This is a genomic window from Psychromicrobium lacuslunae, assembly GCF_000950575.1.
Lineage (GTDB): Bacteria > Actinomycetota > Actinomycetes > Actinomycetales > Micrococcaceae > Renibacterium > Renibacterium lacuslunae.
Genome location: NZ_CP011005.1, coordinates 3,376,631 through 3,434,301, shown reverse-complemented (window position 1 = coordinate 3,434,301; position 57,671 = coordinate 3,376,631). Strand labels below are relative to the sequence as shown.

Genomic DNA, 57,671 nt, shown 5'->3' with positions numbered 1-57,671 from the left:
GACCGCACCACCCGCAATAGCGTGATCGGCGTGGCATTCTTCGGGGCATGATTAATGCTGACCGATTGATTCGTGATGTCGACCTCAATATTGCGCAGGCCGAGCGCGGCCGTTACCGCGATCATGCTGGTCTCAACCTCGAGCGCCCCGGCGCCGAATCTGAACATGGTTTCGGCCAGCAGCAAAGTGAAATCGATTGTCTTCCGCACCGAGTTATCAACCCCACCGACCTGAATCATCGGATTGGCATAGGGGCTGCCAGCCAAACGGTCAACGATGCTCATCGGCGCGGTGGGCGGCATTTCACCTTGCACCAGTCGGCGCAGGCCACGTTTGGCGGCAAAATTCTCGCGCGACTGCTGCACGGTGGGAATCTGTTTCGACGACGGCCTCGGCTCGCCAGGCTGACGTTTGCCCGGCAGGCCAGCTTTCCTGGCGTCCTCTGCGTTCATCTCACCCCTCAATTCAGTCACGGGATAATTTTCAGCCCCACCCTCTGCGAGCGGTCTCTAGCTCGGCAAACCTCAATGAACCTCAGTAGAACTGCTGCCCAGTACGACGAGTATAGAGCTGACGAGCTATCCGTTCACCGGCCATATTCCAGCCACGATACTTCAACGGACTGAGCACCAGATCCCAGCAACCGACGAAATCAATAGCTGTTTTGGTAAAGGATGTCTTGAACAAGCCCAGGCCATAATGTGGATGCGTATTGTCCTTGATCCTGTCCACCGGCGGGGTGCCGCAGAAGTCATACTGCGCAACCGGGGTTTCCAACTCCTTGAGATCATTAATCGCCACCCACTGGACCAGGTGCGAATCACCATAACGCGAACGTTTAATCAGCGAGCCGCCGTCCTTGTATGTGCCCTTCCAGCCATAGTTGATCACAAAGGCTCCAACTGCCGCCTGGCCATCTTCATAAACAAAGTAGAAGCGACCTTGCGAACGGTCGATGAATCCCTGCCAGAACTTACGGTAGTACTCAAAATCTCGCATCTGAGTCTTGCCCTTTTCGGCGATGGTTCCAGCCATCAATCGATACATAGTGCGGAAGTTCTCCTCATTAGGAGTGACTTTTTCTACCTCAACCCCCTCGCGCTGAGCGCGCCGAATGGCATTGCGAGCGCGTGAGCTGAGGTTCCGCATCAGTTGCTGAGGTTCCGGTGTGGTGTCGAGGATTGCGGTGGAGTCGTTCGGCTGCAGATTTGGCGTCTTAATCAGTCCTGCGGAGCTCAGCAGATCGCGAGCCCGTTCGCTATCTGGCACATCGGGTTCGATCTTGATCGCAAAGACCCCCAGCTTCTGCGTGGCGACAAACTTTTTGACCGCTGCTAAGGCCGCCGGGATATCCTCCACAGCAGCGAGGTCCGGACCCTTGATCAGATACCAAAGCCGACCGAGCAAAGGGAAGGTCTTCTCCAGCACCAAGTTATAGCTGGCATACTCGGCGCATTCCAGCACCAAGAACCGAAGATCCCAGCCGTACTCGGATTTCACCTCCGCGAAGGCTTCGGACTGCAAGAGATTGCCCCCCTGCGGATTGGCGGTGACATGACTGTCCCATGTCTTGCGCTCTTCTGGGCTAGCGAACCTGGCGGTAAAAGCTGGCAACGACATCCTCGCTTCCTGGATCGATCAACCTGCTCAGTCTATCCGGCTCGGCATCGCCTGCTCCGTCCTCCTCAACGCACGGCAATCCGTCGGGTGAGCTAAGTCACACAATTTTTTCATGACACTTCAATGCTGACCTGCGACTTATTGGTGAACGCTTCCACTAATCAAGGAGAAATGATGAGCACACCGGCTAATAACCCTGCGAAGCCCACCAGCACGGACAGCAAAGCGGTCCAGGTGAAAAGCGATTCCGGCAACTCAAATTCGGGCAAGACCACCATTGAGGATGCTGTCGTCGCCAAAGTAGTTGGCATCGCCACCCGCGAAGTTCCCGGAGTTTACGCCCTCGGCGGTGGGGCAGCTCGCGCCATTGGCGCTATTCGAGATGTTGTCGGTAACACCGACCTCACTCAGGGCGTTTCGGTGGAAGTCGGCGAGAAGCAGGCGGCGGTAGACATCACCCTGGTGGTCGAATACCCCTCCCCACTCAAGGGCGTCGCCGATCAGGTTCGCTCGGCCGTTTACAACGCCGTCGAGAAATTGGTTGGCCTCGATGTGGTCGAGGTGAATATCACGGTCAGCGATATTCACATTCCTTCCGATGACAAGAACACCGAGACTCAAGAGTCCGCCAAGGCTATTGAAGGGAGCCGAGTCGAATGAGTGGAACTGTAACTGGAATCGCCATCGGCGCGGTACTCGCCGCAGCCGCCCTCGCCTTCGGTTTTTGGGGCTTCATCTTGATGCTGATCTTCATGCTCGTCGGTGCGGTCATCGGCCGTACCTTTGAAGGCAAACTCGATCTGCGCGGTGTGTTTGACGCACTGACCGGCAAACGGACCTCCTCATGAGTTCCGCCGCTGACACCCCGACAACCGCAACCTTGGCCGGTTTCACCCGGATCTCTCGGACCGCTCTGAACCGGGTGCTGGCGGCAATCACCGCAGAGGCCTTCAGCTTGAAAGCCTCACAAGTCAAAGCCGAAGCAAGTGATGATGCTGGCAAGCTGGCCATTGCGGTGAGCGTACCGGTCAAAGTCCCTTCGCTCAGCGATATTGCTCGCGATGAGGCTTTACTCAGGCAACGCGGCGGAGCACTACCCGAGCAGGCCCGGCAAGCAAGAACAGCACTGGCCCGAAGAGCCGAAGAACTCACCGGTTCAACCATCGGCCAGATCAATATTGATCTGGTGGACAGCATCCTAGACGGAAAGGTGGCACCACAATGAGCACTGCAGGCGCACCTACTCGGGTCGCTGCCCGAATGCTCCGTCGGGAAACTCACCGTTCCAGAGCGGTTAGTTCAGTGTTGGTCGCCAGCTTGGCGATCCTCACCCTTGGCTGGCTAGGCACCGAAACCGTGCTGCACTTGCTCAAGCAGCCCGCCCTGCTCGCCAGTCCGGCACAAATGGCAGCCTGGCTGCTGAATCTACCGAACAATACGCTACCGATCGGTCTGATACTGGCCGGAATTGGCATTGGATTAGTCGGCTTAGCGCTGCTTGTGATAGCGCTCGGGTCTGGTCGGAAGCCTAAGCGGGCGTTGTCAAGCGAGCGCAATGCGCTGGTGGTTGACGACGCGGTGATCGCCTCTGCCTTAGCACGCAGTGCCAGCCAGCTTGCCCGGGTGCAAACCGCTCAAGTGTTTGCGCAGGTGCAGAATGGTCGGGCCAAGGTAGAAGTGCGACCGACCTCGGGTATCTCGCTTGACGCCCAAAGCATCCAGCACGGGCTAGAGCAAGAAGTCCGCTCCTGGCAGCTAGCTGAGAATCTCAAATTAGTTGTCAGCATCAATCGGCAAGGAGCTGTTGGCGTATGAGTAACACGAACCGTGGACTCAACCGAGTCCTGCTATTCATCGTGTCAATAGTGCTATTGGCTGCTGGCGTCGCTACCGTGCTGGCTGGCAGCTGGTCCAAGGCGAAAGACAGCTGGCTCAACTGGGGTGGTCAAGCCAAAGAATTCACCTCCCAGCAACTCAGCACAACTCGGGTTCAGCTCGGCGATTGGGAAGTGAGCTGGCTTTGGCTTGGTCTGCTGGCAATGCTGCTGCTGGCAGTGATTCTGTTGATTTGCTGGATCGCTTCCCAGGGTGGCGGCAGGACTTCGCGATTGAGCCGCGAACGAGACCCGGAGGGCACCTTGACGCTGCACGACAACATCGCACAAAGTGCCATCAAAGCGGCCTTAGCCGAGGATCCACGCGTCTTGAGCACCACGGTCAGCGCCTGGCAACTGAAGAAACAATCAGGCCTGAAGGTTTCTATCCAGGCACGAAAAGGTTCATCCCCTCGTCAATTGGCGGATTCCGCGGAAAATCTGGTGATCGGCTTGGACCGGCTGTTGGGCCGAGAACTACCTATTTTGATCAGCATCCACTCCGGCGCGCGGAGCGGCTGGTCCCATCAACATCGGGTGCAATAAGCTCCCGTTCCCACAACACAACACAACAACAGGAGAAAATCATGGGTATCGAAGAAAAAGCCGAAAACAAGTTCCAAGACCTGGCTGGCAATGCCAAGGAGGCTGCCGGAGATCTCACCAATAACCCCGATTTGAAGGCCGAAGGCAAGGCAGATCAGGCTGAGGCCGGCGCGAAGGATGCGGTGGAAAACGTGAAAGATTTCGCCCAGGATGCGGTGGAGAACGTTAAGGACTTCGCCCAGGATGCCGGCGCGAATCTCAAAGCGGCGGGTGAAAAATTGCTTGAAGGTTTCAAGAAGAAGGACTAACGCTTCTTGAAAAGGTAAGGTATGCCGGGGCGGGTCTCCCAGTGGCTCGTTCCGGCGTACCTGCTTAAGCATCAGACGAGTCGAGCCGCGAAAGGTAGCACGTTGGATCAGCCAAAATCGAATAAGCTCAGCACGGCCAACGATGCTTTTCTGGTCGAGCGGGCTCTCAATGGCGACATCAGAGCCTTCGAAATCTTGGCTCGCCGCTACGCCTTATTGATGCGTTCCTACGCTGGCCGGCTGCTCTCCTCCCACAGCGAGGCAGAAGACGTCGTCCAAGAAGCGCTCGTTGTCGCCTGGAAGACCCTAGACAGCCTGCAAGAACCGGCTAAGGTAAAAAGCTGGCTAATGCGGATCGTCAGCCGCAAAAGTATCGATCTACTGCGCAAACGCAAGGATAGCTCCGGTATTGACGACTTAGAGATAGCGGCACCGGCAGCCGAGCGCCCGGAACGCCAAGCACTAGCCGCCTCGCAGCTAAGCGCGCTCTCAGCAGCTTTAAGTCAACTGCCAGAGACTCAACGAAGATGTTGGACACTCCGAGAAGTTGGCGAACACAGTTATCAGGAAATCGCCGATGAACTCGGCCTCAGCGTATCGACGGTACGTGGACAACTGGCAAGAGCTAGGGCGACACTGATGAAGGAAATGGAGGATTGGCGATGAGCGCAAGACCCGAAATGCTCAGTTGCGGCCACTCCCTTGACGAGCTCAGCGACTATTTGGCAGCTGACCGCCAGCCCGCCAATCCGTATATCGACACCTGCCCCGAATGCCAGTCAGCATTGCGTGCCCTGGAGCAGCTCAACTCGGTCACCCGAGAACTGATCGACTTTGAGTCTGAGCCGCACAGTGCTGAGGACGAGAACTGGCTCGGGTCAATTTTCAGCAATATCGCTTTGGAAGCTCAAGCCGGCCGAGATATCCCACTGCACAATCAAGGGGAGCTTCCCGCCGCCGATCCCGATGATGAACTCAGTCAAACAGAGGGTTCAGTAATCGCTCTGATTCGATCAGCTGGTGATGAACTCGAGGGCGCTATGATTGGCCGCTGCCGTCTAGAAGGGGAGGTTTCCAGCCCGGACGCCGAAATCACCGTTGAGGTACGTCTGAGTGCCGTGTGGGGTCCGCCATTACCAGCCTTGGCCGATGAGTTGCGAACTAAAATTCGTGAAACACTTGAGCGACACACACAGCTGAAAATCAGCGCAATCAATATTGCGATTGTCGATATTCAGCGGTCACAGACTCTGGGAGATGGTGATTAATGAGCGAGTCGAGCTCCGAACAACTTGTCGATGCGCTCAACTCGGTGGTACTAGCCACCGCAGGAGTCAATGAGCTGTTCCCGCCGCAAAACGTGGTGAGAACGGCTGCTGATCAACTTATCGCTTTCGTGAAAGGTGACGATTCGCCGCCGTTGCGCACCGTTCTGGTCGAATCGCATGGAGATGGCCTGAAAATCACTGCACGCATTGGTGTTCGCATTGAGCACCGCACCCCCGAGGTGGTTTGCCAAGTCGCCAGCGCGATTAGGGATTTCGTGCACACTCAGATCAATCCTGAGGTTCGTTGTGTCGCCTCAGTGCACGCAGTGAGCATTCAGTGAAACTCGAAATTGCGATTGCCTCAGCGGCGGGCGCTGTTGCCGCCTACCGAGGCGGCGCCGATCGCGTGGAGCTCTGCAGCGCCTTGGAGCTAGGCGGTGTCACGCCTTCGGCGGGGTTAATCGCCTCGGTGCTCGATGCCAGTGAGCTCCCAGTACAAGCGCTGATCCGTCCCCGCCCCGGCGACTTTTGCTACTCGCCGGAAGAACTAGCCACAGCAGTTCTAGAAAGTGTCGAATGCGCGAAGCAAGGGGTAGCTGGCGTGGTGATTGGTGTGCTGACACCGAGCGGGCACGTCGACCTCGCCGCGACCGAGCGCTTAATCGAAGCTGCACGCTCGGTAAATTCCGAAATCGAGATCGTCTTCCACCGCGCCATAGATCAAGCCGTCAACGCGGTTGACGCAGTAGGGTCACTAGCTGCTTTAGGCGTTGACCGCGTGCTCAGCTCCGGGCAAGCAGCGCGAGCTATTGAGGGCTTAGCAAGCCTGACCGCGATGGTGAAAGCTAACTCCGGAGTTCAAATCATGGCTGGCGGCGGGGTCCGCACAGCCGATATTCCCGCGTTGTTCAAGGAGGCCGGGGTTGCCGCCGTGCATCTTTCGGCCAAAGCTGCCGGGCCGGCAATTCCCGGTGCCACACTTGCCCTCGGCTCTGCAGACGGCTCCGACCCGAATGCTTACTTTGTCACTGACAAAGACCTGGTTTCGGCTGCGGCTGAACAGCTCAACAGCTGCCGTTCAACCGCAGCGAAATGGGCTTACTGAGGGCTATCGGGAGTTACTAGGAGTTGCTAGGAGTTACTGACGGTAACCTTCGACTTCATTGCTGGAGCGCAACTCCGCCTCATTGGGGTTGGCGCCGGCATCGATGCGCGCCCGGCGCTGCCTGAGTAAGTCCCAGAATCGATCCAACTGAACCTCGATCTCACGCAGCTCATTCGCCCGGCTTGCCGCTTCGCCGTCAGAGGGCGAGATGCTACGCAACTCCTGCTCCCGCTGCACCAGTTCGGAAATGTGGTGGTGAATCTCTTCGCTATTCATGTCACTCAGGCTACGCCAAGCATCGACCTACCGGTAATCAGACGAGCTGGCTGACACTCCGCGACCTGGAGGCTGAAGATTTACTTTAGAGCTGCCTCAAGTATCGTTCCGGCGCATTCAAAAAGGAACGCCAATTACTCACTAGGTCCAGTTCATCCCAATCACGAGGACGCCAGCCCCACTCCCCGAGTTCAAGAATCTGCGCACCGGGAAGAGAGGCGAGCACCGGCGAATGTGTCGACAGAATAACCTGTGATCCACCCTCGGCGAGCAAACCTTTCAAGGTCGCTAGGAGGCTGAGACAGCCAGTGAAGGAAAGCGCCGATTCAGGTTCGTCGAGCACCCACAAACCTGCGCCCTGAAACCGGTCGACGGTCAGCTGTAAGAAAGATTCCCCGTGCGACATATCGTGAAAAGGTAGATCGGAGCGAGTCGTACTGGGGTTCTGCTCTAAATAACTGAAGAAACCATGCATCGTCTCGGCCCTCAGAAAGTATCCCCGACGAGTGGCACCAGCGTTCCGAACCAGTTGCAGGTGATCTGACAGGGCGGACTCCGTCCGCCGGGTACTGTGCCTAGCGCCGGTCGAACCGCCTTCCGCTGAGAGGCCATAAGCCAAGGCAATCGCCTCGATCAGTGTCGATTTCCCTGAACCGTTCTCTCCAACCAGCACTGTCGCCGCAGTCAGCTCCAAGCCATGTTCAAGGAGCTGCGCAACCGGAGCTAGGGTAGCTGGCCACTGATTTCGACTCAGGGCATGTCGAGGGTCTTCGATCACTCGACGGATCGGGAACGAAGAAAACGCCATTTCGTCATTCTTGCAGAGGCCCCCGACAAACAACGAGGGGACTGTCGACTCTTGCCTATCAGGAATTTACCGAGGGTGGCTTAACTCCCCACTCTAAGCGGCCCGAACCTTCTTCAGCACCACGGCAACGCCAGGGGTGATCAGGAAGGTCTCGGTTAGCCCACCATGATCGATCTCGACAACGCCACCCAAGCCGCTGGCTGCATTGACCATCGCGCGATGCACCGTCTTCGCCTCGGCAAAACTAATATTGCCGACGGATTCGCCGTTGTAGAAGAGCACATAGTCACCGTCATCGGTTATCGCGGCCATGAGGTTTCCCCTTACTCATTGTCTGACCAGCCGCGGTGGGAAGGCTGGCTTAGAGCTAACTGTAGACGACTTGGGCCTCCGAGTGTGCAGATCAACATCTCAAATCGCCCTCAAAAGCTGCGTATCTGCACACTCGGCGATGCTAGGGGATTGGAGCCCCCTGCCGGATTCGAACCGGCGACCCCCTGTTTACAAGACAGGTGCTCTGGCCAACTGAGCTAAGGAGGCATCGGCGCAATCCAACAAAACAGAGCAGAACAAAACTGAACTCAGAATCAGAGCTGAAAGCGCCTGAACAAGTTTAGCTCAGATAGCTCAGGCACAAAAATGCCTGCCACGGCTTCCGCAGGGCGGCTAGCCGTGGCAGGCATTCGGAGTTCGAGCTGAGCTCGTTACTTCTTGGCCGCGATGATGCCCTCAACGAACTGTTTGAAGTCCGAGTAGTTGGTCTGCGGGTTACCGGGATAGACCTTGCCGTCAACGAAGATCGTCGGAGTTCCCTTCAGGCCGTGGGCGAGCGCCAACTGGTTGGTGTAGGCAACCTGCGGTCGGTAAGTACGGTTATCAACCGCAGAATCAATGTTCACGCCGAGGTCTTTGGCGTACTGCTTGAGCTGATCGTTGCTGAGACCGGTGCTGTTTTCCTGAGGCTGGTTCGCGAACAACTTACTAACGTATTCCTGGTACTTCTCCGGCGCAGTATTGGCAACTGCGGCGGCGGCAGCAGCTGCACGCGAAGAGTAATTCGTGCCGGAGGAGAGCTGATCCAGGATGGTGATCGGACGATACTCATACGTAATGGTGCCAGCATTAGCCATCTCAGTCAGCGCGGCCGCGTTCGTCTTCTCGAAGCTATTGCAGAACGGGCACATGAAGTCCAGGTAGATCACGACCTGAGCGGGTTTGCCCTTCGGCGTGGCCGCGATGCCAATGTTGGCGGTGTCGGTCATCGCCGACGGCGGCGCTGTCGGTTCGGCCGGAACCGTGCTCTTATCTACTTCGCCGGCAGGCTGCGCGGGTGGCACCAGTTTGCTGTCCTTGCCAATGACCGCGCCGCCGTAGCTGTTCATATTCGCGGCCACCGGACCCTTATCGGCAATCGGCGCGTTATTCTGCATGGTGGTGACCACGATCAAGGCGACCACGGCGATGATCGCGAGCGCTGCCACAATCACGCCACCGCGGATGAGCCAGCCATTCCGCTTCTGCTTTTTCACTGCTGCTTCCCGAATCAGTCGCGCCTGTTCTCGCGCTGCGGCCGTGCGTTCTGCCTTGGTCATTTTCGGTCGGTCCTGTGAACTCATCGTTCCCCATGTCTGTGCGCGGCTCACGCCGTGAATAGTCAACTTCACCATTTTAGAGGCAAATCGTCGAGTAATCCGCACTCAGCCGGTGATACCCGGAAAACCCACAGCACTCCCCCAGCCTGCTTCGACGTCTTCGTGAAGCCAACTTATCCTTGACCCAGCAACTTTGACTAAGCTGATGGCGGGACCACTACGCTAGGAGCCGGGCATGCCGTCTAACGGTAAAACCAAGAAAAATAGCAAGAAGTTCGATTTCATCGTGGTGTCAAACCGCTTGCCAGTAGACCGAATTGAAGGTTCCGGGGACACCGATAGGTGGCGACGCTCCCCTGGCGGACTCGTCACCGCCTTAGCCCCCGTAATGGGAAAGTCCGAAGGTGCCTGGGTCGGCTGGCATGGCGCACCCGACGAGGAACTCAAAGCCTTCACCCACGACGGAATGCGCCTGATCCCGGTGGCGCTCAGCGCCGAAGAAGTTGAGCTTTATTACGAGGGCTTCGCCAATGCCACCCTCTGGCCGCTCTATCACGACGTCATCGCCCCGCCGGAATTTCACCGCACCTGGTGGGAGTCGTATCGCACCGTCAATCAACGCTTCGCCGATTCAGTCGCCACCTCCGCCGCGCCGGGGGCGACCGTCTGGGTCCAGGACTATCAGCTTCAACTGGTGCCGAAATATCTCAGAGAGGCCAGACCGGACCTGCGGATCGGGTTCTTCAATCACATCCCGTTCCCGCCGTTGGAAATCTACGCCCAATTGCCGTGGCGAAGAACTATCTTAGAGGGCCTGCTCGGTGCCGATCTGATCGGTTTCCAGCGGCCCAACGATGCCAGCAACTTCCTGCGCTGTGTGCGCCGTTACGTCGATGTCACGGTGAAGCAGAACGAAATTCAGCTTGACGGCCGCAGTGCCCGGGCTGAGGCGTTCCCGATCTCCATTGACACCGGACAGATCTCGGCACTAGCCGCCACCCCGGAGGTCCAACAACGTGCCAAACAAATCCGGGCAGACCTTGGCAATCCGAAAACGGTTTTGCTCGGCGTCGACCGACTCGATTACACCAAAGGAATTAGGCACCGGCTCAAAGCTTTCGGCGAATTGCTTGAGGAGGGCAGGCTCAACGTCGGTGACGTGACGCTTATCCAGGTCGCTAGTCCCAGCCGTGAGCGGGTGGAAAGCTACCGCACCCTGCGCGAGGAGGTAGAAGGCACCGTCGGGCGGGTCAACGGCACCTTCGATACTATCGAGCACACTGCCATTCGCTATCTGCACCATAGCTACCCACTCAATGAGATGGTGGCTCTCTACTTGGCTGCTGACGTCATGCTGGTCACCGCGCTGCGCGACGGAATGAACTTGGTAGCCAAGGAATATGTGGCAACTAGAGCAAATAACGACGGCGCCCTGGTACTCAGCGAGTTCACCGGAGCCGCAGATCAACTCCGGCAAGCTCTGCTGGTCAACCCTCACGATATTGACGGCCTCAAGGACTGCATCATGGCTGCTATCACTATTAGCCCTGCTGAGTCGGCGAGGAGAATGCGGCTAATGCGCCGCCAAATTCTCGATCATGACGTGGAGCGTTGGTCTCAAGAGTTCCTCCAGCAATTGCGGAACCGCTGATGCTCAGCGCAGCGTTGCGGAGCGCCGTTGAAGAAATTGCAGGCACCGAACAACTATTGGTGGCGATGGATTTCGACGGCACCATGTCACCACTGGTTCCCCGAGCGGAGGACGCCCGGGCGCTCCCTGAGAACGCTGCGGCATTCGCTGCGCTCACCGAGCTTCCCCGCACCAGCACTGCGCTGATCTCCGGCAGAGCGCTGGCCAGCCTCCGAATGGCTGCTCAACCACCGCAGCGCACTCTGCTGGTCGGCAGCCACGGCGCAGAGCGCTGGTTTGGCCCAGCTGAACCAGCGCTTGAACTCAACGCCGAGCAAACAAAGCTATTGGCCGCCGTTAGCCAGATATTTGACCGGGTGGCTGGGCAATATCCAGGTGTCACAGTGGAGCACAAACCGGCCGGCGTCGTGCTGCACACCAGACAAGCAGACGAACGTAGTGCGGAGCGCGCGGTGGCTCTCGCAGAGCAGGCGCTGCAAACCTTGCCGCTCGCGCCCCACCGGGGCAAGCAGGTACTCGAAGCCTCGGTGCTTCAAGTCGATAAGGGCCAGGGTCTTGAATTGCTTCGTGAGCGGAGTTCCGCGACAGCTCTGCTTTTCGCTGGGGACGACACCACCGACGAGAACGGTTTTAGAGCCCTCCGAGCCGGCGACGTCGGGGTGAAAGTTGGTGAGGGCGATACCGCTGCGGAGTTTAGGATCGACTCGGTCGCACAAACCGCAGAGTTACTTCAACTGCTGCTGGCGCACCGACGTAACGTGCTGCGCTGAGCATCAGTACTCAAGGTTTGTGCTGAACCGATCACTGAAGTGTGATGCAGCTCACCTAAAAAGTGTGCGATAGTTGATTGCACAACTGAATATCAACCATTCACTACGGATCGTTCGGCACGTACCTGCCGATGAAGGGATAGATAACTGTGGCTACAGTTACTTTTGATAACGCAACTCGTTTGTACCCGGGCACTGAAAAGCCCGCTGTTGACAAGCTCAACATTGAAATCGCCGATGGCGAGTTCCTGGTTCTGGTCGGCCCCTCTGGCTGCGGTAAGTCCACCTCATTGCGGATGTTGGCAGGGCTTGAGGATGTCAACGCCGGCCGTATTCTGATCGGTGACCGCGATGTCACCGATATGCCGCCAAAGGATCGCGATATTGCGATGGTCTTCCAGAACTACGCGCTCTACCCGCATATGACGGTGGCGGATAATATGGGCTTCGCGCTCAAGATCGCTGGCGTCAGCAAGGAAGAGCGGGCGCAGCGCGTGCGCGAAGCGGCCAAGCTGCTCGACCTCGAACCCTACCTGGACCGCAAGCCGAAGGCTCTCTCCGGTGGTCAGCGTCAGCGCGTCGCGATGGGCCGGGCTATTGTCCGTAACCCGCAAGTGTTCCTGATGGATGAGCCGCTTTCCAACTTGGATGCCAAGCTGCGTGTGCAGACTCGCACCCAGATCGCCTCGTTGACTCGTCGGCTGGGTGTCACCACCGTCTACGTGACCCACGACCAGGTCGAAGCCATGACGATGGGCGATCGCGTTGCGGTGCTCAAGGATGGCATCCTGCAGCAGGTGGATACGCCTCGTAATCTCTACGATCGCCCGCAGAACGTCTTCGTGGCAGGCTTCATCGGCTCCCCAGCGATGAACCTGCTTGAACTACCCACCGTCGACGGCGGCGTGAAGTTCGGCGGCGTGGTTTACCCGGTGAAGCGCGAAGTTCTCGATGATGCCGCGGGCAACACGGTAACCCTTGGTGTTCGCCCTGAGGATCTGGAAACTGACCCGAGCGGCGAAGGCTTGCCGGTCGAGGTCGATGTGGTGGAGGAACTCGGCGCCGACGCCTATGTCTACGGCCACACCACGCTAGACGGTAAGGATCACGATATCGTCGCCCGCGTCGATGGCCGCCGCCCACCGATGAAGGGCGAGACCGTGCACGTGCGGCCGCAACAAGGCCACGTTCATCTCTTCGACAGCAGCTCAGGTCTGCGTCTGGGAGACTAACAGAGTCCTGGCTCCTGGTTCCTGTTCCGCGGAACAGGTCTCTCGTCAAGACTCCTTGGGACGCTCCCAATTTAGGAGAAGCTATTAACCACAATGGCTCCGGACTTCGCCTCGCTGAAGCGGCGATGAAGTCCGGAGCCATTGCCGTTCTCGGAAAGAAAAATCATGACTGACGCCCGATGGCGGGACGAACCCACCGACTTTGAGCAACTCGGCAAGCTGCCCAGAGAGTCCGCCCCGCCTGCCTCGGTGCTGGGTTCCCTCAATATCACCGCCGCTGCTAGCGATCCGGAGCTGCTCGACCTGCCCTGGCAACTGCCTCTGGAAGACTGGCCCAGCGAATACCTGGCGGCGCTGCCCCGCGGCATCTCTCGGCACGTGGTGCGCTTCGCCCACCTCGGTGGATCGGTGATCGCGGTGAAGGAAACCAGCGAACACGTGGCACGCCACGAATATCACATGCTGCGCAAGCTACAGCGTCTCGATGTGCCTTGTGTTGAACCGGTCGCCGTAATCACCGGGCGTACCACGACAGACGGAACTGCTCTCGATCCGGTCCTGGTCACCCGGCACCTGAAATTCTCCTTGCCCTACCGGGCGCTGTTCTCGCAGATGCTGCGCAAAGACACCCTGACCAGGCTTATCGACGCGCAGGCTTTGCTGTTGGTTCGGCTGCACCTGATTGGCTTCTATTGGGGCGATGTGTCGCTTTCCAATACTCTCTTTCGCCGCGATGCGGGTGCCTTCGCCGCTTATTTAGTCGACGCTGAAACCGGCGAGCTCTATCCAGACCTCTCCGGCGGGCAGCGGGAGTACGATCTGGAGATTGCGCGGGTCAATATCGCTGGTGAGCTGATGGACCTCCTGGAGGGAGGATTGATCGACGGCGAGGTGGACCCGGTAGCTACTAGCGAGCTGATTATGGATGCTTACCGTAGATTATGGGCTGAGTTGACCGAAAAGGAATCCTTTGAACTCGGCGAACGTTGGCGGGTAGGTGCCCGGATTCGACGCCTCAATGAACTGGGCTTCGACGTCGAAGAGTACGCTATCAAGACCAACCCCGAGGGCTCCACCATTCAGTTGCAACCGAAGGTCGTCGATGCCGGGCATCACCAAAGGCGGCTGCTCCGGCTCACCGGCCTCGACGCTCAAGAGAACCAGGCCCGACGGTTGCTCAACGATATGGACACCTACCGGGCAGATAATAATCCAGACCTGGATGAGGAAATCAGTGCTCATTCCTGGGTGCGCCATGTTTTCGAACCAATTGTGCGTTCTATCCCGCGCGAGCTCTCCGGAAAACTGGAACCCGCCGAAGTGGTTCATGAGGTCTTAGAGCACCGCTGGTACATCTCTGAGAAGCTAGACCGCAATGTGCCCCTCGCTGAGGCGGTGCAGTCCTATATTGACACCGTGCTCAGGCACCGACGGGATGAGGCAGCGCTGATCATCACCGCCGATACCGACACCATGAAATTGCTGGAAGGCGGAACACTCGACGGCGCTGAGGACGACTGAACAACTGATCGTTCGCTGATCAGACCCCAGTCCGCCGTTCGGCACGCCGGGCTTTAGCGATGCGCAGCTTTCGGACGATTAACCATGAAGATGGCAATCGCGCCGCCGGCCACCACTACTACTGCGGCGACGATGAGGAGCAGCATGCCGATATTCGGTCCTGGCAGGTTGGTCGAGGTCGAGGCCGGAGCCGGCGCACTCGTACTGGCCTGTTCAGGTGTTTGAGTTTCCGAGCTCGTGGCGCTACTCGACGTACTTGTTGAGGTGGTTGGACTTGGCGAGGCTGAACTACTGGTCTTTGTTGGAGTCGCCGTGGAGCTAGTGACGCTTGGGCTAGGCACCGCTGAGGTAGTCGTTGGCTGATCGCTGCCCTTGACCTCGGGACGAGGGGTGGCAATCTGGCTCGGCAAAGGTGGCGGCACGGGCTTACGCTGATTCACCGCTGGAGGCAGCTTGACCACGGGCGCCGTCGACTGGGTGCTGCTAGTGGGTGTTTTGCTGGGTAGCGCGCTGCCGCTCGAGGAAGGCGAGGCCGAGGGGGTCTTATGCTGGCCCTCACTGCTCGGTGTTGGTTGCGAGACAGGCCCTAGCGCGGCTTGCTCAGCCTGGGCGGCAACAGTCAAGCCCAATAGGGACACGCTGCTCATAACGGCAACGGCAGCGGCTCTGCGCGCGTAAAGTCTGACGGTTCCAAATCTCATTGAATTCTCATGATTTCCATGTGGTAAAAGTCACTGCCAACGAATATATCATCGTCAGCCCCGGAATATCAGGGTCGCTAAATAGCTTTGCCAGGGTTTAGCAGTTCTGCCGGGTCGAAGAGTCGCTTCAGTCGATGCTCGAGAGCAAGCACCTCGGGCGCTATTTCCTGCCCCAACCAGCGGAGCTTAAATTGCCCGACACCATGTTCCCCGGTGATTGTTCCGCCCATGGTGAGTGCCAGTTCAACCGACTCATCGAGCGCTTTGTTCAGTCTCTCGATACCTTCATCGCTCGCTTCCTCGATCCAGAACGTCGGATGCAGGTTACCGTCTCCGGCATGTGCCACCACGCGTACATTCACCCGATGCCGTTGAGCCAGCAGCTCAGTCTCCGCGATGTAGTCGACCAGCTTAGAACGTGGCACGGCGATGTCCTCACCGACCCGGGTGTCCAGGTCGGCATCCATGCCCCGCGAGTTACGTCGGAGCTCTAGCAGTCGATGAGCTTCCTCGGGATCCTCCAGATAGAGGGTGCCACCGAGTGGCGCTACCGCTGCGGCAATACCATCCGCTTCTGCATCGGCACCAAATCCGTCGGTTTGGATCAGTAGCAAAGCGCCACCGCGGGCGCGCAAGGTAGAGTTCATTCGCTGGTCGATGTCCACCAGTGAAGCACCATCCAGCAATTCCATAATGGCTGGCTGGATTCGGGCCTTACCCACCGCGAGCACCCCGGCCGCCGCAGTCCTAAAGTCCTGAAAGAAGATCGCCAGAGTACGGGAGTTAATCGGTAGGTATTTAAGCCGCACGGTGGCCCCCACCACGATTCCCAGTGTCCCCTCAGAGCCAATGAACAGCGCGGTGAGATCATAGCCGGCGACACCTTTGAAGGTGCGGTGGCCGGTATGAATCAGCGAACCGTCGGCAAGGACGACATCGAGGGCCAGCACCGAATCTCTCGTCACCCCATATTTGGCGCAGCGTAGCCCGCCGGCGTTCGTCGCAATATTGCCGCCCAAGGTGGAGTAGCGGTAACTAGCTGGATCGGGAGCGTACATTAGTCCGTAAGGGCGCACCGCCTCGTTCAGCTGGTGGTTGATAACCCCTGGCTCGACGATGGCGACCTCGTCTTCGGGATGGATCTCCAGGATCTGGTTCATCCGCTCCAGGTTGAGCACGATTGAGTTTTCCGTGGCATGGGCGCCACCGGAGACACCGGTTCCGGCGCCTCTGCTGATGACGGAGATACCGTGCTGTCCAGCGAGTCTCACCACCTTTTGCACCTGGCCAACCTCAACGGGCCAGACCACTGCTAGCGGAAGCTGTAGATCGAGCACCGGGCCCTGGTCTACAGCATAGTATTTTAGGTCTTCCGCGGCCGAGCTGACGGCTCCTTCCGGCAAAGCAGCAAATAATTCGGGCAAGAAAGGATGCTCAGCAGACATGAGTTCAATAGTAGTCATTGCGATGGCAGCGTTCACGCCGAGTGTGAAGATCTGCACGCTATTCAGGTCCCGTAGCCCGCAGATCCCTGCACTCGATGGTACTACTAGCCGAAGATCAAGTATCGACCGGGTTTGTCGGGCTCCCTGAGTTCAAACTTCACCTCGAGATCTGTGCCTTCAATCAGCTCCACCTGCTGGGTGAACAGCTCACTAGTTACGTAAACAGTCCGGTCGAAACCCCAGTGCAGACCGAACCAGTTGCGGAGCGCACTAAGCAGCTCTCTATCCAGCTGTCTTTGGACGGCAGTAGTTCGGACCCAGAAATAGACCACAGCCTGAACGGCTTGCCAAGCGTCGTGGCTCACCGGGGTCACTGTCGATTTTGCGAGGAAAGCCGCGTCAGTCGGGAAAACATAGACACAACCCAGACAGTTGGTAGCACTAGGATCGAGCACCGTGTAGGTGAAAGCTTGACGATCGTCATGTCGCGTTTGTAGCCCGAGCAAGTCCTGGCGGTTGTCCTCGACAGCGAAACCCTCGTCTGGCCAGGAGGTTTGCTCCCAGCTTCGCAGTTGCTCGCGAGTTTCAATGACGGCCTGATAGTCCAACTCGGCATCATCTGCACGAATTGGTCGGAGCGAGAAGTGCCCTGTGGTCAACTCAGCAGGCAGAGGATTGGGTAATTCAAGAAACGCCATGACATCTTCTCGGCTTGCGCCTGGCCGTGTGGTGGTGTGGTTGTTTTGGGTGTTAAAGTGTGTTGCCCCCAGGTTTGGCGTCGTTGCCTTTGTTCTGGGGGCTTCACGTAAGGGTTGTCCGGCGGTGTCCTACTCTCCCACACCCTTCCGAGTGCAGTACCATGGGCGCTGTGGGGCTTAGCTTCCGGGTTCGGTATGGGTCCGGGCGTTTCTCCCACGCTATGGCCGCCGTAACTCTTTTTCCGCCACATCACCTGGGGTTTTCCAGGGTGTGGGGAAGTCTTTGTGTTACGTGTGTTGCGTGTATGTAGTTATATGGTTCCCGGTGTCAACGTAGCCGCCGTGTGTGGTGGGTTTGTTGGTTGGGGACCGTAGAGTGGACGCGTGCATGCAGGTGTTTTTACCAGATCATGGTGTGAATATTCTTTTGAAGGATAATATTCACTGATGTTGGTGTGTGTTGTAGGTTATCGGCCTATTAGTACCGGTCAGCTTCACGAGTCGTTAGTCCTCGCTTCCACATCCGGCCTATCAACCCAGTGGTCTAGCTGGGGGCCTCTCACACAAAAATGTGTATGGAAATCTCATCTCGAAGTGGGCTTCCCGCTTAGATGCTTTCAGCGGTTATCCCTTCCGAACGTAGCTAACCAGCGGTGCACCTGGCGGTACAACTGGCATACCAGAGGTTCGTCCGTCCCGGTCCTCTCGTACTAAGGACAGCTCTTCTCAAATTTCCTGCGCGCGCAGCGGATAGGGACCGAACTGTCTCACGACGTTCTAAACCCAGCTCGCGTACCGCTTTAATGGGCGAACAGCCCAACCCTTGGGACCTACTCCAGCCCCAGGATGCGACGAGCCGACATCGAGGTGCCAAACCATGCCGTCGATATGGACTCTTGGGCAAGATCAGCCTGTTATCCCCGAGGTACCTTTTATCCGTTGAGCGACGGCCATTCCACAATGTGCCGCCGGATCACTAGTCCCGACTTTCGTCCCTGCTCGAGATGTCTCTCTCACAGTCAAGCTCCCTTGTGCACTTACACTCGAAACCTGATTGCCAACCAGGCTGAGGGAACCTTTGGGCGCCTCCGTTACTTTTTAGGAGGCAACCGCCCCAGTTAAACTACCCATCAGGCACTGTCCCTGACCCGGATTACGGGCCGAAGTTAGGAATCCCAAGTGATCAGAGTGGTATTTCAACGATGACTCCACCATAACTGGCGTCATGGCTTCAAAGTCTCCCACCTATCCTACACAAACCACTTAGAACACCAATACCAAACTATAGTAAAGGTCTCGGGGTCTTTCCGTCCTGCTGCGCGTAACGAGCATCTTTACTCGTACTGCAATTTCGCCGAGTTTATGGTTGAGACAGCGGGGAAGTCGTTACTCCATTCGTGCAGGTCGGAACTTACCCGACAAGGAATTTCGCTACCTTAGGATGGTTATAGTTACCACCGCCGTTTACTGGGGCTTAAATTCTCAGCTTCGCTCCGAAGAGCTAACCGGTCCTCTTAACCTTCCAGCACCGGGCAGGAGTCAGTCCGTATACATCGTCTTGCGACTTCGCACGGACCTGTGTTTTTAGTAAACAGTCGCTTCCCCCTGGTCTCTGCGGCCCTTACCCGCTCCGAGGAGCAAAGTCCTCATCACAGTCCGGGCCCCCCTTCTCCCGAAGTTACGGGGGCATTTTGCCGAGTTCCTTAACCATAATTCTCTCGATCGCCTTAGTATTCTCTACCTGATCACCTGTGTCGGTTTGGGGTACGGGCGGCTAAAACCTCGCGTCGATGCTTTTCTTGGCAGCATAGGATCACCGAATTCCCCCCTACGGGGGTCCCATCACGTCTCAGCCACATGTTTCCCGGATTTGCCTAGGAAACGGCCTACCTGCTTAGACCGGGACAACCATCGCCCGGCTCGGCTACCTTCCTGCGTCACACCTGTTAATACGCTAACCGCACCAGATCAAAGAACACCACGCTCCCCCGAAACCAAACACCCCGAAGGGTGTAACAGGCCCGGGCTCGGGCAATGAACATCACTGGATTAGCTTGGGCGGTTTTTCGCCGGTACGGGAATATCAACCCGTTGTCCATCGACTACGCCTGTCGGCCTCGCCTTAGGTCCCGACTTACCCAGGGCAGATTAGCTTGACCCTGGAACCCTTGATCATTCGGCGGACGGGTTTCTCACCCGTCATTCGCTACTCATGCCTGCATTCTCACTCGTGTAGGCTCCACCGCTGGTTTACACCGCGACTTCACTGCCCACACGACGCTCCCCTACCCATCCATACGGCTGAACCACGAAGGCTTACCACTAATATGAATGCCACAACTTCGGCGGTGTACTTGAGCCCCGCTACATTGTCGGCGCGGAATCACTTGACCAGTGAGCTATTACGCACTCTTTCAAGGGTGGCTGCTTCTAAGCCAACCTCCTGGTTGTCTGAGCAATCCCACATCCTTTCCCACTTAGCACACGCTTAGGGGCCTTAGTTGGTGGTCTGGGCTGTTTCCCTCTCGACTATGAAGCTTATCCCCCACAGTCTCACTGCTACGCTCTCACTTACCGGCATTCGGAGTTTGGCTGACGTCAGTAACCTTGTAGGGCCCATTAGCCATCCAGTAGCTCTACCTCCAGTAAGAAACACGTAACGCTGCACCTAAATGCATTTCGGGGAGAACCAGCTATCACGGAGTTTGATTGGCCTTTCACCCCTACCCACAGCTCATCCCCTCCATTTTCAACTGAAGTGGGTTCGGTCCTCCACGACGTCTTACCGTCGCTTCAACCTGGCCATGGGTAGATCACTCCGCTTCGGGTCTAGACCCAGCGACTCAAACGCCCTATTCAGACTCGCTTTCGCTACGGCTGCCCCACACGGGTTAACCTCGCCACTGAGCACTAACTCGCAGGCTCATTCTTCAAAAGGCACGCCATCACTAGAACAAGCTAGCTCTGACGGATTGTAAGCACATGGTTTCAGGTACTATTTCACTCCCCTCCCGGGGTACTTTTCACCTTTCCCTCACGGTACTAGTCCGCTATCGGTCATTAGGAAGTATTTAGGCTTATCAGGTGGTCCTGACAGATTCACACGGGATTTCTCGGGCCCCGTGCTACTTGGGAAACACACATAGAGCGGTGCAAAATATTTCAGTTACGGGACTCCCACCCTCTCTGGCCGACCATTCAAAGCCGTTCACCTATACCTGCACACTCACCCCCCTGGCCCGGTAGAACCAGGACAATGCGTCCCACAACCCCGTACCTGCAACCCCTACCGGGTATCACACAGACACGGTTTAGCCTGATCCGCGTTCGCTCGCCACTACTAACGGAATCACTATTGTTTTCTCTTCCTGTGGGTACTGAGATGTTTCACTTCCCCACGTTCCCCCCACACAGCCTATGTGTTCAGCTGCGGGTCACTACCCATAACAGGCAGCGGGGTTTCCCCATTCGGACATCCTCGGATCAAAGTTCGGTTATCAACTCCCCGAGGCTTATCGCAGATTCCTACGTCCTTCTTCGGCTCCTAATGCCAAGGCATCCACCATGCGCCCTTAAAAACTTACAAACACAAAAACCAGAACACACACCCCAAACACTCAGGCAACCAACCACCCCACAAAAGGAATGATCAACCACCATCAACGTGCGGCGAAGGGGCATGCTTCTATAAGATGCTCGCGTCCACTATACAGTTCTCAAACAACAACCCCACCCCCCACAACACACCACCAACAACCCCACCAGCCCCAGCAAAAACCAGAACCAAAGGATCATCACTAGTGATCAGTGACAAGGGGAGGAACACTAAAACAACAAACCCCTCAAACCCCACACCCACACCCAAAGGCACAAGCACAAGAATCTGAAAGGCCCTGTTGCTTCAGAACCCCAATAGTGTGTTTCATCCAACCCCGCCCAGCAACAACCAGACCCTCTTTCCACGCCCATCCCGAAGAACAAGCAGTACTCAAAAACCCAGCCATCACATCAATGACAGAATTCACATCATTCGCTCACACAAACAACATGTTGTTGATATTCCACCCATGAGCACCCACCGAGAAACAATCGTTCTCGCAATGGGCTAACTCCTCACACCCACACCCGAATCCATGCGGAAACGAACTGGATGATCGGTGCTCCTTAGAAAGGAGGTGATCCAGCCGCACCTTCCGGTACGGCTACCTTGTTACGACTTAGTCCCAATCGCCAATCCCACCTTCGACGGCTCCCTCCCAAAAGGGTTAGGCCACCGGCTTCGGGTGTTACCAACTTTCGTGACTTGACGGGCGGTGTGTACAAGGCCCGGGAACGTATTCACCGCAGCGTTGCTGATCTGCGATTACTAGCGACTCCAACTTCATGGGGTCGAGTTGCAGACCCCAATCCGAACTGAGACCGGCTTTTTGGGATTAGCTCCACCTCACAGTATCGCAACCCTTTGTACCGGCCATTGTAGCATGCGTGAAGCCCAAGACATAAGGGGCATGATGATTTGACGTCATCCCCACCTTCCTCCGAGTTGACCCCGGCAGTCTCCTATGAGTCCCCACCATAACGTGCTGGCAACATAGAACGAGGGTTGCGCTCGTTGCGGGACTTAACCCAACATCTCACGACACGAGCTGACGACAACCATGCACCACCTGTCAACCAGCCACAAGTGGGGGACCCATCTCTGAGTCTTACTAGTTGATGTCAAGCCTTGGTAAGGTTCTTCGCGTTGCATCGAATTAATCCGCATGCTCCGCCGCTTGTGCGGGCCCCCGTCAATTCCTTTGAGTTTTAGCCTTGCGGCCGTACTCCCCAGGCGGGGCACTTAATGCGTTAGCTACGGCGCGGAGAACGTGGAATGTCCCCCACACCTAGTGCCCAACGTTTACGGCATGGACTACCAGGGTATCTAATCCTGTTCGCTCCCCATGCTTTCGCTCCTCAGCGTCAGTTAATGCCCAGAGACCTGCCTTCGCCATCGGTGTTCCTCCTGATATCTGCGCATTCCACCGCTACACCAGGAATTCCAGTCTCCCCTACATCACTCTAGTCTGCCCGTACCCACCGCAGATCCGGAGTTGAGCCCCGGACTTTCACGACAGACGCGACAAACCGCCTACGAGCTCTTTACGCCCAATAATTCCGGATAACGCTTGCACCCTACGTATTACCGCGGCTGCTGGCACGTAGTTAGCCGGTGCTTCTTCTGCAAGTACCCTCAACACCACAAAAATGATGCCTTGTTCCCTACTGAAAGAGGTTTACAACCCGAAGGCCGTCATCCCTCACGCGGCGTCGCTGCATCAGGCTTTCGCCCATTGTGCAATATTCCCCACTGCTGCCTCCCGTAGGAGTCTGGGCCGTGTCTCAGTCCCAGTGTGGCCGGTCACCCTCTCAGGCCGGCTACCCGTCGTCGCCTCGGTAGGCCATTACCCCACCGACAAGCTGATAGGCCGCGAGTCCATCCAAAACCAAAAAATCTTTCCACCCACACACCATGCGGTGAAAGGTCATATCCAGTATTAGACCCAGTTTCCCAGGCTTATCCCGAAGTCAAGGGCAGGTTACTCACGTGTTACTCACCCGTTCGCCACTAATCCACGGTGCAAGCACCGCTTCATCGTTCGACTTGCATGTGTTAAGCACGCCGCCAGCGTTCATCCTGAGCCAGGATCAAACTCTCCGTAAAATTCATTACAAAAAATGATTCCCAGCATCAACCCACCAACACCACACAGGGGCGCAGCATCAGCGAGCAAATACCAAAAACAAAAAACATTGGTATCAACAAAAAACAAAACACACTATTGAGTTCTCAAACAACAGGCTGACTCCGTTTCCGCCTCTCAGCGGCTGTTCGGAGCAACTTTTCTAACTTACCCTTCCCGATTCTCTCTGTCAAATCGTCGGTTTCACCGGCGTTTCTGACTCGATTTTCGAGATGCTTCATGATGCCCTAGAAGGGTCATTCAGCGTTGGATTCGCGCCTTCCGAACGATTATTTCGTTCCTTGGCGCGGGAATTAACTGTACCACCGGTCTCGGGTGAATACAAACTCGGCTCTCTGTTGGCGCCAAACTCCCGGAACTGCGCGGATTCAGACCTCCTCGCCTAGCTAAGTAGATCTATCTAAGTAGCTCGGGCTAAGTAGCTCCAGCCAGCCGCATCTAGGGAAGCGCTGCCTAGACCCAGCCAAGCTGCTCCCACATCACAGCTTCGCTTACAGAACAAAAATTGAGATCAAGTACCAGTTCAAGAACCAACGTCAAGAACAGGCAACTTGCCCGCCACTCGGATTTGCTGCTGCTCCAGCCACTGCGGGTTAAAGGCTTTACTCAGATAGTTGCTACCGGTGTCTGGTGCAATCGCCACCACTACTGAGCCGTCGGGAGCCTCCGCGGCAACCCTCCGAGCCGCAGCGAGCGCCAGTCCGGAAGAGGGTCCAAGCAGCAGGCCGTGACGATTCCGCAGGAAGTGCAAGGTGGTGTAACTCTCATCGTTCCCGATGCTCAAATACTCATCAACTACCGTCGGGTCGAAGGAAGTTGGCCAGAGGCTTCGCGGCCAGGTGTTCCCCACCCCATCGACAAGCACTCTGCCGGGCTCGCCGCCCGAATAAACCGAACCTTCGGGATCCGCAGCAATAACTTTCACTCGACCTTGACTGTGCTCCTTGAGGAAGCGTCCGGTACCGGTCACGGTGCCACCTGTCCCCACCGCAGCTACGAAGTGCGTGATAGCTCGCTGAGTTTGCCGCCAAATCTCCGGGCCAGTGCCAAAATAGTGAGCCGAAGGATTCGCCGCATTATCGAACTGTTGCGGACGCCACGACCCTGGAATGCCTTCAGCGATCCTGGCTGCTACCGCTCTGGGGTTCTCCGGAGAGTCCGCCGCCGCTTCCCAGTCGGCAAACACCACTCTTGCGCGGTGGCGGCGAAGCGCCTCGATTTTTTCCGTCGAGGTGTCCTGCCCGGTAATGATCACCACTGGATGCCCGGTGAGCGCCCCGATCAAGGCAAGCCCCACTCCAGTGTTTCCCGAGGTGCTTTCCACAATGGTGGCGCCGGGCTGCAGATCGCCGCTCAGTTCAGCCTCTCGGACCATATTGAGGGCAGTTCGATCCTTAATCGAACCCCCCGGATTGTCGGATTCAAGTTTCAAGAGCACTCTGCTCCGCCCGACCGAGGCTGGGAGGTCGAGGCCAGTAACCTCTACCAACGCTGTATTGCCAATCGCAGCCAGCTCAGTTTCACTGGCAATACCGGGATCCAACTGAATGGTCATCCTTCTCCCCCAAATAGTTTCTGATGAGCCTTACTCACTAGAGCAGCCGCAGAGTATCCGGACGCCAGGATTGGTTCGATTCGATCAACCAAACTTTGGCTTCCTGCGCCCAGGCTGTTGCGCGTTCTGCTGCTGATTTGCGGGCTTGGCCCCGCAGTTGTTTTCGGCTGAGTTAGCAAATAGCTAGCGCTCAGAACCTCAATGGTGAGTAGTTTTTGCAGCACCTCAACTGCTCTTTCCAATTGCTGCAAAGCCAGCGGCGCGAGCGTTGAGTGGTCTTCAATGTCTGCTGAAAGCGTCGGCGCGCCCAAGGTGGCCGGCTGAGCCAGAACTTTGAGCTCGGCCAGCAGACTCGCCGCCGAATACCAAAGTAAGCCGGGCAATTCCTCGGTGCCCGGGTCGCTGTCCGCAGCGGCCAATTTTTCTTGCCTAATCGTCCGCTGCGCTGGATACAATTTTGCGATTCGGCGTTCGCTAATAATGCCCAGATGCGCCAAAGCGATCTTCAGAGACTCAAGATTCAGGGCCAGATTGACGATTTGGAAGTTTCCGCCCGAGATCAATGTGCCGCTGTCCAGGTCAACCAAGGGGTTGTCTGCCCTGCCAGCGAACTCGATATTGAGAGTCTCCTCAAGGTGCTGTAACTGGGTGCGGAAGGCACCATGAGTCTGTGGCGCGGAGCGGAAGGACAAAGCATCCTGAACGCTCGCTCGTCGGCTCGCGTCCTCCAAGGGGCTGCCGCGCAGCAGTTGCCGCACCAGTTCGCTGCTCTCAGCTAGTCCGCTGAAACTCTTGGCCGCAGCAATCGAAGCTGAAAAAGGCTCAAGCGACCCGCCATTGTCATATCGACCAATCACTTCTAGGGAGAGCGCCAAAGCCGCGTCCGCCGAGGCAGCCAATCGCCTCAGCTCAGCCAAAATCAATGCCGCAACACCGAGCGAGTAGGAGTTGGCGCTAATCAAGGCAAGCCCCTCCAAGGGCCGCAGCACCACGGGTTCGAGGCCGGCTGCGGCTAAGGCTTGAGCGCCGGAAATCAACTCGCCCGCCGCATCGAAGGCTTCACCCTCAGCAATTGCCACACTCGCCACTGCAGCCAGCTGAACCAGATCGGAAGAACCAACCGAGCCCCGGCTGGGAATCGCCGGGTAAACGTTGCGGTTCAGTAGCTGTCGATAGAGCTCAGCAGTTTCCGGGTGCACCCCCGAACCGCCCCGGCTAAAGCCGACCAAGCGGGAGAGCAACACTGCGCGAGCCTGTCGGCGACTCAGATAAGGGCCGATCCCACTGGCGTGGTAGCGGATCACCTGGAGCTGATAGGCCAGCAGCTTCTGGGCTGACACCTCGGTATTCCGTCCCGAGCCCAGAAGCGTGTTGAGTCCGTACACTGGCTGCCCAATGCTCGCGACCTGTTCGACTAACTCCCGGGATCGTTCGATGCTGATCCTCGCCGAATTATCAAGCTCAATCTGCTCTGCCTGATTGACGGCGGTGGCAAACCTCTGCGCCGAGAGCGGTTCGGCCCCGAGCAACAAGGTCATCAGAAATCTCGCAAATTCGCGCGTAAGCCACCATCGCCAAAGCTCGTCCTGAGCAAACCGCGACGCCGCAGGACCGGAACCAACCGATCCAGCACACCGTGCACGGTGCTGGGGTCTACGAATCCGGAGAATAAGAAGCCGTCACCACCCACTTCCGCTGCGGTCTGCTCAAGATAATCGACGATCTGTTCGGGGGTGCCGATAATGCTGTCGCCAGCTCCACCGCTACGTTTGCTCAGGATCTCTCGCAGTGTTGCGCCCGCCGGTGCCGCCGAGGCGAAGTGCTCCAGGGTGCCCTGATTGCTGTTGGTACTGAGCTTCGGCAGAGGCTCGTCAAGGTCGAATTTCTTGAAGTCGATCACCGAGAGATAAGAAATCGAGTTCAGTTGACTGTCGATATCGCGCTGCGTTAGCGCCTCACGCTGGGCACGTAGCTCTTCGGCCTCGGCTGGGGAGGAGACCACAGTGGGTTTCAGCACAAACAAGACCTTGACGTGGTCGGGATTTCGACCGCTTGCCGCGGCCTCGGCGCGGATCGACTCTCGATAGCTGCGCATGCCGTCCACGCCACGCGCCAAGGCAAGGGCGACATCGGCGTGACCGCCGGCAAAGGCGCGCCCCCTCGGCGAAGCACCGGCCTGAACCAGCACCGGTTCCTCCGGAAGTGGTGCGGTATTCAGCGGACCACGGACCCGGAAGAACTCGCCGCGATGATGGATCGGCTCGACTTTTCGGTGGTCGGCATAGATGCCACGCTTAACATCCTCGACAATGGCATCCGGCTGCCAGCTTCGCCAAAGCTTGCGCACCACATCGACGAATTCCTCCGCCTTCTCATACCGAATATCGTGTTCGATCTGTTGATCCAGGCCGTAATTTTGGGCGGCCAGGTCGCTCCCTGAGGTGACCACATTCCAGCCCAACTGACGATCTGAAAAATGTTGCAGGGTGGCCAGCAACCGGGCTGCGGTGAATGGCGGGTAAAAGGAGGCGCTCACGGTTGGCACAATGCCAAGGTTTTTAGTAGCCGAGAGCAAATAAGGTACCAGCGCAAGAGGATCGTGTTTAGGGGCAAAGGATGCTTGCGCTAGCGACACTTCGGAGCTGGCTCCATAGGTGTCTGGCACCGTGAGGGAGTCTTCGATAATGAAAAGGTCAAGGCCGGACCGCTCGAAATGCCGCACCGCCTCTTGATAAATTTCGGGACGTTTCCAGTCGTAACCTAGGGAGTAACCTGGGGTTCCCCAACCCTGCACGCCAAAGCCGTGCCCGACAAACCAGCCAAAATGCAACATTCCCTGACTATAGGAGTCCGCCGCGTACCGAGCACTTTGCGGATTCATCAAACGTCATGAGCAGTCATCCAACGTTAAAAATATCTGTGGGATACCGAAAAATTTTCGCAGCCGCTCAACCTGCCCACACCCCGATTCGAGTGTCGAGATCTGGGGGCTTACTCCGGGTTTTTAAGCCCCTTATCTCGACACTCGACGGAGTTTGGGCCGAGATTTAGTTCTCTGGGCTGAGATAGAGCGCGCCGAGAGGGGGCAGGCTGAGGGTTGCCGACGCCGGGCGTGAGTCCCAGCCTTCCTGTACCGCGGCGACGGAGCCACCGTTGCCGACGCCGGAGCCGCCATACTCTTCGGCGTCGGTGTTCAGCACTTCGCGCCACTGGCCGGCAAAAGGTAGGCCGAGCCGGTAGTCATGATGGGGGTTGCCCGCGAAATTGACCACGCAAACCAGCGGATGCCCGGCCTTGTCCCAGCGCACAAAGGAAAGCACATTGTGCTCCGCGTCGTTAGCGTTGATCCACTCGAAGCCACCGCCGATATTGTCCTGCTCCCACAACGCCGAGGTGTTGCGATAGATCTCATTGAGCTGCTTCACCATCAACTGCAGACCTCGATGTGGCGGCATATCGGCAAGCCACCAATCCAGGCCGTGTTGCTCGCTCCACTCGGCTTCCTGACCGAATTCGGTGCCCATGAAAATCAGTTGCTTGCCGGGGTGGGCCCACTGCCAAGCCAAGAAAGCTCGGAGGTTGGCGAGTTGTTGCCAGCGATCGCCTGGCATTTTACGGAGCATCGAGCCCTTGCCATGCACCACCTCATCGTGGCTGATCGGGAGCAAGAAGTTCTCGGTAAAGGCATAAACCAGGGAGAAGGTCGCAATGCCGTGATGCCAGCTGCGATTAATCGGGTCCTCAGAAATATAAGCCAGTGAATCGTGCATCCAACCCATGTTCCACTTCAGTCCGAAGCCAAGGCCGCCATGATCGGTTGGCGCGGTGACGCCGGGGAAGGCAGTCGATTCCTCGGCGATGGTAACGATGCCACCCGAGCGCTTATAGGCGGTGGCGCTCATTTCTTGGAGAAAGGAGATCGCCTCCAGGTTTTCCCGGCCACCATGCCGGTTCGGGCTCCACTCACCTTCTTGCCGGGAATAGTCAAGGTAGAGCATCGAGGCGACCGCATCGACCCGCAACCCGTCGAGGTGGAAAACCTCAAGCCAGTACAGCGCATTTGCGGTCAGGAAATTCCGCACCTCGGAGCGGCCAAAATCGAAGATCAGCGTGCCCCAGTCCGGGTGTTCACCCAGTCGTGGGTCGGAGTGCTCATACAGTGGACCGCCGTCGAACTTCGCCAGCGCCCACTCGTCCTTCGGGAAATGCGCAGGCACCCAGTCCATAATCGCGCCAATACCTGCCTGGTGCAGCGCGTCGATCAGGTGCTTGAACTCGTCGGGATGGCCGAACCTGGAAGTTGGCGCGAAGTAAGAAGTAACTTGATATCCCCAGGAACCGCCGAAGGGGTGCTCGGCAACCGGCATGAACTCCACATGCGTGAAACCCATCCATTGCACGTATTCGACCAATTCACGGGCCAGGTCCTGATAGCTCAGACCGGGGCGCCAGGAGCCCAGGTGCACTTCATAGACACTCATTGGTGAATTGTGCGGGTCTCGTTCGGCGCGCGCTGACATCCAGTCCTGATCTTTGAACTGGTAGCTTGATTCCACCACTCGCGAAGCGGTGAGCGGTGGAATCTCGGTGCCAAACGCCATCGGATCAGCTTTTTCATGCCAGTCGCCGGCCTGCGAAAGGATCTCGAACTTATAGCGACTGCCCGCGGTGGCACCGGGGACAAATAACTCCCATACTCCGGAGGAACCCAGCGACCGCATGGCATGCTGTCGCCCGTCCCAATCGTTGAACTCGGCCTTCACCCGCACGGCCTGCGCATTTGGGGCCCACACCGCGAAACTCACCCCGTGCACCTCTCCGAGCACAGAAGGATAGCTGTGCAAATGCGCGCCCAGCACATTCCATAGCTCCTCGTGCCGTCCTTCTCCGATCAGGTGCAGGTCGACTTCACCGACCGTCGGCAAAAAACGGTAGGGATCATCTGAGACAGCTTCGTGCTCATCGGAGTAGCTCATTTTAATCCGGTAGTCGGGGGCGTGACCGGGCTCTTCCGGTTCGATCAAGGCAACCCAAATACCGCCGTACTCATGTCGCATCGGAGTCTCACCACTGGTGGTTAGCACCGAAACCTGCTCTGCCAGATGCCGCAAAGTGCGAATGGTCAGTCGGCCATTGTCGTCGAAATGTGGCCCCAGGATCGCGTGCGGGGCGTGATGGCTGCCCTCCGAGATTCTCGCTAGACTCTCCTGATCCAGTTGGATTGGCGTGTTTTCCATCTGCACCTCCTCCGTTGCATCGAATAAACGTCGAACCGCCGCCACCGGGACGGGAAGCCAGTCCGGTCGGTTGCGGAGTTCGTAGACCACCTCGTAGAGCGCCTTATCCAGCCAGAGGGCGGGAAACAAGGCCGATTCCGCTCCGGGCAGGTCCTCTCCCGCGATACTCCGATAGCCGTCGAGGTAAGCCGCTGAACTTTCCGCTACCCAACGGGAACTCGTCTTCTCATCCAAACCGGCGCTTGCCGCTGCGTAATCGATTGACCGAAGCAAACCAACCACGTCTCGCAGCGGAACATCCGGCAGTGACCGTTCAGCCACCGGGCGCAACGGCTCGCCTTCGAAATCTAGCACTAGCCAGCGAGCTGGCTGCTCGGTTCGAATCAGCTGCCCCAAATGCAGATCGCCGTGAATCCTTTGCAGCGGCGGCAGATCGGTGATGTCGTTCAGGGCCGCAAGGACTGCATCAACCTTGCCCTGGTAATCACCCACCGCTCGGTGAGCTTGCGACCAGGCCCAGCGAATCCGCTGGGCCAGAGCGGCGAGGAAGCTTTCTCGCTGCAGATCATCCAGCGGGCTCTCCCCTAAGGCAGTCCGCATAGTCTGATGCAAGCGCGCGGTGACCCGACCAAGCTCAGCAGCTTCCGCCGAGAAATCCCCGCTAACAAATCCCGCTGAACTAGAAACCTCAGAATCAGTTTCAGGGTTCGGTGCGGCTTCCATCGTTGATTTTGCGCGTTGCACCGCCAGTTGCCAAACATCTTCTGCTTTGGCCACAAATTCATGCATCACGCACAGGCTGCCGGAAACCGTCTGTCCGGCAGCGTTCTGCCAGCTGCCGCTCGCCCAGCCATGCAGGCTCGGGGACTCGGTGCTACCAGCCTCGGTCAATGCGCTGCCGACTTCAATATCCGGGTTGGTGCCGGTGGCGAGCACTCTGAAAAACTTCAAAATCACCGATAACTCAGGATTTCTAATCACTACCGAACTATTCGACTGCTCGGCGCTAATCACCCTAATTCTCTGGGTGACACCAATCTGATGGGATGCTCGAAAGGCCGCGGTCGAGTGAGCTAGCGCAGCCCCGTCGTCGAGAATCGTTTCTTTCGCCAGGAAATCCAACCAGGCGGCGATGAAAACTGGGTCGTGCACCGCGTCATAAATCCACCTTTTGCCGAACTCTGAGTGTTCGGTGGTGCCCAGTAAGTGCGCTTCAGCATCCGCCAGCGGTGCCTCCCGGTAACTCAACGGGACTTGCAACACTTCCACCCGGTCCGCAGTGTGCACCGCGACCAGGTGGACCTCCAGTCCGACCTTCCCCTGCGGATCTTCCAAACGGAAACCACCAGCCCGGCTCAGCCTGAGCTGATTGTTCTTAGCCGGGAACCAGCGTTTGCCGGGCAGCCAGGAAGCAAGCAGTTCAGGGATGGTCGGGCTGAGCTGAGCCATTAGGGGGTAACACCTCCGGAAGTGGTTGGCTCGCTACCCGGCTCGACGAGCGCAGGAGCGACCGGGAACGACGGTGCTGACGACGGCGGATGCTGCCGGGACTGCAAAGTCACCAAGGGCATTGCCTGAGTCACCGGCGAGGCAAGATTCGAATTGCTTGAACGGATCCGCAACCAGAAAAAGTCGTGGCTTCCCAGGGTCAGGGTCAGAATTCCGTCATCACCAATGGTGGGGAAGAGCGTGCCGCCAAAGACGTCGCGCAGGCCGCGGCCGGCGTATTGCGGCAATCGCAGCTGGGTGGCCACCGGGTTCTGCGAAAGGTTGAACACGCACAGCATGCTCTCCTCAGCCTCACCCTCGATATTGTCCTGCGGTAATTCGCGCAGGAACGCCAATACCGGCTCCGCGCTGGCCTCAACGTTTTGGTAACCGCCGAGACCGAAGGCCAAGTGTGCTTTACGCACGCTGAGGATCTGCCGGGTCCAGTTCAGCAGCGACGCAGAGTGCGCCTGCTGCGCTTCCACGTTGGTCTGGTTGAAGTGATAGACCAGCGACTGAATCACCGGCAGATAAAGCTTTCCGGGGTCTGCGGTGGAGAACCCCGCGTTCCGATCCGGGGTCCACTGCATCGGGGTGCGTACCGCGTCACGGTCGGTGAGCCAGATGTTCTCGCCCATCCCAATTTCATCGCCGTAATAGAGGAATGGGCTACCCGGCATCGCCAGCAGCAGCGCATTGATCAGCTCGATTTCAGCACGAGAGTTATCTAGCAAAGGTGCCAGACGGCGTCTGATTCCGACATTGGCGCGCATCCGCGCATCCGGCGCATACCAGCCGAGCATTGCCTCGCGTTCAGCCGGAGTCACCATTTCCAGAGTGAGTTCATCGTGGTTCCGCAGGAAAGTGCCCCATTGTGCGCCTCGCGGAATGGCAGGGGTGTCCTGCATTGTCTCGATAATGGGTGCTGCCTTCTGGTCACGCAGCGCGTAAAAGAGCCGCGGCATGATCGGGAAGTGGAAAGCCATATGGCATTCCGGCTCCTCTGCGGTACCAAAGTATTCAACCACTTCGTCGGGCATCTGGTTGGCTTCCGCGATGATCACCCGACCCGGGTATTCCTCATCCACCATAGCCCGCAAATCGCGCAGGAAATCATGGGTGCCGGGCAGGTTTTCGCAGTTGGTGCCCTCCTCTTCGAAGAGGTAGGGGATGGCGTCGGCGCGGAAACCATCGATGCCTTGGTCGAGCCAGAATCTGACCACGTCGAAAATCGCTTCGACGACCCTCGGGTTCTCGAAGTTCAAATCCGGCTGGTGGCTAAAGAAGCGATGCCAGAAGAACTGGCGACGAATCGGATCGAAGGTCCAGTTAGATTCTTCAGTATCGACAAAAATGATCCGGGCATCTTGATATTTCTCGTCGGTATCGCTCCAGACATAAAAATCTCCAAACGGGCCTTCCGGGTCCTCGCGCGAGGCCTGGAACCAGGCGTGCTGATCGGAGGTGTGATTGACGGGTAGATCAATAATCACCCGAACGCCGCGAGCGTGTGCCTCGGAAACTAGACGCTGAAAGTCCGAAAGTGTGCCGAACTCGTCGAGGACCTGATAGTAATCGGAGATATCGTAGCCGCCGTCGCGTAATGGCGATTGGAAGAACGGGGGCACCCAGAGGCAATCAATGCCGAGCCATTGCAGGTAATCGAGTCTTTCGATCAGCCCAGAGAAATCGCCGGAGCCATCGCCATTGGCGTCGTGAAAGGCCCGTACTAAAACCTCGTAAAAGACCGCCTTGCGATACCAATGCGGGTCATGTTGCAGGCCCGGAGCGTTCATGCTGAAGTGGCCGGAAGAAATGCTCATGCAGGACGCCTAACGTGAAGAATATGGGCTGGTTCAAGGTGTGCGTCCAATCGGACGTAGTTTTCATTCCCCCATTGCCAGCTTTGGCCGGTAATGAGTTCATCGACGGTGAAGGTGCCATCGGCGTTGAAGCTGTCGATTTGAAGAGCCGCCAGATCCAAAGACACCACACCTTCCCTGACACTGTGTGGATCGACGTTCACCACCACAATAATGGTGTCGCGGTGCGTGCTGCCGTCGGCTGACCGCACATTTTTGTGCTTGCTGAAGGCTACTGTAGCGGGGTCGCTGCTTGCATGCACGGTCAGGTTGCTCAGCTCCCCGAGTGCCGGATGCTCACGACGAATCTGGTTGAGCAGGGTGATGAAGGGCGCCAATGAGCGGCCCGACTGCTCCGCGGCAGCGAAGTCACGCGCCTTGTACTCGTATTTTTCGTTATCGATGTATTCCTCAGCGCCGGGCCTTGCCACGTGTTCGAAAAGCTCGTAGCCGGCGTAGACCCCCCACAACGGACTGCCCATGGCGGCCAAGACTGCCCGGATTTTGAAGGCCGCCGGTCCACCATATTGCAGATATTCAGTGAGAATATCTGGGGTGTTGACGAAAAAGTTTGGCCGGTAAAAGGCAGCCGATTGGTGACTGACTTCCTGGAAGTATTCTTCGACCTCTGCCTTGGTGTTCCGCCAGGTGAAGTAGCTATACGACTGTTGGAACCCGGCGCGGCCCAGGGCGTGCATCATCGCCGGTACAGTGAACGCCTCAGCCAAGAAGACTGTTTCCGGGTGCTTAGCCCGGACCTTGGCGATCAGCCACTGCCAGAACCAGAGCGGTTTGGTGTGCGGATTATCGACCCGGAAGATCTTGACGCCGTGGCTGATCCACAGCTCAACAATGCGCAAAACCTCGCTGCTCAGCCCATCGGGGTCGTTATCGAAGTTGAGCGGGTAAATGTCCTGGTACTTTTTGGGCGGGTTCTCCGCGTAGGCGATACTGCCGTCGATTCGGGTGGTGAACCATTCCGGGTGTTCGGTGGCCCAGGGGTGGTCAGGGGCCGCCTGCAGCGCCAAGTCAAGGGCAACTTCCAACTGCAACTCGGTCGCCCGGCTGACGAAGGCGTCGAAGTCTTTAAAGTCACCCAAATCGGGATGGATTGCGTCATGCCCGCCGTCTCGGGAGCCGATCGCCCAGGGCGAGCCGGGATCTGCCGGCCCAGCTACCAAGGTATTGTTCGGTCCCTTGCGATTGACTTCACCAATCGGGTGAATGGGTGGCAGATAGATGACGTCGAAGCCCATCGCGGCGACTCTATCCAGGCTGTGCAGCGCGGTGCGGAAGTTCCCACTGGTCCATTCCCCGGTCTCCGGATGCCTGCTAGCGCCCTCTGAACGCGGGAAGAATTCATACCAGGAGCCACGGCCGGCCGCCGCTCGCTCGACTTCGATCGGGTACTCATCGCTCAGCGTGAGCAACTCACGGATCGGCTCCTTGGTCATCACCTCCAGCACTGCTGCAGAAACACCGGCGCCCAGCCTGACAGGTACCGGCTGGCTCTGATCAGCCAGACCGCTGGCCGCTGTGTTCAGCACTTGGCGGTCCGCGTTCGCGCGGGTCCGCTGCCCGGCTGCCTGGCTGAGCAGCGCGGCGCCTTCCGCAAGCATGAGCTCGACGTCAACGTCGGCGGCGATCTTCACCTCGGCATTGTGCTGCCAAGTGGCGTAGACGTCGGACCAAGCTTCTATCCTGAATTTCCAGTGGCCGATCTCGGAAGGAGCAAGCCGACCCTGCCAACGGTCGGTGCCATCCAGTAAGGGCCGCAATCGGATACGCTGGTCCGCTGCGCCATCCGGGCTGAGCAATACGGCTTCGACACCAATCAGGTCGTGCCCCTCACGAAACACCGTGGCAGAAACTTCGAGTTCGCCGGCGGGAATTGCTTTTGCGGGTACCGCGCCGCCTTCAATCACCGGCGCCACATCGAAAATCGGAATCCTGCCGACGGTAGTTTCCGCCAGCACGCTAGATGTTTCAGTCACTGGCGCTGTTTTACCGGCTTTTTTTGCCGCACCGAGCGAGCGTTTGGCACGCGAAGCATGATCTGTAGTCACCTTCCACACGTTAGCGAGAATGTGCTCCGATTGCGATGTATGTAAAAGATATTCCTGCCCGGGTCTTAACCTTTGAGACCGCCAGCCGCGGTAAAGCCGACGCCTAGTCGGCGTCCCATTACCAGATACAGCAACACCACTGGAGCCGAGTACACCAAGGAAAAAGCCGCTAGCTGTCCGTAGGCGACCTGACCATATTGCGAGGAGAAAGTGTAAAGGCTCACCGAGGCCGGCAGATTATCCGGCGAAAGCAGCAGCATGAAGGGTACGAAGAAGTTGCCCCACATCCCGACGAAGGTGAAGATGGTCACCACTGCGGTACCGGGGCGGGTCAGCGGAAGCACCACGAAACGCAATGCTTGCATGGTCGAGGCGCCTTCAGTCCAAGCGCTTTCTTCGATCTCTTTGGGTACGCCGTCCATAAAGTTCTTCATCAGGAAAATTGCGTAAGGCAGTGAGGAGGCGGCCAAGAAGAGGATCGCTCCGGGCATCGAATCAATGAGATTGACCTGCACGAACATTGCATACACCGGAATCATCACCGCGGTGATCGGCAGTCCGGTGGCAAAGATAATCACCAGCAGGAAGGGTCGTTTCGCCCGAGACTGATATCTGGAAAGCGGATAGGCGGCGAGCGCCGAGCAGACCACCGTGAGCAGCGTCGCCCCGCCACACAATAGCAACGAATTAAGAATGGGGCGGAAGGTGGTTTTGGTGTTCATGATGGCGGAGAAGTTCTCTAAGCTGGGTTGCTTCGGCCACTCAACCGCGAGCGTGGCCTCAGGGTTGATCGAAGCAAATACCACCCAAAGCAAGGGGATGCAGAAAACCAGAGCGACCACCAGCAGAAGCAGGCTGGTCACCAGCTTCGTGCTATTGAAACGAGTCCTAAGTCCGGTGGTTCTAGGCTGGGCACCGGAGACCTGGGTGCTGCTGACAGCGGCGCTCATGATTTGTCCTCTCTGGGCAGCAGCTTCATATAAATCAACGAGGCAACACCACCGATGGCCAGCAGAATCAGCGCCACAGCGGTGCCGTAACCAAGTTGGCCGAAGCTGAATGCCTGTTCATACATGAAAAGTGGCAGAGTTTGGCTGGCACCGCCCGGGCCGCCCTTGGTCATGATGTAGATCAGCCCGAAGACCGAAAGGGTTTGCAAGGTTATTAACATCAAGTTGGTGAGCACAGAGCGCCTAATGATCGGCAACGTCACCGAGAAGAAACGGCGCCAGCCTCCCGCGCCGTCGAGTTGCGCGGATTCATCAACGTCCGGGGAGACCTGCGATAGTGCAGCGCGGTAGACCAACATACTGAAGGCGGTGCCTCGCCAGATATTCGCGAAAGAAACCGCCAGAATAGGCAGGCTGATCAGCAGGTCTTGGCTAGGCAGACCGAGGAAGTTCAGCAGTCCGTTGAGCGAACCTTTTTCACCGAGGAAGGTGTACCAAAGATAGCCGGCCACCACCTCGGGCAAGATCCAAGCCGCAATAATAATCGCGCTGGTCAGGGTGGTGACGATTTTGCTGGCTGAACGCATTAGTAGAGCCAGCACCATACCGAGAATGTTCTGTCCGATCACCGCAGTGACCAGGGTGAAAATCAAGGTCAGACCAACCGAATGCCAGAATTGTGGTGAGCTGAAAGCCTGGCCGAAGTTCGCCAAGCCAACGAAGTCGGTGCTGGCCGAACCCTCACCGCGCAGCGCTTTATTGGTCAGCGACAAATAGACGCTGTAGATAATCGGGCCGAGCATAAAAATCAGCAGCAGGATCAGCGCGGGCAATAAAGGAGCGGCCCGGCGCATCATCCTACTCGGCTTGCGAGGACTCCGCTGCTTCGTCGGCGTCATCCGAGTTCCGACCGCTTCAGCACTCACTTCGCCACCCCCTTGGTGACTTTCTCAGCGCCGACGATGCCTGTGATCTGCGCATCGTAGGCTTCAGCCGCCTGCTGCGGCGAAGTACCGGAGATCATCACCTTCTCCATGGCTTCTTGGATCGCTGCCGAGATTTGTGGATAGGCGGCAAGCGCTGGCCGGAAGGTCGCGCCCTCAACCAGAGAGGTGAAGAATTGGATGGTGGGGGTGTACGTTCGGTACTTTTCCTGGGCTGCAACATCTTTGCGCACCGCCACCCCGTTATCGGCGATGTTGTAGTTCATCATGTTCTCGGTGGTCGAGATGGTTTTCAGATATTCCCAGGCCAGATCGGCCTTTTTCGTTCTGGTCGGTAAGGCCCAGCACCAGCCACCAGCCAGGGTGCTATAACCCGGCGCTTGGCCATGCTGGGTTGGCATCTTCGCCTGCTTCAACACCGATGACCATTCGGGCCATTCACCGGGTGCCTGCGGTACCCAGTTATTGCTAATCCAACCGCCGTCCAGAGCCACCGCAAGCTTGGCCTTCGGCAACCAATCTGTGTAGACGGTCTCAGTCAGATTCGCATCGAGCGCCCGGCTGAGGCTCGGACCTAGCTTCTCCGAAAAGATCTTCTCAATAAAGCTCAGGCTGTCAATAAAACCTTTACTTCCGATCACCCACTTCTTTTGTGCTTCATCGTAAAGCGTGGATTCGGTGCCATAGAGCAGCATTTCGAAGCCCTGCATCGAGGCTTTCTCGCCCTGCGCTTTGCCGGAGAAAATATTGAACGGAATGACCTCAGGCAACGTCTTTTTCAGCACCGCGAGATCGGCCAGCAATTGCTGCCAATCTTTGGGCTGCCAGGGCACCGGAAGGCCAGCTTGACGAAACAAATCTGTGTTGTACCAGAGCGCCCGAGTGTCGGTGCCGGCTGGCACTCCATAGATCTTGCCGTCTTCGCCGGTGACAGCCGTCTTCGCCGAGTCGTAGATCTGCTGCCACGGTTCCCAGCCCTGCACTCGATCCGTCAACGTCTGCAGATAACCGGCCGCCACATCGGACTTCAAAATGAAGGTGTCTTCAAAAACCAGATCTGGAGTGGTGGCATCGCTTGACATCATCAATTCGTTTTTAGTGAAGTAGTCGTTTTCGGCTGCCACCAGCGGAATCAAATGAATTTGGATATCGGGCTGGCTGAGACGGAACTGCTCGCTGATCTTGGCTAGGAAGTTCTCCATCACCTTGCCCGAGCCCCATTGCTGATAGGCGATCTTGAGCGTGTTCGCCGAGTTTCCCGCGCATCCGCTCAGAGCGGGCAGTAATAAGCCCGCACCCAATAAGCCGCTCAGAAAACTTCGTCTTCGCACAGTGGATGCCGCCGACCGTTCAGCGACCCGCCCAATGTCAACCATCTACCGAACCTCCATCACCTTTGTTGGTGTCCTACCTCCTAGCCTATCCATCCGAACACCGTGACTCGCCGTGGCGTGACGACTTCCAATGAGTTCCAGAAAAACTTCCAATACCTCCGCCCCCCAACCGGCCTCACTGCTACCGGAGCCGGAAGACTTCACGACACGTTGCGCAAGCGTTTACGCGTCATATACCAAAAGGAAACTCAAATGAATTCCACCAGTCGCTTTTGTCCGCTACCGTAGTCAGCGTGAAGGCCATCCGCAGATTTACTGTCCGTACCGTGCTCCCCGAGTCGATTGCGCCCTTGGCGCGGCTCGCCACCAACCTCCGCTGGTCCTGGCACCTGCCAACGCGCGAGCTTTTCGCTTCGCTAGACCAACAGCTGTGGGATGACAGCGCCCACGACCCGGTAACTTTTCTCGGTTCGGTAAGCCGAGAGCAGCTTCAACAACTCTCCGAGAACACCGATGTGGTGGACCGGGTACGGCGGGCAGCCGAGGATTTGCAGCGCTACCTCGAAGAGCCCCGGTGGTATCAGGGTCTGAGCGAGGACGCACCAAAGTGCATCGCCTACTTCTCGCCGGAATTCGGTATTACCGAGGTGCTACCGCAATACTCGGGCGGTCTCGGCATTCTGGCCGGTGACCACCTCAAGGCGGCCTCTGACCTGGGTGTACCGCTGATCGGCGTCGGGCTGCTTTACCAGGCTGGTTACTTCAAGCAGTCGCTCTCCCGCGATGCCTGGCAGCAAGAGACCTATCCTGTGCTTGACCCAGACGGTCTGCCGCTCACCCTGCTACGCGAAGCCGATGGCAGCCCAGCGCAGGTGACCTTGCCATTACCGGAGGGTCGGGAATTGCATGCCTGGATCTGGCGGGCCGACGTCGGCCGGGTTCCGTTGCTGCTCTTGGATTCCAACGTCCCTGGCAATGACGACGCCGCTCGACTAATCACCGACCGACTCTATGGCGGTGGCGGGGATCACCGGCTGCAACAGGAGTTACTGCTCGGCATGGGTGGAGTTAAGGCACTGCGGGTCTACCAACGACTCAGCGGGGTGCCCGCTCCCGAGGTTTTCCATACCAACGAGGGTCATGCTGGCTTCCTCGGCATCGAACGAATTCGTGAGTTGATCGGGACCGAGCACCTGAACTGGGACGAGGCCTTGGCCGCTGGCCGCGCCTCGACGGTTTTCACCACCCACACCCCGGTGCCGGCTGGCATCGACCGCTTCCAAAAAGCTCAAATTCAGCATTTCTTCGAGGCTGGCTTGGCCCCCGGAGTGCCGCTGGAGAATATTCTCAGCCTTGGCTCGGAGAGCTACCAGGGCGGCGATCCTGCGGTCTTCAATATGGCGGTGATGGGCCTGCGATTGGCGCAACGTGCCAATGGTGTGGCAAAGCTGCATGGCGTGGTTTCCCGTGAGATGTTCTCCGGGCTTTGGCCGGGCTTCGATCATCAGGAGGTGCCGATCTCCTCGGTCACCAACGGCGTGCACGTGCCGACTTGGGTGGATCCCAAGATCAGCTCGCTTGCCGCAGAACGTTTCGGTAACAGCGTGCTGGACCAGCCCGACTGGTCGAAGGTTTACGAAGTGCCGGATCAGGAAATCTGGGCAATGCGGCGCGAACTCCGGGCCGCATTGATCGAGGACGTGCGCCGCCGGGTGCGCGCTTCCTGGAAGAAGCGTGGTGCCGCCGATGCCGAGCTAGCCTGGACCGATTCTGTACTGGATCCGGATGTGCTGACCATTGGCTTTGCTCGCCGGGTGCCGACCTATAAACGACTGACCTTAATGCTGCGCGAACCGGCACGCTTAAAGGCGCTGCTGCTCGACGAGAAGCATCCGATTCAGCTGGTCATCGCCGGTAAATCGCACCCCGCGGACGACGCCGGAAAGAAGATGATCCAGGACCTGGTCCGCTTCACCGATGACCCGGAGGTGCGGCACCGCATCGTCTTCCTGCCGAATTACGACATTGCGATGGCCCGCACGCTTTTCCCGGGTTGCGACGTCTGGCTCAATAATCCTCTGCGCCCTTTGGAAGCCTGCGGCACCTCGGGGATGAAGGCGGCGATTAATGGCGGCCTAAACCTCTCGGTGCTCGATGGTTGGTGGGACGAGATGTACGACGGCGAGAACGGCTGGGCGATCCCGACTGCCAATAACGGGGCCAGCGCGGAGGAACGCGACGACATTGAAGCGGCCGCCCTCTACGAGTTGCTAGAGAACCAAGTAGCACCACGCTTCTACGGCGCGGGCGGCACCTCGGAAGCTGCCGGTGCCGCTGGCGCGTCCAGTCCGCAGGCTTCTGAGCTCCCGACGCACTGGATCTCCATGATCAAGCACACCCTGGCAACCTTGGGTCCGGCGGTTTCCGCCGAGCGCATGCTCGACGATTACGTGCACAAGCTCTACGAGCCGGCAGCCATCGCAGGCCGCGCCGCCACCGCGAATGGTTTCGCTGCGGCTAAAGAGTTGGCAGCGTGGCGCTCCAAGGTCAGCACGGCTTGGCCGGACTTGGCAGTTGAGCACGTTGATTCAGTCGGCGTCTCAGATGAACCTCAGATTGGCGACACGCTCACCGTGCGGGCCTACGTTTACCTCGACGGCCTCTCCACCGAGGATGTCCGGGTCGAGGCGGCCTTCGGTAAAGCGCTTGAAAGCGACGAGCTGAGCGACACTGACTCGGTAGCCTTGCAGGCCACCGAAGACCTAGGCAACGGCCGTCACCTATTCAGCGGCGATGTGGTGATTGATCGTTCCGGTAGCTTCGGCTACACGGTGCGGGTCTTGCCGGAGAACCCGCAATTGGCCTCTCGCGCCGAGTTGGGTCTGATCACCAGCGCCTAAACCGACCCCGTCTCCGCGTCGAGTTCGGAGATCTGCACGTTTTGACCGTGTCATAACGTGCAGATCTCCGAACTCGACGAGGCTTACTCGATGGGGATCGTTGAGGGGCGACAAGCTCTTCCCCGGAGTTAGTGCCCCAATCGGCTGAGCCACTTTTCCTGGATCGCAGCTTCAAGATCCACTTCTTCATTTTTTGCCAACAGAAGGAACTGGGCTAGCACGTCCGCGCATTCCTGAGCAAAGCGATCCCTCAGCTCTTCCTCGCTATACCCGCGATCACGACCCATACCTTTCATCGCTAAAAAGGCCTGAACCAGCTCACCTACTTCTTCTTGAAGCTTGAGCATGAACCAGGTACCCGTACGATCGATCTCAAAGGTCTTGGCATATTGAACCGAGACTGCCTCTACGGACTTTTGCAACTGTTGTAGTTCCACCCAAGTCAGTTTGCCAGCTAAGCGGGACTATTCGACGCTGCCCTTTCCGGTTAGTCGTTTTACGTCACGCGCTTCAACCCTCAGCTTCTCGCTCTCTAGTTCACGCAAGATCATCAGCACGCTGCGGTAGGCCTGGCTATTTTTGAACCACGGGTCAATGTGCCAAACCAGGGTGCTCGGTTCACTCAGACCATCGGCGAAATCGTGCAACGAGTCATGCAGCGCATCGAGGTTATGGCCAAAATACGCCGGGAAATCCAACGCCTCTGCAAAGGCCTTCAGCACGCCTTGTTTGGATCGTGCGGCCGGAACCTCAAAGACCGGACGCTGCCCGTTCCTGCTCATTGGCCCTCCAGAATGAAGCTGAAACTGTCGTAATGATCGTCCGTGTAGTACTTCTCGCCCTTGCCGCCCACAATGATCCGGCGGGCACCGCGGTCTGACTCCCCCGGAGTCTTAACCGTGTACTCCCTGTAGTATCCGCTGCGTTGCTTGGGTAGCACCCCTTCGAAGTTACCGAAGTTTATGCCGTCCCGATCATAAGGGTACGGCCCACCCTTGGCGATCAAGGCCAGGGTCTGCTGGGCTTCCTTGGGCAGCGCCGAGGCCTTGAGCGTCGGCAGCTTCGAGGGATTGCTGGCCTGCTGGCTGGATGGTTTGGCAGTGGACTTCTTGGCGTTGCTGCTCTGACTTTGCGTCTGCTCAGCCGAGGCAGAGCTCCCCGCAGTGAGACGGTTGTAGAGCAGCGTGCCACCAATGATCAGCGCGAGCACAATCAGCGCGGCGATCAAACCGGCGAGCTGTTTACGCCGGGCCGCGGCTGTCCGCACGGCTGCTTTGGAAGTTGCTGGCATCAACTAGGCCCTATAGATGGTGATGGTGTTAGCAGCCAGCAGATCGGTCTGCCCGGAACTGACCTCGCGGCCCTGCCCTTTCGGGTAGCTGGCACTCGTACTGAACCGGTACTCATACTGTCGTGACGGTTCATCCCCTGGCCCCGGCAGGGTGACCTCGACGTCGGAAGCAGTCGCGTTGAAGACCACCAGGCCATCGGTAAGCCCGTCCGGCGAACCGAGGAGCATCTGTAGCACCCGTTGCGAGCCATCCTGCCACTGCTCGGGCGACAACGGCTGCCCACTGGCGTCGAACCAATGCAAGTACGAGGTCTCACCGCGCGCCGGGTAAGTGGAAGGCTGCGCGGAAAGGTACTCGCGGCGGAGCCGGAGCATCCGTCGGGTGGTCAGCAGCATGGTCTCATCCACCGCTGACCAGTCCAACCAGGAAATTTCATTATCTTGGCAGTAGGCGTTGTTATTACCACGCTGGGTCTTGCCGAGTTCATCGCCCGCGGTGAGCATCGGCACCCCGAGCGAAAGAATCAGGGTGGCCATCAGGTTCCGCGCAGACTGCGCCCGTGCGCTGAGAATAGCGGCGTCATCGGTGGCACCTTCCACGCCGTGGTTCCAGGAACGATTATTATCGCTGCCGTCCCGGTTCTCTTCGCGGTTGTCCTCATTGTGCTTACCGTTGTACGCCACCAAATCGGCCAGTGTGAAGCCGTCATGCGCGGTCACCATATTTACCGAAGCCAGCTGGCTGCGGCCCGAAGCTGCGAAAAGCCGCGACGAACCGGAGAGCGCGTCTGCCAACCGGGCTAGTCCTCCACCGTTACCGCCAGCAGCGATCGAGGCCTGATCGGCAAGCCAGAAATCACGCAGTGAATCACGGAAATGATCGTTCCAGTCGGCCCAGCCCACCGGGAAGCGACCGGTCTGCCAGCCGTCATGACCGACATCCCAGGGCTCGGAGATCAACTTGACGCCAGAGAGCACCCGATCGGTGCTGGCCGCCACCAGGAAGGGGTGTTGCGGATTAAAGTTATTTGCGGCGTCGCGGCCCAGCGTCACCGCCAGATCAAAACGGAAACCGTCAATATGGAATTCTTCCACCCAGTAGCGCAGCGAATCCAAAGCCATTTGAATCACTTTGGGTTCGGAGAAATCCAAGGTATTGCCGCAACCGGTGGTGTCCAGATAATGGTCGTCGTGGAAACGGTAATAGCGTTTCTCGGCCAGTCCCCGCCAGCTCAAGGTGGGTTCAAAGCGTTTGCCCTCGGCAGTGTGGTTGTAGACCACATCGAGGATCACCTCAATGCCCGCGGCATGCAGCAGTTTGACCATGCCTTTGAATTCATCCTGCACAGCCTGCGGACCCGCTGCTCGAGCCGCCGCCGAAGCATAACTGGCCTGCGGCGCGAAGTACCCAATGGTGTTGTAGCCCCAGTAATTCGGCAAGCCAGCGTCGCGGAGATGCTGCTCATCGAGGTGGGCGTGAATCGGCAGGAGTTCGACCGCGGTGACGCCGAGTTCGGTGAGGTGCTTGATCATCGCCGGATGTGCCAGTCCGGCGTAGCTGCCCCGAATTTCCTCAGGAATCTCCGGATGTAACTGGGTCAGCCCTTTAATATGAGCTTCATAAATCACGCTGTCCCGCCACGGTATATGTGGGGCTGAATCGTCGCTCCAGTCAAAGCCAGAGAACATTCGCACGCCCAGCAGCTTGCCCTCGGCGTCGTCGATAGCCCGAGCGTAGGGGTCGAGTAGAAGTTGCTCATCGGCCGGTTCGACGTCCCCCGCGGCGAAGCCGTAACGCGAGCCAATGGGCATGTTCTCTACCACTCCGTGGTGCACCCCGTCGGAGAATTCCGGCAGCGTGATGGCCTGCCAATCGGCATCCGGCGCCTTGAAGTAGAGCACCAATTCGGTGAGCTCAGGCGCCCACACCGCAACGTTAACAACCCGTGCTGGATCGCCCTGCAGCGGAGCGCTCAGGCCAAGTGGGAAAGCACGAGAAGTTGCCGCCCCCAATACTTTTGCGGAAATAATCTCTGTCATGCGTTTTTCGAGGTAGCTCTCTGTCGGGAAACTTCGTACAGGCTAATGCCCACCGCCATTGAAGCGTTCAGAGATTCCATCGCGGAATCAATCGGGATCGACACGATCTGGTCGCAGTTTTCGCGCACCAGGCGGGAAAGGCCTTTGCCTTCCGAGCCGACCACCAAGCAAACCGGCTCGGTAGCTACCGCGAGTTCGGGAAGCGAAACGTCGCCCTCACCGTCGAGACCGAGCACAAAGTAACCCATCCCTTTGAAAGCCTCTAGAGCACGGTTCAAATTGGCGGCCTTAGCCACCGGTACGCGCACCGCGGCACCGGCACTGGTTTTCCAGGCCGAGGCTGTCATTCCCACGCTACGGCGTTCGGGAACCACGACGGCGTGGCCGGAGAAGGCGGACACGCTACGGATGATCGCGCCGAGGTTGCGCGGGTCCGTGATGCCGTCCAAGGCAACAATCAGCGGAGCATTATTGATGTAGCCCTTATGGAACTTGTCGACGGTTTCCTGGGCTAGATCGATGGCATCGGCGTAGTTATAGGGCGGGATCTGCAACGCGAGGCCTTGGTGCACGGCATCATCGGTCATCCGGTCTAGTTCCGGCTTATGGGTTTCCATCAGCGGGATGCCGCGCTCGGCGGCAATCTTGAGCGCCTCTTTCACCCGGTCATCCACCTCAATCCGGACGGCGACGTGGAGCACCTTGGCTGGCACACCAGCACGTAATGCCTCCACCACCGAGTTACGACCGGTGACCATTTCCTCACTGGCCCGACCTCTGCCGGTGCTGCGGCTGCGTTGCCCCGCCGAGCTTGGCCGTTTAGCGGCTGACCGTTCGGCCAACTCCTTTGCTCGGTAAGCCTTGTGATACGGACGATCCTCGGCCTTCGGGGTTGGTCCTTTGCCTTCTAAGGCCTTGCGTCCGAGGCCGCCGGTGCCCTTGCTGGGGCCCTTCTTGCCCTTTGCTGCCCGTGGATTTCCAGCCATTATGAGTTCTTCCGTTCTGTTGCTTTGGAGCCTGGCGAACCACTATCGGTGCTCAGCGTCCAGCTAGGCCCATCGGCCGAGTCTTCAATTTTAATGCCAGCTTCCGCCAGCTCGTCACGAATTTCATCCGAACGGGCCCAGTCTTTCGCGGCCCGAGCGGCGGTCCGTTCGGCGAGGCGGGTGTTTATCAGGATATTCAGCGCCCGGTCAGCTAAAGCTGAAGAAGTTCTCTCCGACGGCAGCGCGTCCAAGCCAAGCGCAGAAGTCATCGACAGTACCGCGAAGAAATGCTTTTTCAACTCGTCAGTATCATTGCTGGCCAGCGCCGCGTTGCCAGCCCGAACCGCCTCGTGCAGCACGGCTAGGGCCTTAGGAATATTGAGGTCGTCATCCATTGCTTCGCCGAAAGATTCGGGTAAATAGCCTAACGGCGCGTAAGCGAACCAGCCGATATTGGCTTGCGTGGAGGACGGCATAAACACGTCTTGCATATCCATCTCGGTGACCCTCAGCGCTGCTTTGCCCATGAACCCGTCAATTCTTCTCATTGCCGCACCGGCTTCTTCCAGCGACTCCGGGCTGTAGTCAAGCACCGAGCGGTAATGCGCCTGACCGAGGTAATAGCGCACCACCCGAGCCGAAGCTTGCGCGAACAACTCATTCGGCCCAATCACATTGCCGATCGATTTGGACATCTTTTCGCCCTGATAGCTCACCAGACCGTTGTGCATCCAGAAGTTGGCGAAATCCTTGCCAGCAGCCTGCGACTGGGCCATTTCGTTCTCGTGGTGTGGGAAACGCAGATCAAGACCGCCGCCGTGGATATCGAAAGCATCACCGAGATACTTGCCCACCATGGCCGAGCATTCCAGATGCCAGCCTGGGCGACCAGCGCCCCAGGGGCTCGGCCAGGAGGCGGTGGCGGGCTCGTCCTCTTTGCGCCCCTTCCAGAGCGCAAAGTCGCGGGGGTCTTTTTTGCCGCGCGGATCGGCGTCGGTTGCGGCTTGCATATCGTCGATGTTTTGCCGGGTCAGCGAGCCGTATTTTCCCCAGGAACGGACGTCAAAATAGACGTCCCCAGAGTTATCGGTTGCCGGGTAGGCGTGGCCGCGATCGATCAGGTCCTGGATGAGCTGGTGCATCTCCGGGATGTGCCCGGTAGCACGCGGTTCATAGTCGGGGCGCGAAATCCCGAGCGCGTCATACGCCGCATTGAACTCTCGCTCGTAACGGTAGGCACGAGCCCACCATTCTTCGCCAGCTTCGGCGGCTTTAGCCAGAATCTTGTCGTCTATATCGGTGACATTGCGCACCACGGTAGTTCGCAAGCCACGGAACTGTAACCAGCGGGTGAGTTGATCGAAGACCAGGGCCGAACGCAGGTGCCCGATATGCGGTTCGCTCTGCACGGTGGCACCACAATAGTAAAGCGATGCCTGGCCCGGAATCAGGGGCTGAAAGTCGCGTACTTCGGCGGTGGCGGAGTCGTAAAAGCGCAGTGTCACTTGTCAAGATTAGCGGATACCATGGTCAATCCGTTGATATTGCGCTACAGCTTGGGACGCCGAACCAGACTTTCCGGAGTCCAATCCGTAGTGGGTGCACCACTTAACGGCCACAATGTAGTGCTGAGATAGTCCAGCACCAGCTTTGCCTGCCAATGTGGTGCTCCCGTTGAGGGTTTCCTATCCGGCAGGCGCCAGATACACCAGCGCGGTAGCTATCGCTGCGATCCCCTCGCCCTTGCCGGTGAAGCCCAGCCCGTCCGAGGTTGTCGCGGAGACCGAGACCGGTGCACCGGCTGCGGCGCTCAGGGCAGCTTCAGCTTCGGCGCGGCGCGGACCGAACTTCGGTCTATTGGCGACAAATTGCACGGCGATATTGCCGATTTCGAACCCCGCGGCCCGCACGATTCGGGCTGCCTCAGCCAGCAAGGTCACCCCGGAAGCCCCGGCGTACTCGGGACGATCGGTACCAAAATGGGTACCTAAATCGCCCACCCCAGCCGCGGAAAATAGTGCATCCGCCGCAGCATGCGCCACCGGATCGCCATCCGAATGACCGCTCAAACCAATTTCTCCCGGCCAATAGAGTCCGGCCAAGTACAGTTCATCGGCTGCCAAACCATAGCCGTGTACGTCAATGCCGATGCCGGTGCGCGGAATCAACGGAGCGCCCGCCGCCATTAGCCCTCCACCCACCGCGGAGCTGCTGGGCCCTCCAATAAGGCCTCGGCGAATAACAAGTCGTGCGGAGTGGTGATTTTCAAACTCAGCTCCGAGCCTCTCACCAGATATACCGGGATGCCTTGGGACTCCACCAGCATCGCATCATCAGTGATCGCGGCGGCTTGTGCATCGGTGAACATCGCAGATGCCTGATGGGCCTTGAGCAGGGTGGCCAACTCAAAACCTTGAGGGGTTTGCACCGCACGTAATTGCTCCCGCGCGGGTGTGGAGCGCACCTGTTCCGGAGCAATGCCCGGTTCCTCCGAATGAACCGCGACTTTAATCGTGTCGACCACCGGGATCACCGGGATCACCGCTTTCGCCCCGGACTCCAAAGCGTTCAGCACGCGGTGAAAGACCTCGACGGGAGCCAGCGCCCGGGCGGCATCATGCACTAGCACTACGTCGATCCCTGCCAGCACCTCAAGGGCGTTACGAACCGAGTCAGCCCGAGTGGAACCGCCGTCGACCGCGGTGATCCGTACACCGGTCCCGGCGTCGAACCCGGCAAGCTGGGCACGCAGCTCGGTATCACCTCGCGGTAACACCACGCAGATCTGCTCGGCCACTTCAGTCGCCAAAACTCCTCGCAGGGCGTGGTTGAGCATAGGTTCCGAGCCGAGAATGACCTGCGCCTTCGGTATACCTTGGCCCAGCCGTTCCCCTGAACCGGCGGCCACGATGATCACCGCAGTGCGTAAAGTCGAAGGAGATTCCATGGCCATAGCCTAACTGCCAGCTATTCGATTAGGCGCTAAGCCAGCCATCACGTTGAGTGTTAGCAAAGTGACAGGTGCTGCGAATAAAGCTGCCCTTCTGTCACACCAGCGACGCTCAATGGGATACCTGGGAAAAGGGCGCTGGACATGGCAAGGGCCCCGATCCGTGGATCGGGGCCCTTATCGAATATTTAGGATGCCAGTACTTCATCCAGCACGCTGGCAGCTTTTTCTTCGTCGGTTTTTTCCGCGAGGGCCAATTCCGAAATCAGAATCTGCCGAGCTTTGGCCAGCATGCGCTTCTCGCCCGCTGATAGGCCGCGATCATGATCCCGACGCCAAAGGTCACGGACAACCTCAGCAACCTTAATCACGTCACCGGAAGCCAACTTCTCCAAGTTCGCCTTGTAACGACGCGACCAGTTGGTCGGTTCCTCGGTGAACTCGGCCCGCAGCACATCAAAAACGTGCTCCAAACCGGCTTTGTCCACCACATCGCGGACGCCTACTAGATCTACATTTTCTGCAGGTACTTCAATGGTCAGATCACCCTGGGCCACTTTGAGCTTGAGATACATTTTCTCTTCGCCCTTGATAGTGCGCATTTTGATCTCTTCGATCTTCGCAGCACCGTGGTGCGGATAAACTACTGTCTCGCCGACCTCAAAAACCATGTGGATACTCCCTTTCCCGCGTTCTAGTTTATCACGAAATGGTCGCGAAGCCGACGGGAGTTCCCAGCGTTCATGCAGGTCAGCGGCTTAGTCCAGAACTTGGATATTAAAATTTAGCTCTTGACGTGAAGCCGAAAAAGTGCATCCAAGAGGCACCCGATAGAGCCCTAAGTCGAGAGAATCACGCTTTTGCCGATAGTCTGTTCCTTGACTAAGTTCTACTGACGAAGTTCTACTGTTGCGCCACACTGCGCCGTGAAGGATCCAAGGAGTAAGTAAGTGAAACTCGCTACCAGCAATCGGTGGACCACCCGCCGTCGCTTAGCAGCTGCCTCTGTCATCGGCGCCAGCCTCCTGGGTATCACGACGCTGGCAGGCTGTGGATACATCGCCCCCCAACAAACCACAGTGGTTTACTCCGCTTCTGATGGCGTCCGGCACGACTTGGGCAACATTGAACTGCGCAATATCCTCTTGGTCTCAGCCGGGGAAGACAAGCCCGGCCGAGTGATCGGCGCAGTCTTCAACACCTCGAAGAGCCCGATTAGGGTGACCTTCAATGGGGCTTCAGGCTCACAAACCGAGTTCACCGTAAAACCGGGAGAACCTTACTACCTCAATCAGGAGAGCGACTCCTCCATCCTGAGCACCGTCGCCCAGCACGCTGGCTCCTTAGAGACAGTCAAGGTCAGCCAGAATGGTCCCGGAACTTCGAGCGTCGAACTCAAAATACCTGTTTTGGACGGCACGCTCGCGGAATACAAGCCGTATCTACCCGATAACGGCGGTAACTCCGGAGAGGCGAGCCCTAGCTCGAGCAGCTCGCCAAGTGCCTCGCCTACAAGTTCGCCGAGCGGACACTAGATTTCTCTTCAGCTGGCTCGGTCTACGGACCGAGCCAGCTTTTTGTTAAGCGCAACTGATAATCGCGACGCTCGGCGCCGGCATTCAGTGCGGTCACCCTCAGGGCTCAGGGCTCAGGGCTCAGGGCTCAGGGCTCAGGGCTCGAATTTATAGCCCAGCCCTCGCACCGTCACCAGGTGCCTGGGCATCGCCGGATCGGGTTCGATCTTGGAGCGTAGCCGCTTGACGTGGACGTCAAGCGTCTTGGTGTCGCCCACGTAGTCAAGACCCCAAACCCGATCAATCAGCTGGCCTCTGGTGAGCACCCTACCGGAGTTCCTCAACAGCATCTCCAGCAATTCAAACTCTTTCAGCGGCAACGAAACCTGCTCGCCATCGACGCTGACCACGTGGCGCTCAATGTCCATCCGCACCGGCCCGGCCTGCACGGTAGTGGTCATTAGCTCATCCGGCTCGCCCTGCCTGCGCAGCACCGCCCGCACCCGCGCTACCAATTCACGGGAAGAATATGGCTTGGTGACGTAATCGTCGGCACCGAGCTCCAAACCGACAACCTTATCGATTTCAGAGTCCTTGGCGGTGAGCATAATTACCGGCACCGAGGAACGAGCCCGCAACTGGCGGCAAACCTCGGTACCAGATTGCCCCGGAAGTTGCAGATCCAATAGAACTAGGTCAGCCCCGGCCCGATCAAACTCGGTGATCGCGTCGATACCGTTATCGACCACTTCTACCTCGAACCCCTCTTTCGCCAGCAGATAGGAAAGCGGGTCAGAAAAGGACTCCTCGTCCTCAACAATCAAAATCCTGCTCACGCAGATACTCCTTGGCTCTCATTGTCGTTCTCAATAGTGCCGACCGAATCGGCTTGGCCTTTTTCCATTTCCGGCAAGCGCACGGTGAAAGTGGAGCCGCTCCCCGGCTGCGACCACACCGTCACTTCGCCTCCGTGGTTAGAAATAACGTGTTTGACGATGCTCAACCCTAGCCCGGTACCACCGGTCTGTCTCGAGCGAGCAGCGTCTACCCGATAAAACCGCTCAAAGATACGTTCTTGTTCTTCCGGACCGATACCATCGCCCTGGTCGGAAATGGAGATGCTCAGCAAGCCACCACTGGAACGTAAGCCGACGCCGACCTTGGTATTAGCGGGCGAATATCTCACCGCATTGTCGATCAGGTTCCGGAACGCGGTAACCAACAAGTCGGCATCACCGTAGACCAGCTCAGAGACGCTACCACCGACCACGATCTCGATGTTCTTGCTCTCCGCTTGCAGTTTGGAGCGATCCACTGCCTCGGCGATCACGGTATTGAGGTCCACCGGCCGACCCTGCTGAACAATATCCGCGCCTTGTAGCCTGGAAAGCTCGATAATGTCCTGCACCAGAGCCGCCAAGCGGGCCGATTCTTTATGCATCCGTTGAGCGAAGCGTCGAACAGCTTCCTCATCCTCCGGTGAGTCTTCAAGCGCTTCGGCAAGCAGCGAGATAGCACCGACCGGAGTTTTCAACTCGTGTGAAACGTTGGCCACGAAATCATTTCGGATCGCTTCGGTACGGGTTATTTCGGTTCGATCATCAGCTAAGAGCAAGATGTACTCCTCACCGACCGGCGCTACCCGCACTTGAACGATGATGGTGCCCTGGCCGAGCGGGCCTCGCGGCAATTCGAGCTGCCGTTCCTCAATAACACCATCGCGCCGTACTCGGGCGATCATCTCCAAAAGTTCTTTGTGCACCATGGTGTGCCCGCGGACCAGGCCAAAAGCGTAGGCACCCGGGCTTGCCCGAACCACCCCATCCACCGCATCAATCACCACGAAGGCCCGACCAACCACAGCCAGCACCTCGGCAGAGCCCGGCGGCAGTGTTGGCTCCTCAGTGGCTTCGAGCACCTTGCGCTGCCGATCACTCAGGATGACCGCGAGCACACCGAAAGCACCGACGACAACGCCGATGAGCCCGGAGATCACACCGATAAGCAAGGGGTCCACAGCACTAGCTTATGCTTAGAATAGGAGCCCGAACCGCGGATTTCACCTGCTTCGACCGGTGATTCAACTAACGTTCACCTTCTCGTGCCCGTCCGTTTACGGTCAACTGGAAGGGTTTGGCCTAGGGCTATGACTTCAGCCTGAGAATAAACGTGAAAGGACGCTCAGTGCGTAAAGTATTTCAGGCGGAGCTCCACCAAGTGGGCGAAGAACTCATTGAGATTTCATCTCTCGTCACCGAAGCCATCGAAAAGGCGAATCAGGCCTTCACCGGCGCGGATGTGGAACTGGCTCAAGAAGTTATTGCCGCCGACGCCCGGATCGACTTCCTGCAGAACGATTTGGATGAACGTGCCATCGATATCCTGGCCTTGCAGGGGCCTGTAGCCTCTGATTTGCGGATGATCGTCGGCTCCTTGCGGATGAGCGCTTCGCTGGAGCGGATGGGCGATCTAGCGCGTCACGTTGCCCAGCTGGCTCGCTTACGTTTCCCGGAAAAGGTTATCCCGGCGTCGCTCACCAGCACCTTCGATGAATTGGCCGAGCTGGATATTCAGATTTCTCGCAAGATCACCGAACTGCTAGAGACCCGCGAACTCGGACTGGTCAACGACATTCAGTCGGCAAACGCTCGAATCAATGAACTACACCGCAGCGTTTTCGGTGCAATCTCAGCACCGGAGTGGCAAGAGAATCCTTCCACCACGGTCGATGTGACGCTGGCCAGCCGCTATTTCGAGCGCTTCGGAGATCACGGCGTCTCGGTCGCCCGAAAGGTTTCTTATCTAGTCACCGGTCAGTGGCAGCCGGAGAGCTTCACGCAGCCATAAGCAGTCCTTAGACACACCTCGAGTGTCGAGATATGGGGTTTAATTCTCCGTTTTAAGCCCCATATCTCGACACTCGACGGCTTTAAGGGGTTACTTTTTACCCTGATTGGCGACCGCTTGGATGGAGGCCGCAGCGGCCTCTGGGTCGAGGTAGCGGCCACCCGGGGTGATGGGCTTGAGATTGTCATCCAATTCATAAGCCAGTGGGATCCCGGTCGGGATGTTCAGGCCGGCAATATCGGCATCGGAGATCCCGTCCAGATGCTTAACCAAAGAGCGTAAAGAATTCCCGTGCGCGGCAATCAGAACCCGTTTGCCTGCTCGCAAATCAACCGAGATATCGGACTCCCAGTACGGCAACAATCTTTCCAGCACATCCTTGAGACATTCGGTCCGCGGGATGCTATCGCCGAGATCCGCGTAGCGCGGGTCGCCAACCTGGGAGTACTCGGAATCATCGGCCAAAGGCGGCGGCGATACATCATAGGAACGCCGCCACTCCATGAACTGCGCTTCCCCGAACTCAGCCAGTGTCTGCGCCTTATCTTTGCCCTGCAAGGCCCCGTAGTGACGTTCATTGAGTCGCCAGGAACGCTTCACGTCAATCCAGCCACGATCCGCCTCAGCAAGGGCGATATTGGCAGTATTGATCGCGCGCTTCTGCCGGGAAGTGTAGAGAATGTCGGGCAGCAGATCGTTCTCCACCAAAAGTTGTCCGCCCCGCACTGCCTCCGCCCGGCCCTGATCATTGAGATCAACATCAACCCAGCCAGTAAAGAGGTTCTTAGCATTCCATTCACTGTGTCCATGACGCAGCAAGATCAACGAATAAGTCATGGGTCCAAGCCTATCGCGCGAGGGCCCCAGACCGAGCTAGCGAGGTCAGGGAGCGCGATAGGCGCTATCGTCCGAGGGCCCTGCGTCGAGCCTGCGAGACGTGGGAGGACGCTAGGCCGACCAATCCCGAAGACGGTAAATTTATTGAGTGGTGCAAAGAGCTCAAAGAATACGCGCGATGACCTCGGCCAAGCCGGTCGGGAACGTTACCCGCGGTACCACTAACCCCAATCGACTACGTCGGGTGGATCGTTGGTTGGCCGGCCCGCAAGCCTGGCGGCTCAAGACCAGCCCTCGGCCACTCGTGGTCGACTTAGGCTACGGAGCTAGCCCGGCTACCGCAGTCGAACTTTTCCAGCGCCTAGTCACTGTGCAACCGGCGCTGCGCCTGACCGGCATCGAGATCGAACCAGAGCGAGTCCGCCAGGCCCAGGAGTTCAGTACCGAGCAGCTCAACTTTATGCTCGGCGGCTTCGAGATTCCCACCCCCGAGAAACCCGTCCTTATCCGCGCCTTCAATGTGCTCCGACAATACGAAGAGCGCGATGTCACCGCCATTTGGCATTCAGTTTCTAACAGGCTTGCGCCACAGGGGCTCCTCGTCGATGGCACTTGCGATGAAATTGGCAGACGGGCTAGCTGGGTTTCGGTGCAGGCTGACGGCCCGATCTCGCTCACCATTTCGCAACGCTTTGGCAGCTACCAACTGCCCTCAGAGGTTGCCGAACGGCTGCCCAAAGCGCTCATTCACCGCAATCTGGCCGGTGAACGTATCCACGAGTTCCTGCAGACTCTCGATCAACACTGGTTGGAGGCTTCAGCACTGGCGAGTTTCGGCGATCGGCAACGTTGGCAAGCCTGCTGCCAGGCCCTCAAAAACGATGGCTGGCCAGTTCTCGATGGGCCGAGTCGCTGGCGACTCGGTGAGCTCACTGTTGCTTGGCACGCGGTGGCGCCCAGAGAATAACCGCAGCTCGCTCAGCGGAAGTAGGCGAAAACGCCGTTGGCTCCGCCTCGGCACAGAACAGCCCCTAAGGTCACCAGGGACCGTAGGGGCCCATCGGGCGGCCACCGCCGCGACGTACTAACCGCAGCGCGGGTCGCACATCCGCCAGGTACACGCCAGCGGCCACACAAGCCACCACGGCCAAGATGAAGAAGAAGCCGAGGCCGCGACTGAGCAAGTTAATCGCGCCGACGAAAGCAGCAACGACGGTGATGGCAGTCCAGAAGCCTTTGTTCCGCTTATCCGCGCGCTCGAACTCGCTGGGCTTGGCAATCAGACAATCCACCATTGCCCACAGCTGTATTCCCAGGGCTACCAACCCGGCTAACAGCATGATCCAGTAATTAAGCAGTCCGGCTATCACCCATCTAGCCTAACTGCTCGGCAGCGAATTCAGGGCTCGCTGCAGATCTGACCAAAGATCCTCAGGGTTTTCAATTCCCACGCTCAGTCGAAGCAGGTTCTCTGGAACCGTGGTTGGCTCATTGACATGCCTCCGACGTCGCTCGATTAACGACTCCACGCCGCCCAGAGAGGTGGCTGGAGTCCAGAGCTGCAAAGCCGTGACAACGGCATCGGCGGCGGACTGGCCGCCAGCAATCTGTAGGCAGATGATTGAGCCGAAGCCGGTCATCTGCTGCTTTGCTCGCTGATGCCCCGGGTCTTCGGGTAGGCCGGGGAAGCGCACCGCTTCAACGGCGGGGTGCGCGGCAAGACGCTCAGCGAGGAGTAGCGCTGTCGCCTGCGAGCGCTCCACCCGCAGCGCGAGGGTACGCAGGCCGCGTAACGCTAGCCAGGCCTCAAAAGGCCCGGCGATGGCGCCGTGGATGGATCGATAGTGCAGCAACTGCGAACGCAACTGCGGCTTTGAGGTAACTAAAGCCCCCAGCACGACGTCGGAGTGCCCGGCTAAATACTTGGTCACCGAATGCAGCACCAGGTCAACACCAAACTCAAGTGGGCGCTGCACCAGCGGGGTGGCAAAGGTATTGTCCATCACCACCACAGCCTGGGGGTTGGCTTGCTTCGCTGCCTCACTGAGTTGCGGAACATCGGCGATTTCGAGCATTGGATTGGTCGGGCTCTCCAGCCACAGCACGCTGACCCCGGGCAATGCCGCCAGCACCTGAGCGGTGTCGGCGATGTCTACCTTCCGTAGCTCGAACAGCCCCTTGGCCGCGAGCTCCTCCGCCATCACTAAGGCACCCTGATAAGCATGCTTCGGCATCACCAGAACCCCGCCAGGCGGAACCAGATCCAGGGCCGCTGAGACTGCGGCCAGGCCAGAGGCAAAGAGTAGCCCCGGCAGCTCAGTACCCTCGAGCGCGGAGAGCGCTTCCTCAAACGGCTCCCAACTGGGGTTCGAGTACCGGCCATAGGCGCGATCGCCATCTACTACTTGCCCAGTGCCATGAAAAGTAGAAGACAGCACGATCGGCGGATTCACCGCGGCATCATGCTCACGAGCGGGGCGCCCCGCACTGACAACTAAGGTATCCGGGGCAATCGGGAACTCGGCAGCGTCCATCTCGCCAGTTTACTGACGACACATTGGATAACCGCACCTCGGCGTCAAGATGACGTGCCCAGGGCGCGCGGAGTGTCAGAGATACTCGGTAGGCTTGGCTGGTGAGTACACATGTTCTGCCAAGCCCCGAGGCAGCTCAACCGGGCCTGTTCATCGCTTTTGAAGGCGGCGACGGCGCCGGCAAATCGACCCAAGCTGGCCTGCTTGCCGATGCCTTGGTGGCTGCTGGTCATCAGGTACTGAGAACTCGCGAGCCCGGAGGGACCGAGGTTGGTGAGAAGTTGCGAAGCATCGTGCTCGACCATGGACAGGGCGAAATTGATGCACGCACCGAGGCTTTGATTTTCGCCGCAGCGCGCGCCGCTCACGCCGAGCAACTGATTCGCCCCGCGCTAGCAGCGGGAAAAATCGTGATCACCGACCGCTATATTGATTCCTCGGTGGCTTACCAGGGCGCTGGTCGCAAACTTGGTGAAACGAAAATCCGTGAACTGAACGAGTGGGCAACCTCGGCGCTGTTGCCCGAGATCACTGTGTTGCTCGACGTCACTCCCGATGAAGGCCGGGAGCGGCGGCCGGTCGGGGAAGCTGATCGGCTGGAGTCGGAACCGGATGATTTCCATCAGCAGATTCGGCAAGCTTTTTTGAGTTTGGCTGAGGCCCGGCCCGAGCACTATTTAGTTTTGAATGCTCGACTCCCGGTGCAGGATTTGCACCGGAGGATCTACTCACGGGTGCTGGAGTTATTGTGAGCGTTTGGGACGATGTGCAGGGCCAAGAACCCGTAGTTACACAACTGCGGCAGGCCGCCCTGCAAACGACACCGAATCACGCCTGGCTGGTCACCGGGCCGCCCGGTTCCGGGCGGTCGAATGCTGCCCGAGCCTTCGCTGCCGCTTTAGTCTGCGAGCAAAGCGACCCCGCCCAGCGGGGCTGTGGTCAGTGTCATGCCTGCCACACAGTACTGGCTGGCACCCATTCCGACGTGACAGTGCTGGAAACCGAAAAGACCACCATCAGCATTGAAGAAGCTCGAGAGCTGGTCACCAAAGCGCAGGATCGGCCAGCCTCGGCGCGCTGGCGCATCATCATCATTGGCGATGCCGATCGGATGGTGGAGCGGACCACCAATGTGCTTCTGAAAGCGATAGAGGAACCTCCTCCGCGCACCATCTGG

General features: G+C 58.1%; 52 protein-coding genes, 1 tRNA gene and 3 rRNA genes (2 of these 56 running past the window's edge). 20 read left to right on the top strand and 36 right to left on the bottom strand.

The window, feature by feature from the left end; genetic code table 11:
* Together UM93_RS16210 and UM93_RS16205 are read right to left on the bottom strand one after the other, a co-directional pair.
* Positions 1–452: the 5' end (the start) of a threonine/serine exporter family protein gene (locus UM93_RS16210; protein ID WP_045076510.1), read on the bottom strand. 1,072 nt of this gene lie to the left of the window's left edge; the window shows 452 of its 1,524 coding nt (coding positions 1–452); its start codon is at positions 450–452; its stop codon lies off the left edge, out of view.
* An 82-nt stretch (positions 453–534) separates the two neighbouring features.
* Positions 535–1,620 carry a lipid II:glycine glycyltransferase FemX gene (locus UM93_RS16205; protein ID WP_045076509.1) on the bottom strand — a complete coding sequence of 362 codons (1,086 nt, stop codon included), beginning with the start codon at positions 1,618–1,620 and terminating at the stop codon, positions 535–537.
* Between the two features lie 174 nt (positions 1,621–1,794).
* Here UM93_RS16205 and UM93_RS16200 point away from each other — a divergent pair, with 174 nt between their 5' ends.
* From UM93_RS16200 to UM93_RS16155, 10 genes are all read left to right on the top strand, one after another.
* Entirely contained in the window at positions 1,795–2,280 is a 486-nt protein-coding gene (locus UM93_RS16200; protein ID WP_045077663.1) for an Asp23/Gls24 family envelope stress response protein, read from the top strand.
* Positions 2,277–2,468 (top strand): DUF2273 domain-containing protein, encoded by a 192-nt coding sequence (locus UM93_RS16195; RefSeq protein ID WP_045076508.1) that lies wholly within the window; start codon positions 2,277–2,279, stop codon positions 2,466–2,468. The genes UM93_RS16200 and UM93_RS16195 overlap by 4 nt, the downstream gene beginning before the upstream one ends.
* Positions 2,465–2,845 carry a hypothetical protein gene (locus UM93_RS16190; RefSeq protein WP_045076507.1) on the top strand — a complete coding sequence of 127 codons (381 nt, stop codon included), beginning with the start codon at positions 2,465–2,467 and terminating at the stop codon, positions 2,843–2,845. The genes UM93_RS16195 and UM93_RS16190 overlap by 4 nt, the downstream gene beginning before the upstream one ends.
* Entirely contained in the window at positions 2,842–3,435 is a 594-nt protein-coding gene (locus UM93_RS16185; RefSeq protein WP_045076506.1) for a hypothetical protein, read from the top strand. Before UM93_RS16190 ends, UM93_RS16185 begins: the two co-directional genes overlap by 4 nt.
* Complete coding sequence (locus UM93_RS16180) at positions 3,432–4,040, top strand: hypothetical protein (RefSeq protein WP_045076505.1); 609 nt, start codon at positions 3,432–3,434, stop codon at positions 4,038–4,040. The genes UM93_RS16185 and UM93_RS16180 overlap by 4 nt, the downstream gene beginning before the upstream one ends.
* 41 nt (positions 4,041–4,081) lie before the next feature.
* Positions 4,082–4,348, top strand: a complete 267-nt coding sequence (locus UM93_RS16175) for a CsbD family protein (protein WP_045076504.1) — start codon at positions 4,082–4,084, stop codon at positions 4,346–4,348.
* Between the two features lie 102 nt (positions 4,349–4,450).
* A complete protein-coding gene (locus UM93_RS16170) occupies positions 4,451–5,014 on the top strand; it encodes an RNA polymerase sigma factor (RefSeq protein WP_045077662.1) in 564 nt (187 codons plus the stop codon).
* Positions 5,011–5,616, top strand: a complete 606-nt coding sequence (locus UM93_RS16165; RefSeq protein ID WP_045076503.1) for an Asp23/Gls24 family envelope stress response protein — start codon at positions 5,011–5,013, stop codon at positions 5,614–5,616. The genes UM93_RS16170 and UM93_RS16165 overlap by 4 nt, the downstream gene beginning before the upstream one ends.
* Positions 5,616–5,957 carry a hypothetical protein gene (locus tag UM93_RS16160; RefSeq protein ID WP_045076502.1) on the top strand — a complete coding sequence of 114 codons (342 nt, stop codon included), beginning with the start codon at positions 5,616–5,618 and terminating at the stop codon, positions 5,955–5,957. Before UM93_RS16165 ends, UM93_RS16160 begins: the two co-directional genes overlap by 1 nt.
* Positions 5,954–6,721 carry a copper homeostasis protein CutC gene (locus UM93_RS16155; RefSeq protein WP_045076501.1) on the top strand — a complete coding sequence of 256 codons (768 nt, stop codon included), beginning with the start codon at positions 5,954–5,956 and terminating at the stop codon, positions 6,719–6,721. The genes UM93_RS16160 and UM93_RS16155 overlap by 4 nt, the downstream gene beginning before the upstream one ends.
* Positions 6,722–6,754: 33 nt before the next feature.
* Here the strand turns inward: UM93_RS16155 and UM93_RS16150 are convergent, their stop codons facing one another.
* The 5 genes from UM93_RS16150 to UM93_RS16130 all read right to left on the bottom strand — a co-directional run bounded on the left by UM93_RS16150 (position 6,755) and on the right by UM93_RS16130 (position 9,421).
* A complete protein-coding gene (locus UM93_RS16150) occupies positions 6,755–6,997 on the bottom strand; it encodes a DUF2630 family protein (RefSeq protein ID WP_045076500.1) in 243 nt (80 codons plus the stop codon).
* Between the two features lie 85 nt (positions 6,998–7,082).
* Positions 7,083–7,805 (bottom strand): AAA family ATPase, encoded by a 723-nt coding sequence (locus UM93_RS16145; protein ID WP_045076499.1) that lies wholly within the window; start codon positions 7,803–7,805, stop codon positions 7,083–7,085.
* Positions 7,806–7,898: 93 nt separating this feature from the next.
* Positions 7,899–8,117, bottom strand: a complete 219-nt coding sequence (locus UM93_RS16140; protein WP_045076498.1) for a hypothetical protein — start codon at positions 8,115–8,117, stop codon at positions 7,899–7,901.
* A gap of 151 nt (positions 8,118–8,268) precedes the next feature.
* Positions 8,269–8,345 (bottom strand) — tRNA-Thr (locus UM93_RS16135).
* A 164-nt stretch (positions 8,346–8,509) separates the two neighbouring features.
* The gene (locus tag UM93_RS16130; RefSeq protein WP_045076497.1) at positions 8,510–9,421 is read right to left on the bottom strand and encodes a DsbA family protein; all 912 of its coding nucleotides are present in this window, start codon (positions 9,419–9,421) and stop codon (positions 8,510–8,512) included.
* 211 nt (positions 9,422–9,632) lie between these two features.
* Between UM93_RS16130 and otsA the strand changes: the two genes are divergently transcribed.
* The 4 genes from otsA (at position 9,633) to UM93_RS16110 (ending at position 14,571) form a co-directional block, all read left to right on the top strand.
* Positions 9,633–11,048 carry an alpha,alpha-trehalose-phosphate synthase (UDP-forming) gene (gene otsA / locus UM93_RS16125; RefSeq protein WP_045076496.1) on the top strand — a complete coding sequence of 472 codons (1,416 nt, stop codon included), beginning with the start codon at positions 9,633–9,635 and terminating at the stop codon, positions 11,046–11,048.
* On the top strand, positions 11,048–11,818 hold the full coding sequence (otsB, locus tag UM93_RS16120; protein ID WP_045076495.1) for a trehalose-phosphatase: 771 nt from the start codon (positions 11,048–11,050) through the stop codon (positions 11,816–11,818). The genes otsA and otsB overlap by 1 nt, the downstream gene beginning before the upstream one ends.
* A 149-nt stretch (positions 11,819–11,967) precedes the next feature.
* Complete coding sequence (locus tag UM93_RS16115; protein WP_045076494.1) at positions 11,968–13,050, top strand: ABC transporter ATP-binding protein; 1,083 nt, start codon at positions 11,968–11,970, stop codon at positions 13,048–13,050.
* 165 nt (positions 13,051–13,215) lie between these two features.
* Entirely contained in the window at positions 13,216–14,571 is a 1,356-nt protein-coding gene (locus UM93_RS16110) for a DUF4032 domain-containing protein (protein ID WP_045076493.1), read from the top strand.
* A 53-nt stretch (positions 14,572–14,624) separates the two neighbouring features.
* Here the strand turns inward: UM93_RS16110 and UM93_RS17775 are convergent, their stop codons facing one another.
* The 15 genes from UM93_RS17775 to UM93_RS16030 form a co-directional block, all read right to left on the bottom strand.
* Entirely contained in the window at positions 14,625–15,272 is a 648-nt protein-coding gene (locus tag UM93_RS17775; RefSeq protein WP_157874184.1) for a hypothetical protein, read from the bottom strand.
* A 77-nt stretch (positions 15,273–15,349) separates the two neighbouring features.
* Positions 15,350–16,717 carry an FAD-binding oxidoreductase gene (locus UM93_RS16100; RefSeq protein WP_052664001.1) on the bottom strand — a complete coding sequence of 456 codons (1,368 nt, stop codon included), beginning with the start codon at positions 16,715–16,717 and terminating at the stop codon, positions 15,350–15,352.
* 104 nt (positions 16,718–16,821) lie between these two features.
* Positions 16,822–17,415 (bottom strand): hypothetical protein, encoded by a 594-nt coding sequence (locus tag UM93_RS16095; protein ID WP_045076491.1) that lies wholly within the window; start codon positions 17,413–17,415, stop codon positions 16,822–16,824.
* A 116-nt stretch (positions 17,416–17,531) separates the two neighbouring features.
* Positions 17,532–17,648, bottom strand: a 5S ribosomal RNA gene (rrf, locus tag UM93_RS16090).
* 225 nt (positions 17,649–17,873) lie between these two features.
* A 23S ribosomal RNA gene (locus UM93_RS16085) occupies positions 17,874–21,001 on the bottom strand.
* A 582-nt stretch (positions 21,002–21,583) separates the two neighbouring features.
* Positions 21,584–23,119 (bottom strand): 16S ribosomal RNA (locus UM93_RS16075).
* The 16S, 23S and 5S rRNA genes sit together here, the layout of an rRNA operon.
* A 563-nt stretch (positions 23,120–23,682) precedes the next feature.
* Positions 23,683–24,714, bottom strand: coding sequence for a PLP-dependent cysteine synthase family protein (locus UM93_RS16070; protein WP_045076490.1), 1,032 nt, complete (start codon positions 24,712–24,714; stop codon positions 23,683–23,685).
* Positions 24,711–26,252: an aromatic amino acid ammonia-lyase gene (locus UM93_RS16065; protein ID WP_045076489.1), complete on the bottom strand. Its 1,542-nt coding sequence runs from the start codon at positions 26,250–26,252 to the stop codon at positions 24,711–24,713. The genes UM93_RS16070 and UM93_RS16065 overlap by 4 nt, the downstream gene beginning before the upstream one ends.
* The gene (locus tag UM93_RS16060; protein ID WP_157874183.1) at positions 26,252–27,547 is read right to left on the bottom strand and encodes an NtaA/DmoA family FMN-dependent monooxygenase; all 1,296 of its coding nucleotides are present in this window, start codon (positions 27,545–27,547) and stop codon (positions 26,252–26,254) included. The genes UM93_RS16065 and UM93_RS16060 overlap by 1 nt, the downstream gene beginning before the upstream one ends.
* A 214-nt stretch (positions 27,548–27,761) precedes the next feature.
* Complete coding sequence (gene glgB / locus UM93_RS16055) at positions 27,762–31,400, bottom strand: 1,4-alpha-glucan branching protein GlgB (protein ID WP_045076487.1); 3,639 nt, start codon at positions 31,398–31,400, stop codon at positions 27,762–27,764.
* On the bottom strand, positions 31,400–33,262 hold the full coding sequence (gene treS / locus UM93_RS16050; RefSeq protein ID WP_082057203.1) for a maltose alpha-D-glucosyltransferase: 1,863 nt from the start codon (positions 33,260–33,262) through the stop codon (positions 31,400–31,402). The genes glgB and treS overlap by 1 nt, the downstream gene beginning before the upstream one ends.
* Positions 33,259–35,295 (bottom strand): alpha-1,4-glucan--maltose-1-phosphate maltosyltransferase, encoded by a 2,037-nt coding sequence (locus tag UM93_RS16045; RefSeq protein WP_082057303.1) that lies wholly within the window; start codon positions 35,293–35,295, stop codon positions 33,259–33,261. The genes treS and UM93_RS16045 overlap by 4 nt, the downstream gene beginning before the upstream one ends.
* Before the next feature lie 137 nt (positions 35,296–35,432).
* Entirely contained in the window at positions 35,433–36,317 is an 885-nt protein-coding gene (locus tag UM93_RS16040) for a carbohydrate ABC transporter permease (RefSeq protein ID WP_045076486.1), read from the bottom strand.
* Positions 36,314–37,216, bottom strand: a complete 903-nt coding sequence (locus UM93_RS16035) for a carbohydrate ABC transporter permease (protein WP_045077655.1) — start codon at positions 37,214–37,216, stop codon at positions 36,314–36,316. The genes UM93_RS16040 and UM93_RS16035 overlap by 4 nt, the downstream gene beginning before the upstream one ends.
* Positions 37,217–37,239: 23 nt before the next feature.
* Positions 37,240–38,637: an extracellular solute-binding protein gene (locus UM93_RS16030; protein ID WP_052663857.1), complete on the bottom strand. Its 1,398-nt coding sequence runs from the start codon at positions 38,635–38,637 to the stop codon at positions 37,240–37,242.
* A 251-nt stretch (positions 38,638–38,888) separates the two neighbouring features.
* Between UM93_RS16030 and glgP the strand changes: the two genes are divergently transcribed.
* The gene (gene glgP, locus UM93_RS16025) at positions 38,889–41,495 is read left to right on the top strand and encodes an alpha-glucan family phosphorylase (protein ID WP_045077652.1); all 2,607 of its coding nucleotides are present in this window, start codon (positions 38,889–38,891) and stop codon (positions 41,493–41,495) included.
* A 128-nt stretch (positions 41,496–41,623) separates the two neighbouring features.
* Here glgP and UM93_RS16020 read toward each other — a convergent pair whose 3' ends face one another.
* From UM93_RS16020 to UM93_RS15980, 9 genes are all read right to left on the bottom strand, one after another.
* Positions 41,624–41,932: a MazG nucleotide pyrophosphohydrolase domain-containing protein gene (locus tag UM93_RS16020; protein WP_045076485.1), complete on the bottom strand. Its 309-nt coding sequence runs from the start codon at positions 41,930–41,932 to the stop codon at positions 41,624–41,626.
* Positions 41,933–41,959: 27 nt separating this feature from the next.
* Positions 41,960–42,277, bottom strand: a complete 318-nt coding sequence (locus tag UM93_RS16015; protein WP_045076484.1) for a barstar family protein — start codon at positions 42,275–42,277, stop codon at positions 41,960–41,962.
* On the bottom strand, positions 42,274–42,786 hold the full coding sequence (locus UM93_RS16010; protein WP_045076483.1) for a guanyl-specific ribonuclease: 513 nt from the start codon (positions 42,784–42,786) through the stop codon (positions 42,274–42,276). The genes UM93_RS16015 and UM93_RS16010 overlap by 4 nt, the downstream gene beginning before the upstream one ends.
* A 3-nt stretch (positions 42,787–42,789) precedes the next feature.
* Positions 42,790–44,826, bottom strand: coding sequence for a glycogen debranching protein GlgX (gene glgX, locus UM93_RS16005; RefSeq protein WP_045076482.1), 2,037 nt, complete (start codon positions 44,824–44,826; stop codon positions 42,790–42,792).
* The gene (rlmB, locus tag UM93_RS16000; protein WP_045076481.1) at positions 44,823–45,812 is read right to left on the bottom strand and encodes a 23S rRNA (guanosine(2251)-2'-O)-methyltransferase RlmB; all 990 of its coding nucleotides are present in this window, start codon (positions 45,810–45,812) and stop codon (positions 44,823–44,825) included. The genes glgX and rlmB overlap by 4 nt, the downstream gene beginning before the upstream one ends.
* Positions 45,812–47,317, bottom strand: a complete 1,506-nt coding sequence (gene cysS, locus UM93_RS15995; protein WP_045076480.1) for a cysteine--tRNA ligase — start codon at positions 47,315–47,317, stop codon at positions 45,812–45,814. Before cysS ends, rlmB begins: the two co-directional genes overlap by 1 nt.
* A gap of 180 nt (positions 47,318–47,497) precedes the next feature.
* A complete protein-coding gene (gene ispF / locus UM93_RS15990) occupies positions 47,498–47,998 on the bottom strand; it encodes a 2-C-methyl-D-erythritol 2,4-cyclodiphosphate synthase (RefSeq protein WP_045076479.1) in 501 nt (166 codons plus the stop codon).
* Positions 47,998–48,765 carry a 2-C-methyl-D-erythritol 4-phosphate cytidylyltransferase gene (gene ispD / locus UM93_RS15985; RefSeq protein WP_045076478.1) on the bottom strand — a complete coding sequence of 256 codons (768 nt, stop codon included), beginning with the start codon at positions 48,763–48,765 and terminating at the stop codon, positions 47,998–48,000. The genes ispF and ispD overlap by 1 nt, the downstream gene beginning before the upstream one ends.
* Before the next feature lie 185 nt (positions 48,766–48,950).
* Positions 48,951–49,433 carry a CarD family transcriptional regulator gene (locus UM93_RS15980; protein ID WP_045076477.1) on the bottom strand — a complete coding sequence of 161 codons (483 nt, stop codon included), beginning with the start codon at positions 49,431–49,433 and terminating at the stop codon, positions 48,951–48,953.
* 279 nt (positions 49,434–49,712) lie between these two features.
* Here UM93_RS15980 and UM93_RS15975 point away from each other — a divergent pair, with 279 nt between their 5' ends.
* Entirely contained in the window at positions 49,713–50,297 is a 585-nt protein-coding gene (locus UM93_RS15975; RefSeq protein WP_045076476.1) for a hypothetical protein, read from the top strand.
* 134 nt (positions 50,298–50,431) lie between these two features.
* On the opposite strand, the gene UM93_RS15970 is transcribed toward UM93_RS15975, so the two are convergent.
* Both UM93_RS15970 and UM93_RS15965 read right to left on the bottom strand, forming a co-directional pair.
* On the bottom strand, positions 50,432–51,112 hold the full coding sequence (locus UM93_RS15970; protein ID WP_045076475.1) for a response regulator transcription factor: 681 nt from the start codon (positions 51,110–51,112) through the stop codon (positions 50,432–50,434).
* Complete coding sequence (locus UM93_RS15965) at positions 51,109–52,293, bottom strand: sensor histidine kinase (protein WP_082057202.1); 1,185 nt, start codon at positions 52,291–52,293, stop codon at positions 51,109–51,111. The genes UM93_RS15970 and UM93_RS15965 overlap by 4 nt, the downstream gene beginning before the upstream one ends.
* Positions 52,294–52,460: 167 nt before the next feature.
* On the opposite strand from UM93_RS15965, the gene phoU reads away from it, so the two are divergent.
* On the top strand, positions 52,461–53,123 hold the full coding sequence (gene phoU / locus UM93_RS15960) for a phosphate signaling complex protein PhoU (RefSeq protein WP_045077648.1): 663 nt from the start codon (positions 52,461–52,463) through the stop codon (positions 53,121–53,123).
* A 90-nt stretch (positions 53,124–53,213) separates the two neighbouring features.
* Here the strand turns inward: phoU and UM93_RS15955 are convergent, their stop codons facing one another.
* Positions 53,214–53,960, bottom strand: coding sequence for a phosphoglyceromutase (locus UM93_RS15955; protein WP_045076474.1), 747 nt, complete (start codon positions 53,958–53,960; stop codon positions 53,214–53,216).
* A 178-nt stretch (positions 53,961–54,138) separates the two neighbouring features.
* Between UM93_RS15955 and UM93_RS15950 the strand changes: the two genes are divergently transcribed.
* Entirely contained in the window at positions 54,139–54,927 is a 789-nt protein-coding gene (locus UM93_RS15950; protein WP_199921778.1) for a class I SAM-dependent methyltransferase, read from the top strand.
* A 70-nt stretch (positions 54,928–54,997) separates the two neighbouring features.
* Here UM93_RS15950 and UM93_RS15945 read toward each other — a convergent pair whose 3' ends face one another.
* On the bottom strand, positions 54,998–55,330 hold the full coding sequence (locus UM93_RS15945) for a DUF2516 family protein (protein WP_267884329.1): 333 nt from the start codon (positions 55,328–55,330) through the stop codon (positions 54,998–55,000).
* 9 nt (positions 55,331–55,339) lie between these two features.
* Positions 55,340–56,494 (bottom strand): trans-sulfuration enzyme family protein, encoded by a 1,155-nt coding sequence (locus tag UM93_RS15940; protein ID WP_045076473.1) that lies wholly within the window; start codon positions 56,492–56,494, stop codon positions 55,340–55,342.
* 101 nt (positions 56,495–56,595) lie between these two features.
* On the opposite strand from UM93_RS15940, the gene tmk reads away from it, so the two are divergent.
* Positions 56,596–57,246 carry a dTMP kinase gene (tmk, locus tag UM93_RS15935; protein WP_234399332.1) on the top strand — a complete coding sequence of 217 codons (651 nt, stop codon included), beginning with the start codon at positions 56,596–56,598 and terminating at the stop codon, positions 57,244–57,246.
* Positions 57,243–57,671 carry the start of a DNA polymerase III subunit delta' gene (locus UM93_RS15930; RefSeq protein WP_045076472.1) on the top strand. Its footprint extends 726 nt past the window's final position, so 429 of the gene's 1,155 nt are visible here — the first part of the coding sequence; its start codon is at positions 57,243–57,245; its stop codon lies beyond the right edge, outside the window. The genes tmk and UM93_RS15930 overlap by 4 nt, the downstream gene beginning before the upstream one ends.

What these genes read in the sequence shown, in the direction of transcription:
- UM93_RS16205 (WP_045076509.1), bottom strand. Translation starts at nt 1,620, where the DNA reads ATGTCGTTGCCAGCTTTTACCGCCAGGTTCGCTAGCCCAGAAGAGCGC.
- UM93_RS16200 (WP_045077663.1), top strand. Translation starts at nt 1,795, where the DNA reads ATGAGCACACCGGCTAATAACCCTGCGAAGCCCACCAGCACGGACAGC.
- UM93_RS16195 (WP_045076508.1), top strand. Translation starts at nt 2,277, where the DNA reads ATGAGTGGAACTGTAACTGGAATCGCCATCGGCGCGGTACTCGCCGCA.
- UM93_RS16190 (WP_045076507.1), top strand. Translation starts at nt 2,465, where the DNA reads ATGAGTTCCGCCGCTGACACCCCGACAACCGCAACCTTGGCCGGTTTC.
- UM93_RS16185 (WP_045076506.1), top strand. Translation starts at nt 2,842, where the DNA reads ATGAGCACTGCAGGCGCACCTACTCGGGTCGCTGCCCGAATGCTCCGT.
- UM93_RS16180 (WP_045076505.1), top strand. Translation starts at nt 3,432, where the DNA reads ATGAGTAACACGAACCGTGGACTCAACCGAGTCCTGCTATTCATCGTG.
- UM93_RS16175 (WP_045076504.1), top strand. Translation starts at nt 4,082, where the DNA reads ATGGGTATCGAAGAAAAAGCCGAAAACAAGTTCCAAGACCTGGCTGGC.
- UM93_RS16165 (WP_045076503.1), top strand. Translation starts at nt 5,011, where the DNA reads ATGAGCGCAAGACCCGAAATGCTCAGTTGCGGCCACTCCCTTGACGAG.
- UM93_RS16160 (WP_045076502.1), top strand. Translation starts at nt 5,616, where the DNA reads ATGAGCGAGTCGAGCTCCGAACAACTTGTCGATGCGCTCAACTCGGTG.
- UM93_RS16150 (WP_045076500.1), bottom strand. Translation starts at nt 6,997, where the DNA reads ATGAATAGCGAAGAGATTCACCACCACATTTCCGAACTGGTGCAGCGG.
- UM93_RS16145 (WP_045076499.1), bottom strand. Translation starts at nt 7,805, where the DNA reads ATGGCGTTTTCTTCGTTCCCGATCCGTCGAGTGATCGAAGACCCTCGA.
- UM93_RS16140 (WP_045076498.1), bottom strand. Translation starts at nt 8,117, where the DNA reads ATGGCCGCGATAACCGATGACGGTGACTATGTGCTCTTCTACAACGGC.
- UM93_RS16130 (WP_045076497.1), bottom strand. Translation starts at nt 9,421, where the DNA reads ATGAGTTCACAGGACCGACCGAAAATGACCAAGGCAGAACGCACGGCC.
- otsA (WP_045076496.1), top strand. Translation starts at nt 9,633, where the DNA reads ATGCCGTCTAACGGTAAAACCAAGAAAAATAGCAAGAAGTTCGATTTC.
- otsB (WP_045076495.1), top strand. Translation starts at nt 11,048, where the DNA reads ATGCTCAGCGCAGCGTTGCGGAGCGCCGTTGAAGAAATTGCAGGCACC.
- UM93_RS16110 (WP_045076493.1), top strand. Translation starts at nt 13,216, where the DNA reads ATGACTGACGCCCGATGGCGGGACGAACCCACCGACTTTGAGCAACTC.
- UM93_RS17775 (WP_157874184.1), bottom strand. Translation starts at nt 15,272, where the DNA reads ATGAGATTTGGAACCGTCAGACTTTACGCGCGCAGAGCCGCTGCCGTT.
- UM93_RS16100 (WP_052664001.1), bottom strand. Translation starts at nt 16,717, where the DNA reads ATGTCTGCTGAGCATCCTTTCTTGCCCGAATTATTTGCTGCTTTGCCG.
- UM93_RS16095 (WP_045076491.1), bottom strand. Translation starts at nt 17,415, where the DNA reads ATGGCGTTTCTTGAATTACCCAATCCTCTGCCTGCTGAGTTGACCACA.
- UM93_RS16070 (WP_045076490.1), bottom strand. Translation starts at nt 24,714, where the DNA reads ATGACCATTCAGTTGGATCCCGGTATTGCCAGTGAAACTGAGCTGGCT.
- UM93_RS16065 (WP_045076489.1), bottom strand. Translation starts at nt 26,252, where the DNA reads ATGACCTTGTTGCTCGGGGCCGAACCGCTCTCGGCGCAGAGGTTTGCC.
- UM93_RS16060 (WP_157874183.1), bottom strand. Translation starts at nt 27,547, where the DNA reads ATGTTGCATTTTGGCTGGTTTGTCGGGCACGGCTTTGGCGTGCAGGGT.
- glgB (WP_045076487.1), bottom strand. Translation starts at nt 31,400, where the DNA reads ATGGCTCAGCTCAGCCCGACCATCCCTGAACTGCTTGCTTCCTGGCTG.
- treS (WP_082057203.1), bottom strand. Translation starts at nt 33,262, where the DNA reads ATGAGCATTTCTTCCGGCCACTTCAGCATGAACGCTCCGGGCCTGCAA.
- UM93_RS16040 (WP_045076486.1), bottom strand. Translation starts at nt 36,317, where the DNA reads ATGAGCGCCGCTGTCAGCAGCACCCAGGTCTCCGGTGCCCAGCCTAGA.
- UM93_RS16035 (WP_045077655.1), bottom strand. Translation starts at nt 37,216, where the DNA reads ATGACGCCGACGAAGCAGCGGAGTCCTCGCAAGCCGAGTAGGATGATG.
- UM93_RS16030 (WP_052663857.1), bottom strand. Translation starts at nt 38,637, where the DNA reads ATGGTTGACATTGGGCGGGTCGCTGAACGGTCGGCGGCATCCACTGTG.
- UM93_RS16015 (WP_045076484.1), bottom strand. Translation starts at nt 42,277, where the DNA reads ATGAGCAGGAACGGGCAGCGTCCGGTCTTTGAGGTTCCGGCCGCACGA.
- UM93_RS16010 (WP_045076483.1), bottom strand. Translation starts at nt 42,786, where the DNA reads ATGCCAGCAACTTCCAAAGCAGCCGTGCGGACAGCCGCGGCCCGGCGT.
- glgX (WP_045076482.1), bottom strand. Translation starts at nt 44,826, where the DNA reads ATGACAGAGATTATTTCCGCAAAAGTATTGGGGGCGGCAACTTCTCGT.
- rlmB (WP_045076481.1), bottom strand. Translation starts at nt 45,812, where the DNA reads ATGGCTGGAAATCCACGGGCAGCAAAGGGCAAGAAGGGCCCCAGCAAG.
- ispF (WP_045076479.1), bottom strand. Translation starts at nt 47,998, where the DNA reads ATGGCGGCGGGCGCTCCGTTGATTCCGCGCACCGGCATCGGCATTGAC.
- ispD (WP_045076478.1), bottom strand. Translation starts at nt 48,765, where the DNA reads ATGGCCATGGAATCTCCTTCGACTTTACGCACTGCGGTGATCATCGTG.
- UM93_RS15980 (WP_045076477.1), bottom strand. Translation starts at nt 49,433, where the DNA reads ATGGTTTTTGAGGTCGGCGAGACAGTAGTTTATCCGCACCACGGTGCT.
- UM93_RS15955 (WP_045076474.1), bottom strand. Translation starts at nt 53,960, where the DNA reads ATGACTTATTCGTTGATCTTGCTGCGTCATGGACACAGTGAATGGAAT.
- UM93_RS15950 (WP_199921778.1), top strand. Translation starts at nt 54,139, where the DNA reads ATGACCTCGGCCAAGCCGGTCGGGAACGTTACCCGCGGTACCACTAAC.
- UM93_RS15940 (WP_045076473.1), bottom strand. Translation starts at nt 56,494, where the DNA reads ATGGACGCTGCCGAGTTCCCGATTGCCCCGGATACCTTAGTTGTCAGT.